The sequence below is a fragment of the Variovorax sp. PvP013 genome (assembly GCF_050435945.1).
GTDB lineage: Bacteria > Pseudomonadota > Gammaproteobacteria > Burkholderiales > Burkholderiaceae_C > Variovorax.
On the sequence record NZ_JBNDLF010000002.1, the window covers coordinates 56,585 to 111,509 of the forward strand.

General features: G+C 70.1%; 55 protein-coding genes and 3 tRNA genes (2 of these 58 cut by a window edge). 28 read left to right on the forward strand and 30 right to left on the reverse strand.

The window, feature by feature from the left end; all coding sequences use genetic code 11:
• Nucleotides 1-703: the end of a RelA/SpoT family protein gene (locus ABID77_RS08085; protein ID WP_429593516.1), read on the forward strand. The gene continues 1,553 nt to the left of window position 1, outside the view; the window shows 703 of its 2,256 coding nt (coding positions 1,554-2,256); its start codon lies beyond the left edge, outside the window; its stop codon occupies nt 701-703.
• A gap of 44 nt (nt 704-747) precedes the next feature.
• Here the strand turns inward: ABID77_RS08085 and greB are convergent, their stop codons facing one another.
• Nucleotides 748-1,329 carry a transcription elongation factor GreB gene (gene greB / locus ABID77_RS08090; protein ID WP_429593519.1) on the reverse strand — a complete coding sequence of 194 codons (582 nt, stop codon included), beginning with the start codon at nt 1,327-1,329 and terminating at the stop codon, nt 748-750.
• A 531-nt stretch (nt 1,330-1,860) separates the two neighbouring features.
• On the opposite strand from greB, the gene ABID77_RS08095 reads away from it, so the two are divergent.
• Nucleotides 1,861-4,233: a hypothetical protein gene (locus tag ABID77_RS08095; RefSeq protein WP_429593522.1), complete on the forward strand. Its 2,373-nt coding sequence runs from the start codon at nt 1,861-1,863 to the stop codon at nt 4,231-4,233.
• Nucleotides 4,234-4,456: 223 nt separating this feature from the next.
• Here ABID77_RS08095 and ABID77_RS08100 read toward each other — a convergent pair.
• From ABID77_RS08100 to hrcA, 3 genes are all read right to left on the reverse strand, one after another.
• Nucleotides 4,457-4,533, reverse strand: a tRNA-Arg gene (locus ABID77_RS08100).
• Nucleotides 4,534-4,603: 70 nt separating this feature from the next.
• Nucleotides 4,604-4,680 (reverse strand) — tRNA-Ile (locus ABID77_RS08105).
• A gap of 35 nt (nt 4,681-4,715) precedes the next feature.
• Nucleotides 4,716-5,720, reverse strand: a complete 1,005-nt coding sequence (gene hrcA, locus ABID77_RS08110) for a heat-inducible transcriptional repressor HrcA (protein ID WP_429593525.1) — start codon at nt 5,718-5,720, stop codon at nt 4,716-4,718.
• A 29-nt stretch (nt 5,721-5,749) separates the two neighbouring features.
• Between hrcA and ABID77_RS08115 the strand changes: the two genes are divergently transcribed.
• The 3 genes from ABID77_RS08115 to rapZ all read left to right on the forward strand — a co-directional run bounded on the left by ABID77_RS08115 (nt 5,750) and on the right by rapZ (nt 9,331).
• Entirely contained in the window at nt 5,750-6,646 is an 897-nt protein-coding gene (locus ABID77_RS08115; protein WP_429593528.1) for an NAD kinase, read from the forward strand.
• A 61-nt stretch (nt 6,647-6,707) separates the two neighbouring features.
• Nucleotides 6,708-8,387 (forward strand): DNA repair protein RecN, encoded by a 1,680-nt coding sequence (gene recN, locus ABID77_RS08120; RefSeq protein ID WP_429593531.1) that lies wholly within the window; start codon nt 6,708-6,710, stop codon nt 8,385-8,387.
• Nucleotides 8,384-9,331: an RNase adapter RapZ gene (gene rapZ / locus ABID77_RS08125; protein ID WP_429593533.1), complete on the forward strand. Its 948-nt coding sequence runs from the start codon at nt 8,384-8,386 to the stop codon at nt 9,329-9,331. The genes recN and rapZ overlap by 4 nt, the downstream gene beginning before the upstream one ends.
• 205 nt (nt 9,332-9,536) lie before the next feature.
• Here the strand turns inward: rapZ and mutY are convergent, their stop codons facing one another.
• The 3 genes from mutY to mutM form a co-directional block, all read right to left on the reverse strand.
• A complete protein-coding gene (mutY, locus tag ABID77_RS08130; protein WP_429593536.1) occupies nt 9,537-10,598 on the reverse strand; it encodes an A/G-specific adenine glycosylase in 1,062 nt (353 codons plus the stop codon).
• A gap of 28 nt (nt 10,599-10,626) precedes the next feature.
• Nucleotides 10,627-12,600: a dynamin family protein gene (locus ABID77_RS08135; RefSeq protein WP_429593539.1), complete on the reverse strand. Its 1,974-nt coding sequence runs from the start codon at nt 12,598-12,600 to the stop codon at nt 10,627-10,629.
• A 74-nt stretch (nt 12,601-12,674) separates the two neighbouring features.
• Nucleotides 12,675-13,490 (reverse strand): bifunctional DNA-formamidopyrimidine glycosylase/DNA-(apurinic or apyrimidinic site) lyase, encoded by an 816-nt coding sequence (mutM, locus tag ABID77_RS08140; RefSeq protein ID WP_429593541.1) that lies wholly within the window; start codon nt 13,488-13,490, stop codon nt 12,675-12,677.
• A gap of 118 nt (nt 13,491-13,608) precedes the next feature.
• On the opposite strand from mutM, the gene ABID77_RS08145 reads away from it, so the two are divergent.
• The 8 genes from ABID77_RS08145 to ABID77_RS08180 all read left to right on the forward strand — a co-directional run bounded on the left by ABID77_RS08145 (nt 13,609) and on the right by ABID77_RS08180 (nt 20,310).
• Nucleotides 13,609-15,444, forward strand: coding sequence for a heme biosynthesis protein HemY (locus ABID77_RS08145; protein ID WP_429593544.1), 1,836 nt, complete (start codon nt 13,609-13,611; stop codon nt 15,442-15,444).
• The gene (locus ABID77_RS08150; protein ID WP_429593546.1) at nt 15,445-15,975 is read left to right on the forward strand and encodes a lipoprotein insertase outer membrane protein LolB; all 531 of its coding nucleotides are present in this window, start codon (nt 15,445-15,447) and stop codon (nt 15,973-15,975) included.
• A 55-nt stretch (nt 15,976-16,030) separates the two neighbouring features.
• Entirely contained in the window at nt 16,031-16,912 is an 882-nt protein-coding gene (gene ispE / locus ABID77_RS08155; RefSeq protein WP_429593549.1) for a 4-(cytidine 5'-diphospho)-2-C-methyl-D-erythritol kinase, read from the forward strand.
• A 74-nt stretch (nt 16,913-16,986) separates the two neighbouring features.
• Nucleotides 16,987-17,063, forward strand: a tRNA-Gln gene (locus ABID77_RS08160).
• Between the two features lie 139 nt (nt 17,064-17,202).
• Nucleotides 17,203-18,174, forward strand: coding sequence for a ribose-phosphate pyrophosphokinase (locus ABID77_RS08165; protein WP_429593552.1), 972 nt, complete (start codon nt 17,203-17,205; stop codon nt 18,172-18,174).
• A gap of 116 nt (nt 18,175-18,290) precedes the next feature.
• Nucleotides 18,291-18,956 carry a 50S ribosomal protein L25/general stress protein Ctc gene (locus tag ABID77_RS08170; protein WP_429593555.1) on the forward strand — a complete coding sequence of 222 codons (666 nt, stop codon included), beginning with the start codon at nt 18,291-18,293 and terminating at the stop codon, nt 18,954-18,956.
• Nucleotides 18,957-19,082: 126 nt separating this feature from the next.
• Entirely contained in the window at nt 19,083-19,748 is a 666-nt protein-coding gene (gene pth, locus ABID77_RS08175) for an aminoacyl-tRNA hydrolase (RefSeq protein ID WP_429593558.1), read from the forward strand.
• A gap of 58 nt (nt 19,749-19,806) precedes the next feature.
• Nucleotides 19,807-20,310, forward strand: coding sequence for a hypothetical protein (locus ABID77_RS08180; protein WP_429593561.1), 504 nt, complete (start codon nt 19,807-19,809; stop codon nt 20,308-20,310).
• Between the two features lie 16 nt (nt 20,311-20,326).
• Here ABID77_RS08180 and ABID77_RS08185 read toward each other — a convergent pair whose 3' ends face one another.
• Nucleotides 20,327-20,584: a YfhL family 4Fe-4S dicluster ferredoxin gene (locus ABID77_RS08185; RefSeq protein ID WP_429593564.1), complete on the reverse strand. Its 258-nt coding sequence runs from the start codon at nt 20,582-20,584 to the stop codon at nt 20,327-20,329.
• A gap of 62 nt (nt 20,585-20,646) precedes the next feature.
• On the opposite strand from ABID77_RS08185, the gene ABID77_RS08190 reads away from it, so the two are divergent.
• From ABID77_RS08190 to ABID77_RS08220, 7 genes are read left to right on the forward strand one after another with little or no spacing between them, the layout of a single operon-like run.
• A complete protein-coding gene (locus tag ABID77_RS08190; RefSeq protein WP_429593567.1) occupies nt 20,647-21,597 on the forward strand; it encodes an ABC transporter permease in 951 nt (316 codons plus the stop codon).
• Nucleotides 21,594-22,490, forward strand: a complete 897-nt coding sequence (locus ABID77_RS08195; RefSeq protein WP_429593570.1) for an ABC transporter permease — start codon at nt 21,594-21,596, stop codon at nt 22,488-22,490. The genes ABID77_RS08190 and ABID77_RS08195 overlap by 4 nt, the downstream gene beginning before the upstream one ends.
• 13 nt (nt 22,491-22,503) lie before the next feature.
• The gene (locus ABID77_RS08200) at nt 22,504-23,508 is read left to right on the forward strand and encodes an ABC transporter ATP-binding protein (protein WP_429593573.1); all 1,005 of its coding nucleotides are present in this window, start codon (nt 22,504-22,506) and stop codon (nt 23,506-23,508) included.
• Nucleotides 23,505-24,356: an ATP-binding cassette domain-containing protein gene (locus tag ABID77_RS08205; protein ID WP_429593576.1), complete on the forward strand. Its 852-nt coding sequence runs from the start codon at nt 23,505-23,507 to the stop codon at nt 24,354-24,356. The genes ABID77_RS08200 and ABID77_RS08205 overlap by 4 nt, the downstream gene beginning before the upstream one ends.
• A gap of 36 nt (nt 24,357-24,392) precedes the next feature.
• Nucleotides 24,393-25,889 carry an ABC transporter substrate-binding protein gene (locus ABID77_RS08210; protein WP_429593579.1) on the forward strand — a complete coding sequence of 499 codons (1,497 nt, stop codon included), beginning with the start codon at nt 24,393-24,395 and terminating at the stop codon, nt 25,887-25,889.
• A complete protein-coding gene (locus tag ABID77_RS08215) occupies nt 25,886-27,289 on the forward strand; it encodes an amidase (protein ID WP_429593582.1) in 1,404 nt (467 codons plus the stop codon). Before ABID77_RS08210 ends, ABID77_RS08215 begins: the two co-directional genes overlap by 4 nt.
• 10 nt (nt 27,290-27,299) lie before the next feature.
• The gene (locus ABID77_RS08220; RefSeq protein ID WP_429593585.1) at nt 27,300-28,631 is read left to right on the forward strand and encodes a tetratricopeptide repeat protein; all 1,332 of its coding nucleotides are present in this window, start codon (nt 27,300-27,302) and stop codon (nt 28,629-28,631) included.
• Nucleotides 28,632-28,729: 98 nt separating this feature from the next.
• On the opposite strand, the gene ABID77_RS08225 is transcribed toward ABID77_RS08220, so the two are convergent.
• On the reverse strand, nt 28,730-29,437 hold the full coding sequence (locus ABID77_RS08225) for a histidine phosphatase family protein (protein ID WP_429593588.1): 708 nt from the start codon (nt 29,435-29,437) through the stop codon (nt 28,730-28,732).
• An 82-nt stretch (nt 29,438-29,519) separates the two neighbouring features.
• On the opposite strand from ABID77_RS08225, the gene ABID77_RS08230 reads away from it, so the two are divergent.
• Nucleotides 29,520-30,227: an alpha/beta fold hydrolase gene (locus tag ABID77_RS08230; protein ID WP_429593591.1), complete on the forward strand. Its 708-nt coding sequence runs from the start codon at nt 29,520-29,522 to the stop codon at nt 30,225-30,227.
• A 7-nt stretch (nt 30,228-30,234) separates the two neighbouring features.
• Here ABID77_RS08230 and pxpA read toward each other — a convergent pair whose 3' ends face one another.
• The 7 genes from pxpA to ABID77_RS08265 all read right to left on the reverse strand — a co-directional run bounded on the left by pxpA (nt 30,235) and on the right by ABID77_RS08265 (nt 36,920).
• The gene (pxpA, locus tag ABID77_RS08235) at nt 30,235-30,978 is read right to left on the reverse strand and encodes a 5-oxoprolinase subunit PxpA (protein ID WP_429593594.1); all 744 of its coding nucleotides are present in this window, start codon (nt 30,976-30,978) and stop codon (nt 30,235-30,237) included.
• The gene (locus tag ABID77_RS08240; RefSeq protein WP_429593597.1) at nt 30,968-32,107 is read right to left on the reverse strand and encodes a biotin-dependent carboxyltransferase family protein; all 1,140 of its coding nucleotides are present in this window, start codon (nt 32,105-32,107) and stop codon (nt 30,968-30,970) included. The genes pxpA and ABID77_RS08240 overlap by 11 nt, the downstream gene beginning before the upstream one ends.
• Nucleotides 32,104-32,787, reverse strand: coding sequence for a 5-oxoprolinase subunit PxpB (gene pxpB, locus ABID77_RS08245; protein WP_429593600.1), 684 nt, complete (start codon nt 32,785-32,787; stop codon nt 32,104-32,106). Before pxpB ends, ABID77_RS08240 begins: the two co-directional genes overlap by 4 nt.
• Before the next feature lie 3 nt (nt 32,788-32,790).
• Nucleotides 32,791-33,291, reverse strand: a complete 501-nt coding sequence (gene coaD / locus ABID77_RS08250) for a pantetheine-phosphate adenylyltransferase (RefSeq protein WP_429593602.1) — start codon at nt 33,289-33,291, stop codon at nt 32,791-32,793.
• Between the two features lie 94 nt (nt 33,292-33,385).
• On the reverse strand, nt 33,386-34,099 hold the full coding sequence (locus ABID77_RS08255) for an RsmD family RNA methyltransferase (protein WP_429593605.1): 714 nt from the start codon (nt 34,097-34,099) through the stop codon (nt 33,386-33,388).
• Entirely contained in the window at nt 34,096-35,454 is a 1,359-nt protein-coding gene (locus ABID77_RS08260; RefSeq protein WP_429593608.1) for a M16 family metallopeptidase, read from the reverse strand. Before ABID77_RS08260 ends, ABID77_RS08255 begins: the two co-directional genes overlap by 4 nt.
• A 14-nt stretch (nt 35,455-35,468) precedes the next feature.
• The gene (locus tag ABID77_RS08265; protein WP_429593611.1) at nt 35,469-36,920 is read right to left on the reverse strand and encodes a M16 family metallopeptidase; all 1,452 of its coding nucleotides are present in this window, start codon (nt 36,918-36,920) and stop codon (nt 35,469-35,471) included.
• 29 nt (nt 36,921-36,949) lie between these two features.
• Between ABID77_RS08265 and ftsY the strand changes: the two genes are divergently transcribed.
• Both ftsY and rpoH read left to right on the forward strand, forming a co-directional pair.
• Entirely contained in the window at nt 36,950-38,161 is a 1,212-nt protein-coding gene (gene ftsY, locus ABID77_RS08270) for a signal recognition particle-docking protein FtsY (protein WP_429593613.1), read from the forward strand.
• Nucleotides 38,162-38,471: 310 nt separating this feature from the next.
• A complete protein-coding gene (rpoH, locus tag ABID77_RS08275) occupies nt 38,472-39,419 on the forward strand; it encodes an RNA polymerase sigma factor RpoH (RefSeq protein WP_429593616.1) in 948 nt (315 codons plus the stop codon).
• Nucleotides 39,420-39,620: 201 nt separating this feature from the next.
• Here the strand turns inward: rpoH and ABID77_RS08280 are convergent, their stop codons facing one another.
• The 5 genes from ABID77_RS08280 to ABID77_RS08300 are packed head-to-tail and all read right to left on the reverse strand — an operon-like array spanning nt 39,621 to nt 44,535.
• Nucleotides 39,621-40,250, reverse strand: a complete 630-nt coding sequence (locus ABID77_RS08280; protein WP_429593619.1) for an SCO family protein — start codon at nt 40,248-40,250, stop codon at nt 39,621-39,623.
• Between the two features lie 50 nt (nt 40,251-40,300).
• Nucleotides 40,301-41,215 carry a heme o synthase gene (gene cyoE, locus ABID77_RS08285; protein ID WP_429593622.1) on the reverse strand — a complete coding sequence of 305 codons (915 nt, stop codon included), beginning with the start codon at nt 41,213-41,215 and terminating at the stop codon, nt 40,301-40,303.
• Entirely contained in the window at nt 41,212-42,456 is a 1,245-nt protein-coding gene (locus tag ABID77_RS08290; RefSeq protein WP_429593625.1) for a COX15/CtaA family protein, read from the reverse strand. The genes cyoE and ABID77_RS08290 overlap by 4 nt, the downstream gene beginning before the upstream one ends.
• Nucleotides 42,457-42,503: 47 nt before the next feature.
• Nucleotides 42,504-43,235: an SCO family protein gene (locus ABID77_RS08295; RefSeq protein WP_429593628.1), complete on the reverse strand. Its 732-nt coding sequence runs from the start codon at nt 43,233-43,235 to the stop codon at nt 42,504-42,506.
• Nucleotides 43,177-44,535, reverse strand: a complete 1,359-nt coding sequence (locus ABID77_RS08300; protein ID WP_429593631.1) for an SURF1 family cytochrome oxidase biogenesis protein — start codon at nt 44,533-44,535, stop codon at nt 43,177-43,179. The genes ABID77_RS08295 and ABID77_RS08300 overlap by 59 nt, the downstream gene beginning before the upstream one ends.
• Nucleotides 44,536-44,655: 120 nt before the next feature.
• Here ABID77_RS08300 and ABID77_RS08305 point away from each other — a divergent pair, with 120 nt between their 5' ends.
• Nucleotides 44,656-44,880 carry a twin transmembrane helix small protein gene (locus ABID77_RS08305; protein ID WP_429593634.1) on the forward strand — a complete coding sequence of 75 codons (225 nt, stop codon included), beginning with the start codon at nt 44,656-44,658 and terminating at the stop codon, nt 44,878-44,880.
• A 107-nt stretch (nt 44,881-44,987) separates the two neighbouring features.
• Here ABID77_RS08305 and ABID77_RS08310 read toward each other — a convergent pair whose 3' ends face one another.
• From ABID77_RS08310 to ABID77_RS08345, 8 genes are all read right to left on the reverse strand, one after another.
• The gene (locus ABID77_RS08310) at nt 44,988-45,869 is read right to left on the reverse strand and encodes a cytochrome c oxidase subunit 3 (protein ID WP_429593636.1); all 882 of its coding nucleotides are present in this window, start codon (nt 45,867-45,869) and stop codon (nt 44,988-44,990) included.
• A gap of 79 nt (nt 45,870-45,948) precedes the next feature.
• Nucleotides 45,949-46,179 carry a DUF2970 domain-containing protein gene (locus tag ABID77_RS08315; RefSeq protein ID WP_429593638.1) on the reverse strand — a complete coding sequence of 77 codons (231 nt, stop codon included), beginning with the start codon at nt 46,177-46,179 and terminating at the stop codon, nt 45,949-45,951.
• Nucleotides 46,176-46,805, reverse strand: coding sequence for a cytochrome c oxidase assembly protein (locus ABID77_RS08320; protein WP_429593641.1), 630 nt, complete (start codon nt 46,803-46,805; stop codon nt 46,176-46,178). Before ABID77_RS08320 ends, ABID77_RS08315 begins: the two co-directional genes overlap by 4 nt.
• 14 nt (nt 46,806-46,819) lie before the next feature.
• Nucleotides 46,820-46,930: a cytochrome oxidase small assembly protein gene (locus ABID77_RS08325; protein ID WP_429593643.1), complete on the reverse strand. Its 111-nt coding sequence runs from the start codon at nt 46,928-46,930 to the stop codon at nt 46,820-46,822.
• Nucleotides 46,931-46,961: 31 nt separating this feature from the next.
• Nucleotides 46,962-48,593 (reverse strand): cytochrome c oxidase subunit I, encoded by a 1,632-nt coding sequence (gene ctaD / locus ABID77_RS08330; protein WP_429593646.1) that lies wholly within the window; start codon nt 48,591-48,593, stop codon nt 46,962-46,964.
• A 46-nt stretch (nt 48,594-48,639) separates the two neighbouring features.
• Nucleotides 48,640-49,821 carry a cytochrome c oxidase subunit II gene (gene coxB / locus ABID77_RS08335; protein ID WP_429593649.1) on the reverse strand — a complete coding sequence of 394 codons (1,182 nt, stop codon included), beginning with the start codon at nt 49,819-49,821 and terminating at the stop codon, nt 48,640-48,642.
• Between the two features lie 76 nt (nt 49,822-49,897).
• Nucleotides 49,898-50,377: a DUF2244 domain-containing protein gene (locus ABID77_RS08340; RefSeq protein ID WP_429593651.1), complete on the reverse strand. Its 480-nt coding sequence runs from the start codon at nt 50,375-50,377 to the stop codon at nt 49,898-49,900.
• 130 nt (nt 50,378-50,507) lie between these two features.
• A complete protein-coding gene (locus ABID77_RS08345) occupies nt 50,508-51,425 on the reverse strand; it encodes a biotin synthase (RefSeq protein ID WP_429593653.1) in 918 nt (305 codons plus the stop codon).
• A 64-nt stretch (nt 51,426-51,489) separates the two neighbouring features.
• On the opposite strand from ABID77_RS08345, the gene ABID77_RS08350 reads away from it, so the two are divergent.
• Nucleotides 51,490-52,215 carry a ComF family protein gene (locus ABID77_RS08350; protein WP_429593656.1) on the forward strand — a complete coding sequence of 242 codons (726 nt, stop codon included), beginning with the start codon at nt 51,490-51,492 and terminating at the stop codon, nt 52,213-52,215.
• A 101-nt stretch (nt 52,216-52,316) separates the two neighbouring features.
• Nucleotides 52,317-52,778 (forward strand): tRNA (uridine(34)/cytosine(34)/5-carboxymethylaminomethyluridine(34)-2'-O)-methyltransferase TrmL, encoded by a 462-nt coding sequence (gene trmL / locus ABID77_RS08355; RefSeq protein ID WP_429593658.1) that lies wholly within the window; start codon nt 52,317-52,319, stop codon nt 52,776-52,778.
• A gap of 58 nt (nt 52,779-52,836) precedes the next feature.
• On the opposite strand, the gene ABID77_RS08360 is transcribed toward trmL, so the two are convergent.
• The gene (locus ABID77_RS08360) at nt 52,837-53,295 is read right to left on the reverse strand and encodes a MaoC family dehydratase (protein WP_429593661.1); all 459 of its coding nucleotides are present in this window, start codon (nt 53,293-53,295) and stop codon (nt 52,837-52,839) included.
• Between the two features lie 111 nt (nt 53,296-53,406).
• Between ABID77_RS08360 and ABID77_RS08365 the strand changes: the two genes are divergently transcribed.
• Both ABID77_RS08365 and kefC read left to right on the forward strand, forming a co-directional pair.
• The gene (locus tag ABID77_RS08365; protein ID WP_429593664.1) at nt 53,407-54,069 is read left to right on the forward strand and encodes an NAD(P)H-dependent oxidoreductase; all 663 of its coding nucleotides are present in this window, start codon (nt 53,407-53,409) and stop codon (nt 54,067-54,069) included.
• A 13-nt stretch (nt 54,070-54,082) separates the two neighbouring features.
• Nucleotides 54,083-54,925, forward strand: the 5' portion of a protein-coding gene (gene kefC, locus ABID77_RS08370; RefSeq protein ID WP_429593666.1) for a glutathione-regulated potassium-efflux system protein KefC. Its footprint extends 987 nt past the window's final position; 843 of the gene's 1,830 nt are visible here — the first part of the coding sequence; its start codon is at nt 54,083-54,085; its stop codon lies off the right edge, out of view.

The following is a 54,925-nucleotide window of genomic DNA, read 5'->3' on the forward strand; positions in this document are numbered from 1 at the left end:
CCTGCGTGCCGAGGGCCTAGGGCGGCTGCCGGCCGACGATGGCGAGCATCAGCCCATCTGGGACAAGCTGCTGCGCTTCACCGGCAGCCGCACGCGGTCCGAACTGTTGATCGACATCGGCCTGGGCAAGCGCGTGGCCAGCATCGTCGCGAAGCGGTTGATGGCCCTGCTGGCCGAGCGCGGCGAGAAGCCCGATGCGCTGATGCTCAGCCGCGAGCGCTTCACGGCCCACGAGACGGTCTCGCAGGGCGCCGTGACGCTCGACGGCAGCGAGAACTCGTCGGTACGGTTCGCGCTGTGCTGCCGCCCCATTCCGGACGATCCGATCGTCGGCTACCTGGGTCATGGCGAAGGCCTGGTCGTGCATACCGAAGCCTGCGGCGTCGGCCAGCGGTTGCGCTACAAGGACAGCGAACGCTTCTTCGCGGTGGAATGGAGCGACGAGCCGGTACGCACCTTCGAGACGCGCATCCTGGTCACGGTGCGCAACGACAAGGGCATGCTCGCGCGCGTGGCCTCGACGCTCACCGCGGCCGAGGCCGACATCACGCACGTCGAGATGGCGGACGAGACACCCCAGGAGCTGCTGGACCTGCGTTTCGTCGTCGCGGTCCGTGACCATGCCCACCTCGAGGCCGTGCTGCGCGCGGTTCGGCGGACCACGTCGGTGCTCTCGGCCACACGCGTCGTGCCGGCGAACTGAACGGCTGTGTCGTCGGCGGCGCTGGATCGATCGGCAACCGTGACTCAATCGTCCGCGCCCGCGTTGGCGGGTGCCGGATAGCTCACCGACAGGATCTCGATCTCGTGCGTTCCGCCCGGCGTCGCGAGCTTCACGACGTCTCCTTCGCGCGACTTGAGCAGCGAACGGGCGATCGGCGAGATCCAACTGACCTGGGCCTGGGTGCTGTCGGCCTCGTCGACGCCCAGGATCGTCACGCTACGTTCCTCGCCGGTCTCGTCGGCATAGCGCACGGTGGCGCCGAAGAAGACCTGATCGCTGCCGTGATGCACCGAGGGGTCCGTGACCTCGGCGATCTCGAGGCGCTTGCCCAGGAAGCGGATGCGTCGATCGATCTCGCGCAGGCGTTTCTTGCCATACAGGTAGTCGCCGTTCTCCGAGCGGTCACCGTTCTTGGCCGCCCAATGCACCGCTTCGACCACCTGAGGTCGCTCCACGTCCATCAGAGCGATCCATTCGTCGCGCAAGCGTGCGAAGCCCTGGGGCGTGACGTAGTTCTTGGCGCCGCCGGGCAATGGCGAAACCGCGGCCTCGGGACCGTCGTCCTCGACATCGGCGTCGGTTTCCTTGGTGAAGGCCTTGTTCATCGCGATCCACCCTCGCGCGTCGAGGTCCTCATGTCCCGACGACGAATTCGGACCGGTGGTCCGAACGCCACCCTCGGATGACACATCGCCGGACTCGTTCGAATCGATGCGACCAGTCTGTGTCGTCGATGTTCAGACGCCGCGTCCACGGGATGAAAGTGTTTCCAAACATACTTGTCTCAGATTCGTGCATTCCGGAAGTTCGATCGTTGCTCGGATCACCAAAGAACTTTTCGATATGAGTTTCTACGAGGAGCATGTTGCTGCATTGCAACATTTTTTCAAATGATTCGATATTTGCGGAACTCTTTGGCACGTGGGCAATCATGGGCCACTTCGTTACTTCGTCGATCGCTTATTACGTTGTCGGACAAAAACGAGTTGAACGTAGGACAGAGCCCGCGTAAAAACTCCTTTTCTGTCTAACAAGAGGACGCTTAAGTGTCGAAAGTATTAAAGTGTGTGCATCTGAGTGCCGCGACCCTCACCCTCGCCGTGATGTCCCTGTCGGCCCAGGCACAAAGCACGCTGTTGAGCAATCAGAACGGAACCTTCAGGCTCACCACCACCACGACCGTGCTGTACGGCGCGAACGGAACCTTCACCCAGAAGAGCCTTGCGGCTGGCACCTACGCCTGCAATGACAACCTCTTCGGCGACCCGCTCTGGGGCGTCCTCAAGGCCTGCTACACGGCAGCATCCACCACCGCGTCGGGAAATCCGGGAACGTTGCTGGCCACGCAACCCAGCACGTTCCAGCTCACGGCGACGACCGTGGTGAGCTACGGTGCCAACGGCGTCTTCACCAAGAAGACCCTCCAACCCGGTCTCCAGTACTGCAACGACGCCTTCTTCGGCGATCCGATCCCGGGCGTCACCAAGGCCTGCTACGGCGCCGCCCCCACGACGACCACGACGACGACCACGACCACGACGCCGAGCAGCACCACCACCACGGGCAGCACCGGCAGCACGACCTCGACGCCCGTCGCCACCAACGGCACGGTCACGGCCGTGTCGGGCGACGTGGTCGTCAACGGTTCGGTCTCCAATGCCGAATACCAGGCGATGGCCCAGAAGATGGGCACCGACGCCGCCATCGCCTACCGCTACGGCCCCTCCTCGGCCGACTACGGCACCGCCAGCCAGGGCGGCCTGCCGACCTACGCCAAGCGCCAGAGCCAGTCGATGAACATGGTCTCGATCCAGAACCCCAACGGCCAAGGCAACCGCGGCTGTGGCTGGACGAGCTGGTGCGGCACCTGGCAGATCGGCGGCCCGCTGGAGTACTACTGGGGCGACTACAGCTCCAACATCTTGAACTTCGCCTACATCGCCGACGACAACCCGGATTCGAGCTTCTACAGGAAGTCCTACGCGCCGGCCGTGGGTTCGCTGCAGGTCCTGAACGTCGGCCACAACGTCAACGCCGTCGAGCCCGAGCCGAGCTGGACGACCTATGGCGGCGCGGCCAACGACGGCGGCGCCATCGATGCCAACATCGACAAGTACAAGAACTCGTTCACGCTGGAGAAGCCCGTCGCCCTGGCCAAGTGCTATGGCCGCGGCGGCTGGTGCACCAACTCGCTGGCGGTCTACGCCGACGGGCGCATCGTCGGCGTGGGCAGCAACACCTCGCACAACCTGTTCAATACCAAGTTGCCCGCGGGCAAGGTGCCCACCGCACTGACCATCACCAACAGCGGCGAGTTCGCTCTGGTCACGGTGTGGGACACGGCGGCCATGCGCGGCCAGATCGCCGTGCTGGCGCTTGGCGACGGCTGCCAGGGTTGCTCGATGAGCAACGAGGGCGGCAGCTGGTTCGCGAACTGGGGCAACTGGAAGCGCGTCTACCCGGGCGCCCCGGGCCTGGGCAACTACAACTACGCCAAGCTCATCGGCTTCGTCGACCTGCCGGACACCCTGAAGGCCCCGACCGAGATCTCGGCCTCGACCGGCCTGTCGCGCTGGGACTACGAAGCCGTCCGCAGCTTCTGGAACACCGACCTGGACAACCAGAACGTGCGTGCCCGCTACGCCAGCGGCGACCTCTCCAACACCTATGCCCGCGCCGGCATGGCGGTGGTGATCTCCAAGTCCGAGAAGCGTGCCGCCTTCGTCGATCTGCGCCCGCTGTTCGCCTACTACAAGCAGCAGTACTTCACCCAGTCGCAGTCGGGCTTCAGCTCGATGATCGCCAACCGTGGTGAAGGTGCCGGCCAGTGGCCCTACACCTTCGACGCCGCGCCGGCCCAGAAGCCCAGCGTGGTCAAGGTCGTGGACCTGGCCAACCGCCCCACCGCCGTCAAGGTGAGCCTGGAAGCGCCGCACCGCGCCTTCATCGCCACCCAGGAAGGCAAGCTGCGGGTCTTCGACCTGGGCAACGGCTACCTGAACCAGGCCGGTGGCGGATCGCCGTCCGACATCGCCGAGAAGTTCTCGGTCGACGTGGGCCGCAACCCCACCAACATCGGCTACGTGAAGGATCACGCGTCGGGCACCAACTCGCCGATCAAGAGCCTGTATCCCAACACCCCGCAGAAGGAACTCATCGTCACCTCGCGCGGCGACCGCAAGATCCAGTGGGTGCGCTTCGACAGCGGCTTCAATTCCGGTTCGGTGGCCCGCACGTTCCAGGAAAGCCGCGTGATCGACCCGATCGCCACGGAAGACAACGAGAACCACGGCACCGAAAGCTACATCGTGAGCATCGCCGACTATGCCGGCAAGGGCATCCACAACTTCCTCTACGGCCCGATCCTCTGGCACACCAACGATTCGTCGAAGGCCTGCGCTCCGTCCAAGGGCGGCTGCCAGCTCCTCAACGGCGCGCCTTACGAGTACGGCGGCACCTACAAGGTCCCGGGCAAGCCCTTCCACGCCGGACTGGCCAACATCAACTGATGCATGAAGTCGGCCTTCGAGGCCGACACACCATCGCTTCGCGCGGTGACATCGAGCGGGGATGAACGCTCTTGACCGAAACAACGGCACCTTCGAAAGAAGGAGCCGTTTTTTCTTTGGCGCCGGCCATTGGAAAGAGCGGGCCGGCATGCATGGCGAAGGACGGGAATCCTCGGCACAAAGGAAAAAGCCCCGGAACATTGCTGTTCCGGGGCTATCCGTATGGTGCGGCTGGCAGGAATTGAACCCACGACCCCTTGGTTCGTAGCCAAGTACTCTATCCAACTGAGCTACAGCCGCTGAGCTTCAAATTATAGCACGTGAATTTCGCTCTTCTCAAGAAAAATCGAATTTCATTGCATTCGTCGTCTGGTAGGCCGTGTTGGACTTGAACCAACGACCAAAGGATTATGAGTCCTCTGCTCTGACCAGCTGAGCTAACGGCCCCGACGCGCCGCCGATTCTAGTGGCCCGCCAGCCGGTTACTTGCGATGCGTCAGCGCGTTGGTCACCAGGCGCGAGGTGATGTCGACGATCTGGATCATCCGCTCGTAGGGCATGCGCGTCGGACCGATCACGCCCAGCCGGCCGACCACCTCGCCATCGACCTCGTAATTGGCGCTGACGATCGACAGTTCCTCGAACGGCACGACCTGGCTCTCGCCGCCGATGAAGATGCGCACGCCTTCGGCCTTGCTCGACACGTCCAGCAGGCGCACCAGCTGCGCCTTCTGCTCGAAGAGATCGAAGGCACGGCGCAGCTGGCCCATGTCGCTGGAGAAGTCGCTCACGGCCAGCAGGTTGCGCTCACCCGAGATGACGACCTCCCCCTGCGACTCGGTCATCGCATCGGTGCTCGCCTGCACGGCCGCCTGCATGAGCGAGGCGATCTCGCCGCGCAGCTTCTCGACCTCGGACTGCAGCCGGTCGCGCACCTGCTCGATCGACAGGCCCGCGTAATGCATGTTGATGTAGTTAGCCGCCTCCACGAGCTGCGACTGCGTGTGGTTGGTGTCGGGGAAGATGACGCGGTTCTGCACGTCGCCGTCGGGCGCGACGATGATCACCAGCAGCCGCCGGTCGGACAAGCGCACGAACTCGATCTGCTTGAACACCGACGTGCGGCGCGGCGACATCACGACGCCGACGAACTGCGACAGGCTCGACAGCAGGTGCGCCGCGTTGGCGATGACCTTCTGCGGCTGGTCGGCCGCGAGGCGCGGCGTGGCGAGCTGCTCGCGCTGCGCGGTGAGCATGGTGTCGACGAACAGCCGGTAGCCGCGGGCCGTCGGGATGCGTCCGGCGGAGGTGTGCGGGCTGGTGATGAGGCCCAGGCCCTCGAGGTCGGACATCACGTTGCGGATGGTGGCCGGCGAGAGTTCCAGGCCCGAGGCGCGCGAGAGCGTGCGCGAACCCACGGGTTGGCCCTCGGCGATGTAGCGCTCGACGAGTGTCTTGAGAAGCAACTTGGCCCGGTCGTCCAGCATCGCCAGATTTTAGTGTTGTAATTTGACGCATGACCTCGCGTTTCCGGCATGTCGCACTCATCGGCAAATACCAGGCATCGGGCCAGCGGGCCCAGGCGGGCGCCGAGGACGGCGTCATGGAAGGCATCGGCGCCTTCCTCGAATCCCAGGGCTGCGAGGTGGTGGTCGAGCGTTCGACCGCCGAGCACGTCGAGGCCAGCCGCTATGCCTCCCTCACCGCCGAGGAGATCGGCGAACGCTGCGACCTCGGACTGGTGGTGGGCGGCGACGGCACGATGCTGGGCATCGGGCGCCAGCTCGCACCCTACGGCGTGCCGTTGATCGGAATCAACCGCGGCCGGCTCGGCTTCATCACCGACATCGCCCTGGACAGCTACCAGTCGCGTCTCGTGCCCATGCTCGCGGGCGAGTACGAGGAGGATCACCGCAGCCTGATGCACGCCCGCGTCATGCGCGAGGGCGAATGCGTGTTCGACGCGCTGGCCATGAACGACGTGGTGGTCAATCGCGGCGCGACCTCGGGCATGGTCGAACTCCGGGTGTCGGTGGGACGGCATTTCGTCGCCAACCAGCGCGCCGACGGCCTGATCATCGCCTCGCCCACCGGCTCGACCGCCTATGCGCTGTCGGCCGGCGGACCGCTGATGCACCCGTCGATTCCCGGCTGGGTGCTGGTGCCGATCGCGCCGCACACGCTCTCCAACCGGCCGATCCTGCTGCCCGACGCCGACGAGATCACGGTCGAGCTGGTGTCCGGCCGCGGCGCCAGCGCGAACTTCGACATGCAGTCGCTCGCCTCGGTCGAGATCGGCGACCGCGTGGTGGTGCGACGCTCCGACTACCGCGTGCGCTTCCTCCACCCCCGCGGCTGGAGCTACTTCGACACGCTGCGCAAGAAGCTGCACTGGAACGAGGGCGGTTCGTGACAGTGCGCGTCCCCGACCCCGTCCAGTCCTCGACGACCCCCCCGCATTTCCAGGAACGCTGATGGCATTGCGACGCATCGCCCTGCGCGATTTCGTGATCGTGCGCGCGCTCGACATCGACCTGTCCGCCGGCTTCACCGTGCTGACAGGGGAGACCGGCGCGGGCAAGTCGATCCTCATCGACGCCCTGCAGCTCGCCCTGGGCAACCGGGCCGACGCGGGCGCCGTGCGCGAAGGCGCCGGGCGCCTGGACGTGAGCGCCGAGTTCGACGCCGACGCCCGCTTCGCCGAGTGGCTCGACGCCGGCGGCTTCGAGGCCGGCGACGCCCTCCTCCTGCGCCGCACGGTCGACCTCCAGGGCCGCAGCCGCGGCTGGATCAACGGCAGCCCGGCCACGGCCACGCAACTGCGCGAGATCGGCGACCGGCTGCTCGACATCCACGGCCAGCACGCCTGGCAGAGCCTCACGCGGCCCGACGCCGTGCGCGGCCTGCTCGACGCCTACGCCGGTCTGCGCGGCGACGCGCTCGACCTCGTCTGGCAGCGCTGGCGACAGGCACTGGCCGCGCTCGAATCCGCGCGCGGCGCGCAGGACTCGCTGCAGCGCGAGCGCGAGCGGCTGCAGTGGCAGATCGGCGAGGTCGCCAAGCTGGCGCCGGGCGCGGACGAGTGGGAGGAGCTGTCGACGAGCCACACCCGCATCGCCAACGCGCAGTCGCTGATCGACGCCGCCGAGGGTGCGCGCACCGCGCTCGAGGACGACGACGGCGGCGCGCTGGCGGCATTGCACCGCGCGCTGTCGCTGCTGCAGGACTGCGAGCACATCGAGCCCGAATTCAAGGCGCTGACCGAGGTGCTGGCCTCGAGCGTCGCCCAGGCCTCCGACGCCGCGCATTCGCTGCACGGCTATCTGCGCCATGCCGACCCTGATCCGCAGCGCCTGGCCGAACTCGACGAGCGCATGGGCCTGTGGATGTCGCTGGCGCGCCGCTACAAGCGCTCGCCCGAGGACCTGCCGGCGCTCTACGCCGGCTGGCAGGACGAGCTGCGCGCGCTCGACGCCCAGGGCGACCTGGACGCCCTCGAACGCGCCGAGCAGGTCGCGCAGCAGGCCTACCTCAAGGAGGCGCGCGCGCTGGGCAAGGCCCGCGCGCAGGCCGCGCCCCGGCTGTCGAAGGCCGTGACGCAGGCCATGCAGGGCCTGGGCATGCAGGGCGGCCGCTTCGAGGTCGCCCTGCAGCCGCTCGCCCAGCCCGGCCGCGCCGGCCTTGAGGAGGTGGCGTTCCTGGTCAGCGGACATCCGGGCAGCACGCCGCGGCCGATCGGCAAGGTGGCCTCGGGCGGCGAGCTCTCGCGCGTGGCGCTGGCCATCGCGGTGACCACCAGCGAACTCGGCGCGGCCCAGACGCTGATCTTCGACGAGGTCGACGCCGGCGTCGGCGGCGCGGTGGCCGAGACGGTCGGCCGCCTGATGCAGCAGCTCGGCCGCGACCGGCAGGTGCTCGCCGTCACCCACCTGCCGCAGGTGGCCGCCTGCGCCGACCACCACCTGCTCGTGGCCAAGCGCCAGGTCCGCGTGGCCGGGGGTGCGGACGCGCGCACCGAGAGCGGGGTCGCCGCCCTCGCGGACGACCACCGCGTGCACGAGATTGCCCGCATGCTCGGCGGCGAGCGAGTGTCGCCGACCTCGCTGGCGCACGCGCGCGAGATGCTCGGATCACAGGATGCGAAGACCCCATGAACGACGACCTGCCGCCCTCCCCCACCAACGGCGCCTTTGCCAACGATCCTCCGCCGGCCACCGCTGACGCCGCGCTGGAACTGGTGCTGATCACCGGCATGTCCGGCTCGGGCAAGTCGGTCGCGCTCAACGCCCTGGAGGACGCGGGCTACTATTGCGTCGACAACCTGCCGCCGGAACTGCTGGCCCCGTTCGTCGCGCTGCAGCGGCAGCAGGACGCCCGGCAGGTGGCCGTGGCCATGGACGTGCGCAGCGGCGTCTCGCTGCCACTGGTGCCGCAGCAACTCGACGTCCTGCGGCGCGAGGGACTGGTGCTGCGTTCCCTGTTTCTGGAAGCCACCACCGAGGCGCTGGTGCGGCGCTACTCCGAGTCCCGCCGGCGCCATCCGCTCTCGCGCGAGGACCGCCGCACCGAAGGCGCCGACCAGCAGCGACTCCTGATCCACGCCATCGACCTGGAACGCGAACTGCTCGCCGATCTGCGCGACGGCGCCGACGTGATCGACACCAGCATCATCCGGCCGGCGCAGCTTCAGAGCTACGTGAAGGCACTGATCTCGGCGCCGCAGAGCGCGTTGACGCTGGTCTTTGAGTCCTTCGCCTTCAAGCGCGGCGTGCCGCTCGACGCCGACTACGTCTTCGACGTGCGCATGCTGCCCAATCCGCACTACGTGCCCGGCCTGCGTGCGCTCACCGGGCGCGATGGTCCGGTGATCGACTGGCTGCGCGAGCACGCCGACGTGGCGCGCATGTACGACGACATCGCGCAGTTCCTGGAACGCTGGCTCGACGCGCTGGCGAGCGATCACCGCAGCTACGTGACGGTGGCGATCGGCTGCACCGGCGGGCAGCATCGCTCGGTGTTCCTGGTCGAGCAGCTGGCGCGCAGCTTCGGCGAGCGCTGGGCCACGCTCAAGCGGCATCGCGAACTGGATGGAAATTAACCCCCCAGTCTTCGCGCACTTCGTGTCGCTTCGCCAACCCCCCTGCAGGGGGCGACACCGGTGGCCCGGCGAAGCCGGTTCCACGGTGTCCTTGGCCCGCCCCCGGGCTTGCTCGCTGCGCGTCGCAACGCCCTCCCTTTGACGGAGCGACACCGATGGTCCATGCAGCCGGTTCCACGGTGTTTCCAGCCTTGACCCGCTGGCGTCAGATGCCTTCGAGGCGCTTGCGGATGGTCGCGGGCAGGCCTAGCACCGTCCATTCGCCAAGCGACAGCCATCGGCCGTCCCGGGCGGCGAGGCTCGCCGTGCCATCGAGCGCGACGGCGACGGGATGGATGTGCAGGTCCTTGTGCGTCATCACGGCGACGAAGGCCGGCTCGTCGATCACCGTGGCACGGGCGGCGCTCGGCAATGCGTCGAGCAGCGCGTCGCGGCTGTCGAACATGGGCGGTGCGTGGAGGCCGGCCCAGACGCCGCTCGCCGGGCGCTTCTCCAGCCAGACGCGGCCGGCGGCGTCGCGCGCCTCCAGCATCCACAGCGACTGGGCGCTGCGCTTGAGCTTGCGCGTCTTGACCGGGTAGCGCTCGGGATCGCCCTCCAGGCGCGCCGCGCAGACGTCGTCGACCGGGCAGATGATGCAGGCCGGCTTGCGCGGCAGGCAGACCGTCGCGCCCAGGTCCATCACGCCCTGCGTGTAGCGCGAGATGGCGGCGCGCTCGCCTTCGGGCGGCAGCAACTGTCCGGCGATGTCCCACAGCGCGCGCTCCTGGGCCGCCGAGGACATGTCGCCGGCGAAGCCCAGCACCCGCGTCAGCACGCGCTTGACGTTGCCGTCGAGGATCGCCACGCGCTCGCCGAAGCAGAAGGCGGCGATGGCCGCCGCGGTGGAGCGGCCGATGCCGGGCAGCGTGGCCAGCTCCACGGCGGTGCGCGGGAAGGTGCCGCCGAAGCGCGCCACCACCTCCTGCGCGCAGCGGTGCATGTTGCGCGCGCGGCTGTAGTAGCCCAGGCCGCTCCACAGGCCCAGCACCTCGTCCTCGCTGCCCGCCGCAAGCGCGGCGACATCGGGAAATCGTTCCAGGAAGCGGGCGAAATAGCCCAGCACGGTGGCGACCTGCGTCTGCTGCAGCATCACCTCGGACAGCCACACGCGATACGGATCGCGCGTGTTCTGCCACGGCAGTTCGCTGCGCCCGTGGGTCGCCTGCCAGGCGACGACGCGGGTGGCGAAGTCCGGCAGCGGCGACGGGATCGAGGACGGTGGCAAGGAAGGCCGGGGCGGTGCGATCGCGCGCTCAGCGTCGGCCGACGACGGCATCTTCGCTCTTGAAACGCTCGTCCGACACCACCGGCGCGTCGTCGTCGATCTGGCTGGTGAGCTCCACCAGCCGCGCATGCATCCCGACCAATGCCCTTTCCTGCGCGGCGATCTCGGCGAGCCGTTCCTCGAGGTTGCCGGCCGCGCCCTGGATGCGCTCGACCGACTCGATGCGCTTGCCGAAGTTGCGGCGCTGCTCCTTGAGCTGCTGGTCGAGCTGCGCGCCGGCGCCCTTGGTCCAGCGCTCCACCTCGGTCATGGCCGCCTCGTTGACCACGCGCAGCCGGCTGGCGAGCGCGCGCACGAGCTTGTCGCAGAAATCGGCCTGCGAGAGCTTGAAGAGGTTGCCCACGCCCAGGTAGTGGATGTGGCTCTGCTCGATCTGGTCGAGCTGGTGCTCGAAGCCCAGCAGGTCCGGCTCGGCCGGCGCCTGCAGCGTGAAGCCGTGTTCCGCGTTGAGCTGGCGGAAGGTCGCGTGCAGCATCGACTGGATCTCGCCGGTGGTGGACTGCACCTCGCGCAGGTTGTTGCGCAGCGCGTCGAAGGTCTCGCCGTAGATCTTGCGCACGCTGAACTTGATGCCCGGGCGCTTGAGCGCGTCGGACAGCTTACTCATGTCGGCGCGCAACGCCGAGGTGCCCAGCACCGAGTAGACCTCGCGCAGCAGCTTGCCCTGGACCGAACGCAGCGCCAGGATGCGCGAATTGCTGCCCTCGAACTCGTCCTGTTCCTGCTCGATGCGCGCGCGCATCTGGCGGATCACGGCCGAGTTCTTGCCGCGCAGGCCTTCGAGTTCGATCGTCTGCTCGGCCAGGTTGCGCTCGCGCACGCCCAGGATGCGCACGCCCTCGACCCGCAGCGACGCGATGCCCGAGCGCACCGCGGCCTGCAGCATCTTCTCGCGGTTGCCCAGCAGGCCCTCGCCGAGCACGGCCTCCAGCGCCGGCAGACGGCTCGCCTCGAGCAACGGCGTGTCGTGGCGGATCTTGGCCTGCAGTCCCTTCTGCGCCGACACCGGCAGCACCTGGGCCAGCGGCACGCCCAGCAGCTCGGCGGCGCCACGGCACTGGCGCTCGACCTGGGCGTCGACGTGCTCGGGCGTGTTGAGGCTGTCCCACAGGGTGTCGATCTTGTTGAGCACCACCACGCGGGTGTCGCGGCCGCCGACGTCGGTCACCAGGTGCTCGCGCCAGATCGCCAGGTCGGAGCGCGTCACGCCCGTGTCGGCGCCCAGGATGAAGATCACGGCATGGGCCTGCGGAATCAGGCTCACGGTCAGCTCGGGCTCGGCGCCGATGGCGTTGAGGCCGGGCGTGTCCAGGATCACGAGCCCCTGCTCCAGCAGCGGGTGCGGCATGTTGAGCACCGCGTGACGCCAGCGCGGGATCTCCACCAGGCCCCGGCCGTCGCGGCGCGGGTTGTCGTCGGGGGTGTTGTCGTTCCAGAAGCCCAGCCGGCGCGCCTCGTCGAGCGGCACCCACAGCACCTCCGCCACCTTCGACATCGACTCCACCAGCCGGTCGGCGTCGTCGACGTCGATGGGCACGTCGGTCCAGCGCGACGGCTCCTCGCGCCAGTGCATCAGGGAGAACGACTCCAGGCGCGTCTCGATCGGCAGCAATCGCAGGCTCGGCGGCTGGTCGGCGTCGTAGCCCAGCTCGGTCGGGCACATCGTCGTGCGGCCGGCGCTCGCGGGCATGATCCGGCGGCCGTAGCCGGCGAAGAAGATCGCGTTGATGAGTTCGGACTTGCCGCGCGAGAACTCGGCGACGAAGGCGACCATCACCTTGCTCGTGCGCAATTGCGTCTCGAGCTCGCGCAGTCGTTCGGCGACCGACAGGTCGAGCAGGTCGTGTTCGCCCAGCCAGCCGGAGAGCTCTTCGAGCCGTCGGGCGACGTTGCGGCGCCAGACGCCGTGCTGGTCGAGTTGCTGGTTGAAAGATCGGCTCAATTTGAAATGTAAAAGTTTCTTACAAAAGAATAGCATCGGGTTCGACGAGCCGATGGCCGAAGACGCAGTATTTATCAGTACTTTTGACAATTAGGACAGAAAAACGTCGATCTTTGGCCCTGCCTCATCTGACGGATGGCCGTGCCGCAGACGCGGCACGGCTCGCCCTGCCGGCCGTACACGGTGGTGTCGAGCTGGAAGTGGCCCTGCTGGCCGTCGATGTCGGAGAAGTCGCGCAGGGTCGTGCCACCGCGCTCGACGGCACGCGCGAGCAGGTCCTGGATCACGGCGTGCAGGCGCAGGGCCCGGGGACGGCTGATGCGCGAGGCCGCCACCGTCGGCCGGATGCCCGCGAGGAACAACGCCTCCGACGCATAGATGTTGCCCACCCCCACCACCACGTCGCCCGCCAGCAGCACCTGCTTGATCGGCGCGCGACGCTTCCGCAGGCCGGCGTGGAAGGCCTCGAAATCGAATCCGCCGTCCAGCGGCTCCATGCCGAGCCCGCCGAGCAGCTTGACCGCCAGGGGCGAGGCCTCGTCCTCGACGTGCACCACCGCGCCGAACCGTCGGGGATCGTTGAGGCGCAGCGTGCCACGGCTGGTCACCAGGTCGAAATGGTCGTGCGCGCCCGCCTCGGGCAACACGGCGTCGAAGCGCAGGCTGCCGGACATGCCCAGATGCAGCAGCAGCAGGCCGGCGTCGAGATCGATCAGCATGTACTTGCCGCGCCGGCGCACGGTTCGCACGGTGCGGCCGACCAGCACGCCGGGCTCGATGCCCAGCGCCCAGCGCAGGGGCTTGCCCATGCGCACCGCGTCGATGCGGGCGCCGGCGATGCGGTCGACGAAGCCGCGGCGGGCGACTTCGACTTCGGGGAGTTCGGGCATGTGAAAGGGATGTGGACGGACAGCGAAGGCGCGCTGGAGCGCGGATGAAGGAGATGGTGCCGGGAACCCGATGTCCTCTCGGCGCTCACACGAAAACCCTTGGATTATTATGAGTTCGATGACCCCATCGCCCCGACGATTCCGCCTTGCGGCCGCCATCTCCCTCACGCTGGTCGCTCTCGCGGTGCAGGCGCAGACCGGGCCCGCGGCGCCCGATCCGAGCGGCCTGCCGGCCCCGGCCCGCCCCACCAGCCCGGCGCCCATCGTCAACCCCGCGCCGGTCGCGGCGACGCCGAAGGAGGTCAAGCCCACGCCCGAGAAGTCGGCCCTGACGGCCGAGCTGTTCTACGAAGTGCTCATGGGCGAGATCACCCTGCGGTCGGGCGATCCGGGCGCCGGCTACGCGCTGGTGCTCGACGCGGCGCGTCGCACGCGCGACGAGGCCCTGTTCCAGCGCGCCGTCGAGATCGCCCTGCAGGCCCGTTCGGGCGATGCCGCACTGGCCGCGGCGCGTGCCTGGCAGCAGACCCTGCCCGAGACGCGCGAAGGCCGTCGCTACGAACTCCAGATCCTGATCGCGCTCAACCGGCTCGACGAGACCGCGCCGCTGCTGCGCGCCGAGGTCGCCGCCACGCCGCTGCCCGAGCGTCCGGTGCTGATGGCCGTGATCGCCCGCAACTACAGCCGCGCCGCCGACAAGCAGGCCGCCGCCCGGGTGGTCGAAGCCGCACTGGTCGACGAGGTGAAGAACCCGGCCACCGCGGGCGTCGCGTGGGCCACCATCGGACGCCTGCGCGTCGTCGCCGGTGATGCGCCGGGCGCGCTCCAGGCCGCGATCGCCGGGCAGGCGGCCGATGCCGCGTCTGACGCTCCGGCGGTGCTGGCGCTCGACCTGATGGTCCTTGGCCAACCGGAGGCCGAGGCCGTCGTCCAGCGCTACCTCGCCGGCGGCAAGGCCTCCCCGGACATCCGCATCGCCTACGCGCAGGCCCTGATCGAGTTGCGCCGCTATGCCGACGCGACGACCGTGCTCTCCCGCCTCACCGCCGATCAGCCCGAGCTGCCGGTGCCGTGGGTCCTGCTGGCCAGCCTGCAGGGCCAGGCCCGCCAGGACGCGGCGGCCGAGAAGTCGGCCCTGCGCTACGTGGCGTTGGCGACCGCGGCCGATGCCAAGGAGGAGAGCAAGCGCGGCCTGACCCAGGCCTACCTGCTGCTGTCGCAACTGGCCGAGCGCCGCAAGGACTACACGGGCGCCGCGCGCTGGCTCGCGCGCATCGACGGGTCCGAGGACCGGACGGCCGTCCAGCTGCGCAGCGCCCTGCTCCTGGCCCGCCAGGGCAAGGTGCAGCAGGCACGCGAGATGATCCGCGCGCTGCCCGCCGGCACCGCCGAGGAGAAGGCCCGGCAGCAGCAGGCCGAACTCCAGGTCCTGCGCGAAGCCAAGCAGTACCAGCTGGCCTACGATTTCCTGGCCGAGGCCCTGGTCGCCAGGCCCGACGATCCCGACCTGCTCTACGACCAGGCCATGACGGCCGAGAAGCTCCAGCGCCTCGACGAGATGGAGCGTCTGCTGCGGCGCCTGATCGAACTCAAGCCCGACAACCACAACGCCTACAACGCGCTCGGCTATTCGCTGGCCGATCGCAAGCTGCGGCTCGACGAGGCGCGCACGCTGATCCGCAAGGCGGTCGACCTGTCGCCGCAGGATCCCTTCATCGCGGACAGCCTGGGCTGGGTCGAGTTCCGCCTCGGCAACACGGCCAATGCGCGCACCATCCTCGAAGCCGCCTACCAGCGCCGGCCGGACCCCGAGATCGGCGCGCACCTCGGCGAAGTGCTGTGGTCGGCCGGCGAGCGCGACGCGGCGCTCAAGGTATGGCGCGAGGCCGCGCTCGCCGATGCGGAGAACGAGACGCTGCAGGAGACGCTCAAGCGCCTGCGGGTCAAGCTGTAGATGGGTGCGTCGCTTCCTCACCGGCGTGCCGTCGGCATGGCGCTCGGCGGCTGGGGCCTGTCGCTGCTGCTGGCCGGATGCGCGGCGCCCGCTGCCCGCACCGAGGCGGCAGCCGCCGTGGCCGCCGGACGCACCGAAGTCTGGAGTGGCCGGCTGTCGCTCCAGGTCGATGGCGACCAGGCGCAGAGCTTCGCTGCCCTGTTCGACCTGCGCGGCGCGCCCGAACGCGGCAGTCTGACGCTCACCAGCCCCATCGGCAGCACGCTGGCCGAACTGACCTGGTCGCCGGACGAAGCCGTGCTCCGGAACGGCACCGAGACACGGCGCTACGAATCCGTCGACGCCCTGCTGATCGCGGCCACGGGCGCGGCGATCCCGGTGCGCGCGCTGTTCGGCTGGCTCGACGGCCGCGACGAACGCGTGGCCGGGTGGCAGCCCGACCTGCAGCAGATCGCCCAGGGCCGCCTGCGCGCCGTGCGCACGTCGCCGCAGCCGCGCGCCGACCTGCGCATCGTGTTCGAACGCTCCTGAACGGAAGCCGGCCCTCTCCTCCGCTCGTCGCATCGCGCCGCGATGCCTCCTCGCCATGAAAACGCTCTACGACCTGCCGGCACCCGCCAAGCTCAACCTCTTTCTGCACATCACCGGGCGGCGCGACGACGGCTACCACCTCCTGCAGTCGGTGTTCATGCTGATCGACTGGTGCGACACGCTGCACGTCGAGTTACGCGGCGATGGCGGCCTGAGCCGGGAGGACCTCACCGTGCCGCTGCCCGAGGACGACCTGATCCTGCGCGCCGCGCGCGCGCTGCAGCCCTTCGCACGGCCCGGCCAGGGCGCGCACATCGCCGTCGACAAGCAGGTGCCCGCCCAGGCCGGCATGGGCGGCGGCTCGTCGGACGCGGCCACCTGCCTGCTCGCGCTCAACCGCCTGTGGGACCTGCGGCTGCCGCGCTCGACGCTCGCCGCGATCGGGCTGTCGCTGGGAGCGGACGTGCCCTTCTTCCTCGGCGGACACCACGCCTGGGTCGAAGGCATCGGCGAACGCATGACGCCGATCGCATTGCCCGCGGCACGCTTCGTCGTCGTCAAACCGACTGCGGGCATCGACACCCGCCGTATTTTTTTGGCGCCGGACCTTGAACGCGCCACACCTGCTGCTATACTCTCTGGCTTTGCTGCAGATCGCATCGATCAAGCCTTCGGGTTTGGACACAACGACCTGCAGCCGGTTGCCCAAAGGCTCTGCCCCGAAGTCTCCGAAGCCATCGAATGGCTCGGTCGCCAGGGGTTCGATGCCCGGATGACCGGTTCGGGCAGTGCGGTGTTCGCTCCGATGAGCACCGCCGACGGATCGGCCAACGGCGACGCGTCGCAGGAAGCGGAATTCGCCACACTCCCCGCGGGGTGGCAGATTCGCCAGTGCGGCAACCTGGAGGTCCATCCCCTGGCGGGTTGGGCGGACTGAAGAAAAAGGCCGGAGCGCTGCAAGCGTTTCGGCGCGACGTATATCGGTTGGTGGTGCGAACCATCGACCCGTGTAGGGGAGTCGCCAAGCTGGTTAAGGCACTGGATTTTGATTCCAGCATGCAAAGGTTCGAATCCTTTCTCCCCTGCCAAAACATGGAAACCGCGGCCTCCGGGCCGCGGCGCCGGAAACTCCGGTGCTGGCTCCGAGGCACTGCGCTGCGAAGGCTCCAGAACACTGGCCGCCCTGGTCGTTCTTCTCGATAAGCTTTTGCATTGCTGGACGCGCTCATGCAGGTTCAACCCCCTGACTTCATGCTTTTCACCGGCAATGCCAATCCCGGCCTGGCCGCGGACATCGCAAAGCATCTCGGCACGGAACTCGGCGCCGCCCGCGTCGGCCGCTTCTCCGACGGCGAAGTCACCGTGGAGATCAACCAGAACGTGCGCGCGCGCGACGTCTTCGTCATCCAGTCGACCTGCGCCCCGACGAACGAGAACCTGATGGAACTGCTGATCATGGTCGACGCGCTCAAGCGCGCCTCGGCCGAGCGGATCAGCGCCGTCATCCCCTACTACGGCTACGCCCGCCAGGACCGCCGCCCGCGCTCCAGCCGGGTGCCGATCTCGGCACGCGTCGTGGCCAACCTGCTGGAGACCGTCGGCGTCGAGCGCGTGCTCACGATGGACCTCCACGCCGACCAGATCCAGGGCTTCTTCGACATCCCGGTCGACAACATCTACGCCTCGCCGGTGCTGCTGGGCGACCTGCGCCAGAAGAAATACGACGACCTGATCGTGGTCTCGCCCGACGTGGGCGGCGTGGTACGGGCCCGTGCCCTGGCCAAGCAGCTCAACACCGACCTCGCCATCATCGACAAGCGCCGCCCGAAGGCGAACGTGAGCGAGGTCATGAACGTCATCGGCGAGATCGACGGCCGCAACTGCGTGATCATGGACGACATGATCGACACCGCCGGCACGCTGGTGAAGGCGGCCGAGGTGCTCAAGGAGCGCGGCGCCAAGAAGGTGTACGCCTACATCACGCATCCGATCTTCTCGGGTCCGGCGATCGAGCGCATCCAGGGCTCGGCCCTCGATGAGATCGTCGTCACCAACACCATCCCGCTGTCCGACAGTGCCCTGGCGTGCTCGAAGATCCGCCAGGTCTCGGTCGCGCCGCTGATCGGCGAAACGATCCAGCGCATCGCCAAGGGCGAGTCGGTGATGAGTTTGTTCTCGGACCAGGATTCCCTGTTCTGAGCCATTGGCCGGCTTCCCTCCACGGGAAGCCAATCTGAAACCGACGTTGCACTGGTCGCGGTGGACGTCGATACGAAGCGGATGGCGATCCCGCCGCCGCTCCAAGGAGTTTGATCATGAAATTCGTCGCTTTTGAGCGCGCCAAGCAGGGCACGGGTGCGAGCCGCCGTCTCCGCATCTCGGGCAAGACGCCCGGCATCGTCTACGGTGGCGAAGCCGCCCCGCAGCTCATCGAGATCGACCACAACGCGCTGTGGCACGCCCTCAAGAAGGAAGCGTTCCACGCATCCGTCCTCGAGATGGACCTCGGCGGCACCGTGAGCAAGGTGCTCCTGCGCGACGTGCAGTACCACCCGTTCCGCCAGCTGGTGCAGCACATCGACTTCCAGCGCGTCGATGCCCGCACCCGCATGACCATGAAGGTGCCGCTGCACTTCAAGGGCGAGGAAGAGTCCGACGCCGTCAAGCTCGAGCACAACCTGGTCAGCCACGTGACGACCGAACTCGAAGTGAACTGCCTGCCGTCCGAGCTGCCCGAGTTCATCGAGGTCGACCTCTCCGGCCTGAAGAAGAACGGCACCGTGACGCTCAAGGACATCAAGCTGCCGCGCGGCGTCCGTTGGGTCAGCCACGGCAAGGCCAACCCGGTGCTGGCCTCGGCCACGCCGCCGGCCGCCGAGGAAGTCGATCCCGTGGTCGAAGGCGCCGAAGCCGCTGCCGCACCCGCGGCGCCCGCCGGCAAGGGCGGCAAGGCCGCTCCGGCCAAGTCTGCCAAGAAGTAATTCTTCGCGCTCCTCCCGCAGCCCCGGACCTCCGGGTGCCTGCGGATCGACGGCCCGCCTCGCGCGGGCCGTTTGCTTTTGGCGCGTCCGCGACCGCCTCGGAGCGCGCCTCGATAATCCCGCTCCATGATCAAACTGTTCGTCGGCCTCGGCAATCCGGGCCCGGAATACGAGGCCACCCGGCACAACGCCGGTTTCTGGTGGATCGACGCCCTGGCACGCGATCTCAAGCTTCACCTGGCGCCCGAGCGCGCTTACCACGCGCTGGTCGCCCGCACGCAGATCGCCGGCCGGCCGGTCTGGCTGCTGGAGCCGCAGACCTTCATGAACCTGTCGGGCAAGTCGGTGGCGGCATTGGCGCGCTTCTTCAAGATCGAGCCGGCCGAGATCCTGGTGGTGCACGACGAACTCGACGTCGTGCCGGGCGAGGCCAAGCTCAAGTTCGGCGGCAGCCATGCCGGACACAACGGCCTGCGCGACATCCATGCGCAGCTCGGCACCGGCGACTACTGGCGGCTGCGCCTGGGCATCGGTCATCCGGGCGCGAAGTCGGAGGTCGTCGGCTGGGTGCTGAAGAAGCCGCTGAAGGAGCAGCGCGACGCCATCGACGACGCCGTGACGCGCTCGCTGCACGCCGTGCCCGCGCTGCTCGCGGGCGACATGACCAAGGCCATGCAGCAGATCCACACCACCAAGCCGCCCCGGCCGAAGCCGCCCCGGCGCGATCCCGTCGACGGCACGCCGCCGACGGGCACCGCTTCACCGGCGGGAGGCGAGCCACCGGCCGCCTGAAGCGCCAGGCGGCGGTGTCGGACCGCGATCCATTCGACAACGAAGACAGGGAGAAAAAATGAGAAACGACCATCGTTCCAACCCCCATGCCGGACGCCGGCGCCCATCCAAGTCGGCTGTTCTGGCGAGCGTCGGCGTCGCCTTGGCGGCGATGCTGGCGCTGCCGTCGCCCGCCGACGCCGCCGGCCCCGCATGGCGCTGCGGCAATGCCTATGCCGACACGCCCTGCCCCGGCGGCCGGCGCATCGACGCCGTGGCCGGCCCCGACAACACGGCCCGCCGTGCCGCCGACGACGCCACGCGCCGCATCGAGCAGCGCGCCGACACCCTGGAGCGCAATCGCCTGCAGGCCGAACGCGCCACCCTGGCGCGCGACGACCGCATCGCCCTCGCCAACATGCGCCTGGCCGAAGCGCAGCGGCGCGATGCGGCGCGGCAGGCGACACAGCAGAACGCGCGGAACAAGCGCGACAGCGGCTCGCGCTCCGGTGCAAAACGCGGCGGCAGGCACGCGGCCGCGGACGGCTTCGTCGCCCAGGGCACCGGCGGCGCGCGACGCTAGCGTCGGGTCTCTCCGCTCAGTCGGCCTTCGCCGACTGCAGCCGCAGGTAACGTTCGAACAGCGTCTCGCGCGTCTCGACGTGGTCGGGGCTGACGGGGATGCACGCCACCGGGCAGATCTGCACGCACTGCGGCTCGTCGAAGTGGCCGACGCACTCGGTGCATTTGCGCGGGTCGATCTCGTAGATCTGCTCGCCCATGGAGATGGCGTCGTTCGGGCACTCGGGCTCGCACACGTCGCAGTTGATGCATTCGTCGGTGATCATGAGGGCCATGGCGCGATTATCCGGCCCGGGCATGGTCATTGCGACGGTCCGGTTATGCTGCGGCCCGCCCCATGAGTCTCTTCCTCCTCAAACGCTTCGCGACGTTGCTCGGCACGCTGGTCGGCGCGTCGGTCATCGTGTTCCTGGTGCTGGAGATCCTGCCGGGCAACGCTGCGCAGATCCTCATGGGTCCGGACGCTTCGCCCGACGCGGTGGCTGCCCTGGCCACCAAGCTGGGCCTGGACCAGCCGGCCTGGACGCGCTACGTGCACTGGGTCGGCGGCCTGCTCACGGGCGACCTGGGCGACAGCTACACCTACGGCTCGCCGGTGCTCGACCTGATCCTCGAACGCCTCGCGCTGACCGTGCCGCTGGCGCTGCTGGCGATGACCTTAACGACCGTGCTGGCGCTGGTGGTGGGCGTGACGGCCGCCGCGCGCCACAACCGGCTCGGCGACGTCGGCCTGATGGGCCTCGCGCAGGTCGGCGTGGCCATTCCCAACTTCTGGTTCGCGATCCTGCTGATCCTGGTGTTCTCGGTGAAGCTGCAGTGGTTCTCGGCCGGCGGCTTCGAGGGCTGGGGCGAAGGCGTCGGCGCGGGGCTGAAGTCGCTGCTGCTGCCGGCGCTGTCGCTGGCGGTGGTGCAGGCGGCGATACTGGCTCGCATCACGCGCTCGGCCGTGCTGGAGGTGCTGCGCGAGGACTTCGTGCGCACCGCGCGCGCCAAGGGCGTGTCGCAGCGCGCGGTGCTGTGGCTGCACGTGCTGCGCAACGCATTGATCCCGGTGGTCACGGTCATGGGCATGCAGTTCTCCGAACTTCTCGCCGGCACCATCGTGGTGGAGAACGTGTTCTACCTGCCCGGCCTTGGCCGCCTGATCTTCCAAGCCATCAGCAACCGCGATCTGGTCGTGGTGCGCAACTGCGTGATGCTGCTCGCGGCGATGGTGGTGATCGTCAACTTCGTGGTCGACGTGCTCTACGCCGTGATCGACCCGCGCATCAAGGCTTCCGACATATGAGCGCCGTCCCGTCGCCTCTCGCCACCGCCGGCACGGCGGCGGCGGCGTCGGCCGAGCTGCCCGGGTTCTGGCACCGCGCCTGGCGCCACCGCAGCTTCGCGATCGGCTTCGTGCTGACGCTGGCGCTGGTGGCCGCGGCGCTGGTCTCGCTGGTCTGGACGCCGTGGTCGCCCTACGAGATGGACATGCCCTCGAAGATGCAGCCGCCCACCTGGGCACACTGGCTGGGCACGGACCCCTTCGGGCGCGACATCGCCTCGCTGCTGCTGGTGGGCGCGCGCGCCTCCATCCTGGTGGGCGTGATCGCGGTGGGCATCGGCCTGGTCGTGGGCACCGCGCTCGGGCTGCTGGCCGCGGCGCGGCGCGGCTGGGTGGAGGAGGCGGTGATGCGCGTGTGCGACTTCTCGATGGCGTTCCCGGCCATCCTGTCGGCGATCATGATGACGGCCGTCTTCGGCCCCGGCATCGTCAACGCCATCGTCGCCATCGGCATCTACAACATCCCGACCTTCGCGCGCATCACGCGCGCCTCGGCCAACGCGGTGTGGTCGCGCGAGTACGTGGCCGCCGCGCGCGCCTGCGGCAAGGGCGCCGTCGCCATCACGTTCCAGCACGTGCTGCCCAACATCTCGGCGGTGCTGATCGTGCAGATCACGATCCGCTTCGCCATCGCCATCCTGGCCGAGGCGGCGCTGTCGTACCTGGGCCTGGGCACGCAGCCGCCGCAGCCCTCCTGGGGCCGCATGCTCAGCGAGGCGCAGACCCTGATGTTCCAGCAGCCGCTGCTGGCCGTGTGGCCGGGCCTGGCGATCGCGCTGGCGGTGCTGGGCCTCAACCTGCTGGGCGACGGCCTGCGCGACCTGCTCGACCCGCGCCTGGCCAGATCCCGATGACGGATCACTGACCATGCCCCTGCTCGACGTCGAAGACCTCCACATCCGCCTGCAGACGCAGCGCGGCCCGGCCGACGCGGTGCGCGGCATCGGCTTCACGCTGGAGCGCGGCCAGACGCTGGGCATCGTGGGCGAGTCGGGCTGCGGCAAGTCGATCACGGTGCAGTCGCTCATGGGCCTGCTGCCGGCCACGGCCAAGGTGTCGGGGCGCATCCGCTTCGACGGGGAGGACCTGGTGGGCCTGTCCGACCGGGCGATGTGCCGCATCCGGGGCAACCGCATCGGCATGATCTTCCAGGAGCCGATGACCGCGCTCAACCCGCTGCACACCATCGCGCGCCAGGTGGCCGAGCCGCTGCGGCTGCATCGCGGCCTGGGCGCCGCCGCCGCGCGCGGGGAAGCGCTGGCCTTGCTCGATCGCGTCGGCATCCCGGACGCGGCCCGGCGGCTCGATGCCTACCCGCACCAGTTCTCCGGCGGCCAGCGCCAGCGCATCGGCATCGCCATGGCGCTGGCCTGCGGGCCCGACCTGCTGATCGCCGACGAGCCGACCACCGCGCTCGACGTCACGGTGCAGAAGCAGATCCTCGACCTGATCGCCGAGCTGGTGGCCGAGCGCGGCATGGCGCTGATACTGATCTCGCACGACCTGGGCGTGATCGCCAGCACGGTCGAGCGGATGCTGGTGATGTACGGCGGCAGCGTGGTGGAGAGCGGGCCGACGAAGGCGCTGTTCGCGCGCCGCGCGCATCCCTACACGCAGGGCCTGTTCGCCGCCCGGCCGGTGCTGGGCGCGCCGCGCGGGGGCCGGCTGGCGACCATCCGCGGCAGCGTGCCCGAACTCGTCGACCTGCCCCCGGGCTGCCCTTTCGCCGGACGCTGCGCCTTCACCGTCGAGGCCTGCCACACCACCCGGCCGCCGGCCGTCGAGCTGCCCGACGGCCACCGCGTGCGCTGCCTGCGGCTCGACGAGGTCGCCGCGGCCACCGCCCTCGCCGCCCGGGAGCTGGCCGCATGAGCGCCGTGGACGCCATGGACACCGCGGCGGCGTCCGCCGTCGCCGGGGCGCCTCTGCTCGAGGTCGTCGACCTCGTGCGCCAATACGCCTTGCCGCGCGAATCGCTCTTCGCGCCGGCGCCGGTGGTGCGGGCGCTCGACGGCGTGAGCTTCCGCGTCGAGGCCGGACGCAGCCTGGGCATCGTGGGCGAATCGGGCTCGGGCAAGTCGACGCTGGCGCGCCTGGTGATGGCACTGGACAGGCCCACGGCGGGCCGCGTGCGGATGCAGGGCCGCGACCTGAACGCCCTGAGCGTGCGCGAACTGCGCGACGCGCGGCGCGACTTCCAGATGGTGTTCCAGGACCCCTACGGCTCGCTCGACCCGCGCCAGCGCATCGCGCGCATCGTCGCCGAGCCGATCGAGGCCCTGGGACTGGCCGGCCGCGCCGAGCGGCGCGAGCGCGCGGGCGAGGCGCTCGCCGCCGTCGGCCTGCGCGCCACCGACCTCGACAAGTACCCGCACGAGTTCTCGGGCGGCCAGCGCCAGCGCATCGCCATCGCGCGCGCGCTCATCACGCGGCCCAAGCTCATCGTCGCCGACGAGCCGGTAAGCGCGCTCGACGTCTCGGTGCAGGCGCAGGTGCTCAACCTGATGCAGGACCTGCAGCAGCGCGAGGGCATCAGCTTCCTGCTCATCAGCCACGACCTCGCGGTGGTCAACCACCTGTGCGACGACGTGGTCGTGCTGCTCAAGGGCAAGATCGTCGAGGCCGGGCCGCCCGAGCGCCTGTTCCGCGACGCGCAGCATCCCTACACCCGCCGCCTGCTCGACGCCGTGCCGCACGGCCCGGTTCCGATCCCGTCGTAGCGGCCCCTTCCTCGCAACCACCCGGAGTCCCATCGAATGCTCAACCGCCGCACCCTCCTCGCCACCGGAAGCGCCTCGCTCGCCCTCGGCGCCCTCGCCGCCCCGGCCGCCGCGCTGGCCCAGGGCCGCAAGGACGCCATCGTGCTGGGCATGACGCTGGAGCCGACCGGCCTGGACCCGACGGCCAGCGCCGCCGCCTCCATCGCCGAGGTCACGCTCTACAACATCTACGAGACGCTCACCAAGGTCAACGAGAACGGCAGCGTGAGCCCGCTGCTGGCCGAGAGCTGGGACGTCTCGCCCGACCTGAAGACCTACACCTTCCGCCTGAAGCGCGGCGTGAAGTTCCAGAACGGCGAGCCCTTCAACGCCCAGGCCGTGAAGTACAGCTTCGAGCGCGCCGGCGGCGAGAAGAGCACTAACAAGGACAAGCGCACCTTCGCCGGCATGAGCGTGCAGGCGGTCGACGAGTTCACGGTCGTGATCCTGAACAAGGAGATCGACCCCGACCTGCCCTTCGCGCTCGGCCAGGCCACGGCCGTCATCGTCGAGCCCAAGAGCGCCGACACCAACACGGCCAAGCCGGTGGGCACCGGCCCGTACCGGCTGGAGGCCTACAACAAGGGCGCCTCCCTGGTCCTGACCGCATGGGACGGGTACCGCAACCCCGGCCAGGCCAAGATCAAGCGCGTCACCTTCCGCTTCATCTCCGACAGCGCCGCGCAGGCCGCCGCGCTGATGGCCGGCGACGTCGACGCCTTCCCGCGCGCGGGCACGCGCATCGTGGCGCAGTTCAAGGGCAACCCGCAGTTCCAGGTCATCCTGGCGGGCTCGCGCGCCAAGACCATCCTGGCCATCAACAACGCCAGGAAGCCGCTCGACGACGTGCGCGTGCGCCGCGCCATCTCGGCGGCCATCGACCGCAAGGCCATCATCGAAGGCGCCGCCGACGGCTTCGGCGTGCCCATCGGCAGCCACTACGTGCCGGGCGCGCCGGGCTATGTCGACACCACGGGCGTCAACCCGTTCGACATCGAGCGCGCCAAGAAGCTGCTGGCCGAGGCCGGCGTGAAGACGCCGCTCGAACTCACCCTGACCCTGCCGCCGCCGCCCTACGCGCGCCAGGGCGGCGAGATGATCGTGGCGCAGCTCGCCAAGATCGGCATCGTGGCCAAGGTGCAGAACGTGGAGTGGGCGCAGTGGCTGAGCGGCACCTACGGCAACAGGAACTACGACCTGTCGATCGTCTCGCACGTCGAGCCCTTCGACCTCGTCAACTACACCAAGACGGACTACTACTGGGGCTACCAGTCGAAGGCCTTCAACACGCTCTACGACAAGATCCAGAACACCACCGCCCCCGCCGAGCGCGCGAAGCTGCTGGGCGACGCGCAGCGGATGCTCGCCACCGACGCCGCCAACGCCTACCTCTACCAGCCCCAGTTCCCGACCATCGCGAAGAAGAACGTCAAGGGCCTGTGGAAGGAGCTGCCGATCTTCGCCAACGACCTTTCCGCACTGTCGTGGGGATGAGCCGTTTGCACGAACTGTCGGCGCGCGAGCTCGGCGCGGCCTACCGCGACGGCTCGCTCTCGCCGGTCGAGGCGACGCGCGACGTGCTCGCGCACATCGAGCGCTGGGAGCCGCACCTGCGCGCGACCTGGCTGCTGCGGCCGGAGGCGGCGCTGGACCAGGCCCGCGCCGCCGAGGCGCGCTGGCGGCGCGGCGAGGCGCTCGGCCCGCTCGACGGCGTGCCCGTCACCATCAAGGAGAACATCGCCACGCGCGGCGACCCGCTGCCCGCGGGCACCGCCGCCGTCGCGCTGGTGCCGGCCCGGCACGACGCGCCGCCGGCCGCCCGCCTGAAGGAGGCCGGCGCCGTGATCCTGGCCAAGACGACCATGCCCGACTACGGGATGCTGTCGTCGGGCCTCTCCAGCTTCCACGCGCTGGCGCGCAACCCGTGGGATCTCTCGAAGACGCCGGGCGGCTCCAGCGCCGGGGCCGGGGCCGCCGCCGCGGCCGGCTACGGGCCGCTGCACATCGGCACCGACATCGGCGGCTCGCTGCGCCTGCCGGCCGCCTGGTGCGGCATCTTCACGCTCAAGCCCAGCCTCGGCCGCGTGCCGATCGACCCGCCCTACATGGGCCGCGCCGCCGGCCCGATGACGCGCACGGTCGGCGACGCCGCCCTGATGCTCGCCGCGCTCGCGCGCCCCGACGCGCGCGACAGCATGAACCTGCCGCCGCAGGACATCGCCTGGGACGACTTCGACGTCCACGCCGACCACCTGCGGGGCCTGCGCATCGGCCTGCTGCTCGACGCCGGCTGCGGACTGCCGGTGGAGCCGGCGATCCGCGCGGCGGTCGAGCGCACGGCGGCCCGGTTCGAAGCCGCCGGTGCCGTCGTCGAGCCGATGCGCCCGTTCATGACGCAGACCATGCTCGACGGCATGGACCACCTCTGGCGCATGCGCTCGCACGTCGACCTGCAGGCCCTGGCGCCGGCGCAGCGCGACAAGGTGCTGCCCTACATCCGCCGCTGGGCCGAGAGCGCGGCCGACTTCGGCGGCGAACACGTCTTCCGCGCCTTCAGCCAGTTCCACGCCACGCGCGTGGCGGCGGTGGCCGCCTGCGCGAATTTCGACTACGTGATCTCGCCGACCGCGCCCAACTCGCCGGCCCCGGCCGAGTGGCCCTCGCCGACCAACGACCCGCTGCGGCCGCTGGAGCACATCGGCTTCACGGTGCCGTTCAACATGTCGGAGCAGCCGGCCGCGTCGATCAACTGCGGCTACACCGACGCGGGCCTGCCCATCGGCCTGCAGATCGCCGGACGCCGCTTCGACGACCTGGGCGTGCTGCAGGTCGCGCGCGCCTTCGAGCAGATCCGCGAGGCGCAGCGGCCCTGGCCGGTGCCGCCGGACGCCTGATCCCGCCGCCATGACGACGACCGCCACCGACTGCCTGGGCAACCCCGTCACGCTCGACGATCCCGGCGCGGCCGCGGCCATCGACGCCTTCGTCGACGGCTTCATCGCCTGCGAGTCGACGGCGGCCGACGTGCTGGCCGCCGCCGAGGACACCACGCCGCTGGTGCAGGCCTACTGCGCCGCGCTGCACATGTTCTCCGAGTCGAAGGACGGCGTGCCCGGCGCCCGGCCCTTCGTCGAACGCGCGCGCGCCGGCGCGGCGCGCGCCACGCCGCGCGAGCGGCGCTTCATCGACGCCGTCGGTGCCTGGGTCGACGGCGACGTCGACCGTGCCATCGCGCTGCACCACGAGCAGGCGCGCGAGCATCCGCGCGACCTGGCCTCGGTCAAGCTCGGCCAGTACCACTGCTTCAACACCGGCGACTTCCCCGGCCTGCTGCGCCTGGCGCAGACCGCCCTGCCGGCCACGGCCGATGTCGCCCAGGCGCACGGCATGGTTGCCTTCGGCCACGAGCAGTGCCACCGCATGCGCGAGGCCGAGACCGCCGCGCGCCGCGCCATCGCCCTGCGGCGCAAGGAGCCGTGGGCGCACCACGCGCTCGGGCACGTCATGCTCACCGAGGGCCGGCTGGCCGAGGGGCTGGCATTCATGCAGGGCGTGAGCGACACCTGGGTCGGTCTCAACTCCTTCATGATCACGCACAACTGGTGGCACGTGGCGCTGTTCTTGATCGACCTGGGCCGCGACGACGAGGCGCTCGCCGTCTACGACGATCATGTCTGGGGGGTGGCCGAGGACTACACGCAGGACCAGATCGGCGCCGTGTCGCTGCTGGCGCGCTTCGAGCTGTCGGGCATCGACGTCGGCGCGCGCTGGGACGAGGTCGCGCCGCACCTCGCGAGCCGGCTCGACGACCACGTGCTGCCCTTCCTCGACCTGCAGTACCTCTACGGCCTGGCGCGCGCCGGGCGCGCCGAGGCGGACGTCCTGCTGCGCAACATCGAGGCCTTCGCCGAGCAGGCGCCGGCGCAGACCCGCGCCGCCTGGCGGCAGGTGTGCGTGCCGGCCGCGTACGGCCTGCTGGCGCACGCGCGCGGCGACTTCCCGCGCGCCATCGAGGGGCTGGGCACGGCCCTGCCGCGCATGATCGAGATCGGCGGCAGCCATGCGCAGCGCGACCTGTTCGAGCAGGTGCTGCTCGACGCCCGCGTGCGCGCCGGCACACCGCGCTCGCTGGCGGCGGCGCAGGACGTGCTGCAGCGCCAGCTCAACGGCCAGCCGGAGTCGCTGCGGCTGCGGCGGCAGGTGGGCGTGGTGGACGCCGCGCTCGGATTGGCATAGGGACGCCCTCGCCTCGCGCGTCGCGGAGAACCGCGCCGGCCACGTCGATCGATCGACGCCGCTGTGCTTCCGACCCGGTCGCCGCAGCGCCAGCGCGTCTACTTCGCCAGATGCCGCCGCTGGTCGTACGTCGGCTGCGCCGGCAGGTCGTCCAGGTGGCGGGTGTCGGCCCAGTCGAGGATCTCGATGCGATCGGGTCGTGCCGGGTCGGAAAGGCGGATGCGGCTGACGCCGGCATTGGGGATGTCGCTCTGGCGCGGGCCGTTGAGGCCCAGGCCGTGGGCGGTGCGCCAGACCATGTCGAGCACGCCGCCGTGCGTCACCACCAGCAACGTGCGGCCGGCGTGCGCGGCGGCGATGGCACCCAGCGTCTCGATCACGCGGGCGTGGAAGCGCCGCGGCGATTCGCCCTCGGGCATGGCGTGGTCCTCGCGGAACTCCAGCCACTCCTCCCAGGCGCGCGGATGCAGTTCGCGGATCTCGTCGCCGCGCAGGCCCTCGACGACGCCGAAGTGCTGCTCGCGCAGGCCCGCCAGCGTCACCACCGGCAGGCCCAGCAGCTGGGCGGCCGGCGCGGCGGTCTGCTGGGCGCGCAGCAGGTCGCTGCAGAACAGGTGATCCACCGCCTCGGTCGCCAGCCGCAGCCCGACGCGGCGCGCCTGCTCGTGGCCCATGTCGTTGAGCGGGATGTCGGCGTGGCCCTGGAAGCGCAGCTCGCGGTTCCAGGCGGTCTCGCCGTGGCGCACCAGGATGAGGTCGGTGGCGCGGGCGGGGTCGGCGGTGGGGGTGGCGGTCGGTTCGGTCATGGCGTCCATCATTGTCCGCGTCCGGCGTGACACGGGTCGGTCGGCGCCGTGACGCCCGTGCGCCGTCGCCGAGAATCGGACCATGACCCGACTCGTCTTCCTGCCCGGCCTCGCCTGCGACGCCCGCCTCTGGCACGCCCAGCGCGCCGCCGTCCCGAGCGCCTTCGATGCCGTCGTCAGCGACGTCCACATGCACCACGACCGCATCGAGGCCATGGCCGGCGCCCTGCTCGCCGAGCACGACGGCATGCTCGTCCTGTGCGGCGCCTCGATGGGCGGGATGATCGCCATGGAAGCCGCGCGCCAGGCACCCGGGCGCATCGCGGGACTCGCCCTGCTGGGCACCAGCCCGCGGCCGGAGACGCCGGAGATGTTCCGCCTGCGCGAATCGGCCATCGGCCTGTTCGAGCGCGGCGAGGCGCGCGAGCTGATCGAGTTCAACGCCAACTTCGCCTTCCACCCGGCGCAGGCGGCCGACAAGGCGCTGGTGCGGCGCTACGTGGAGATGGTGCTCGACGCCGGCGTGGCGCAGCTCGTCCGCCAGAACCGCACCGTGATGCAGCGCCCCGACGCGCGTCCGCACCTGGGCGCATTGCGCTGTCCGGTGCTGGTGCTGTGCGGCGACACCGACCGCCTGACGCCGCCCGAATGCTCGCGCGAGATCGCCGAGCGCGTCGCGCACGCCGAGCTGCACTGGATCCCGTCGTGCGGCCACATGCTGACGATGGAGAAGCCGGCGCTGGTGAACACGGCGCTGTCGGACTGGCTGGCACGCCTGGGGACGGCCTGAGCGATCCTCAGGCGCCCGCGGCCATCACCGCGATGCCTTCCTGCTCCAGCGCCTCGCGGATGCGCCGGGCGAATGCCAGCGCGTGCGCGCCGTCGCCGTGCAGGCACACGGTCTGGGCGTTGACGGCGACGACGCTGCCGTCGACGGCCGTCACGCGGTGGTCGCGCACCAGCGACAGCGTCTGCGCCAGCGACTGCGCCTCGTCCTCGATCAGCGCGCCGGCCCGGCTGCGCGGCACCAGGCTGCCGTCGGGCATGTAGCCGCGGTCGGCGAAGACCTCCTCCACCGGCTTCAGGCCGGCGCGCTCGGCGGCGGCGATCATGCCGCTGCCCGCCAGCCCGAAGAAGCGCAGGCCGGGGTCGAAGCGCCGCACGGCCTCGCAGATGGCGGCGGCCAGTTCGGGCTCCTTGACCGCCTGGTTGTAGAGCATGCCGTGCGGCTTGACGTGCGCCAGCGTGCCGCCCTCGGCCTTGACGATGGCCGCCAGCGCGCCGATCTGGTAGAGCATGCCGTCGACGATCTCCTGCGGCGGCAGGTGCATGGGGCTGCGGCCGAAGTTGGCGCGATCGGGAAAGCTCGGGTGCGCGCCGATCGCCACGTGGTGGTCGATGGCCCAGCGCACGCACTGGCGCATGGTGGAGGCGTCGCCCGCGTGCCAGCCGCAGGCGATGTTGGCCGAGCTCACCAGCGCGAGCAGCGCCTCGTCGCTGCCGGCGCCTTCGCCGAGGTCGGCGTTGAGGTCAATCTGCATGGGGTGGTCCTTGGACGGTGGTATCGGGGTTCGCGGGCGATGCCGGCGACGAGGATGTGGACGGCGCGATCGGCCAGCCCGCCGCGCTCAGGCCCTGCAAGGCCAGTGCCAGGTAGCGCCGCTGCGCCTCCCAGGCGAGCCGGGCCTGCGCGGCATCGACCTCCACCAGGCGCAGCAGGCCGCCCAGCGGCGCCTGCGCCAGCTTCCACAGGTCGGCGCGGATCACGCCGCCGATGCGCGGGTAGCCGCCGGTGGTCTGGGCGTCGCCCATCAGGATGATCGGCTGGCCCGCCGGCGGCACCTGGATCGTGCCGGGCACGACGCCCGAGGACAGCATGTCGCCGGCGCGGGCGCGCTGCAGGGCCGGGCCGTCGAGCCGGCTGCCCATGCGGTTGCTCTGCGGCGTGACGCGCCAGGCCGCGCGCCACAGCGTGGCCTGCGAAGCGCGCGTGAACTGGTCGAACTCGGGGCCGGGCATGACGCGCAGGACGGTCGCGCCATCGTCGTCGTCCTCGCGCTCGTCGTCGTGCTGGCGGCCGAAGAGGCTGTGCGCGCGCTCGGCGGCGGCATCAGCATCGGCCGCGCGATGGCGGTCGCGCTCGTCGATGCCGCCCTCGGGGCCGCGCAGGCCGAGCGCGCGGCGCTCGCGCTGCGCGGCGTCGAGCGGCGACGGGCCCGTCGCCAGCCGGTCGCCTTTCTTCAGCGCCCGGCCGCGATGGCCGCCGAAGCCGGCCTTGAGGTCGGTGCTGCGCGAACCGAGCACCACCGGCACGTCGATGCCGCCGGCCACCGCCAGCCAGGCCCGCAGGCCGGCGCCGGCGCCCAGCACCAGCGACTGCCCGGCGCGCACGGCCACGCTCCAGTACGGCGCCAGCGGCACGCCGTCGAGCCGGGCGCCGAAGTCGCCGCCGGCCAGCGCGATGCGCGTGTCGGCCTCGAAGCGCAGTTCGCAGCGGCCCATGGTCAGCTCGATGCCGGCCGCGCCGGGCGCGTTGCCCACCAGCCGGTTGGCCAGGGTGAGCGCCAGCGCGTCGAGAGCGCCGCCGGGGCAGATCCCCAGATCGCGGTGGCCGTGGCGGCCCAGGTCCTGCACCGAGGCCAGCAGTCCCGGCTTGACGACGACGATCATGGTTCGAAACGCTCCACGACGAAGCGCACGCGGTCGCCCGGGCGCAGCAGGGTCGGCTCGGCCGCCTGCGGATCGAACAGCTCCAGCGCGGTCCGTCCGATGAGCTGCCAGCCGCCGGGCGACGCGAGCGGATAGATGCCCGTCTGCGCGCCGCCGATGCCCACCGAGCGCGCCGGCACGGCCAGGCGCGGCTCGGCGCGGCGCGGGGTGGCGAGCTCGGGCGCGAGGCCGCCCATGAAGGCGAAGCCGGGCAGGAAGCCCAGCAGGTAGACCACGTACTCGCCACCGGCGTGGCGGCGCACCACGTCGGCCGGCGCGAGGCCGGTGTGCGCGGCGACATCGGCCAGGTCGGGACCGTGCGCGCCGCCGTAGGCCACCGGGATCTCGACGGTGCGCCCGGGCGCTTCCAGGTCCTCGCGGCCGGACGCCACCAGCTGCGGCCAGGCGGCCAGCACCTGGATCTCCAGCTCGGCCGCGTCGATCAGGGCCGGGTCGAACAGCAGCGTCAGGTTGTTCATGCCCGGCAGCGCCTCGCTCACCGCCGGCCATCGCAGGGCCTCCTCGCGCAGGGCCCAGATGCGTCGCTGCTGGGCCAGGGTGGCGGGCGCGGCCAGGGTGCACACCAGCGCGGCGTCGCCGAGCGCGTGGAGGCGCGGCGGGTGGCTCGCGGACGACGCCATGGCCTAGCCGCGCGCGAGTCCGCGCACCTTGGCCTCGAGCCGCTCCTGCACGAAGGGCGAGACGAACTTGTCGATCTCCCCGCCGAGGGTGGCGATCTCGCGCACGAAGGTGCTGGAGATGAACTGGTACTTGTCGCCCGGCGTGAGGAACACCGTCTCGACGCCGGGCATGAGCGAGCGGTTCATGCCGGCGAGCTGGAACTCGTAGTCGAAGTCGGTGACGGCGCGCAGGCCACGCACCATCGCCTTGCCGCCGCGCGCGACGACGAAGTCGCGCAGCAGGCCCGAGAAGCTCTCGATGGTGACGCGGTCGCTGTAGGGCCGCACGGCCTCCTCGGCCATGGCGATGCGCTCGGGCAGCGAGAACATCGCCTTCTTGTGGTGGCCGGCGGCGACGGCGACGATGACGTGGGAGAACAGCTGCGCGGCGCGCCGGATGACGTCCTCGTGGCCGAGCGTCATGGGGTCGAAGGTGCCGGGGTAGACCGCGATCACGCTGGACATCGGGGGAGTCTCCTCTGGGGGCCGTCGGGGACGGCGTCTGCTGGAATCGGGGTCGTCGACGGGTCCGGCTTCGGACCCGTCCGAGTCCGGCCGATTATGCCGACGGACCGGTCCCGGAAACGGCTTCCGACGCGGGTCCGGACGCGGCCTCGTCGGCGGCGCGCAGCAGGTGCGCATGCACGGCGCCGGCCTTGAGATGGCGGAAGACCTGGAGCCCGAAGCCCGCGAGTTCGTCGTCGTTCCACGCGCGCGCCGCCTCCAGGTAGACCGCGCCGTCCGGCCGCAGCGCGCGCGCGGCCGCGCGCAGGGCCGGTTCGTACAGCGCCGGCGTCTCGAAGGGCGGGTCGAGCAGCACCAGGTGCAGGCTGCCCGGCACCGCGCGCTCCAGCGCCGTCACGCCGTTGCCGCGTTCGATGCGCACCGCCTCGGCCGCCAGCTTGGCCTTGATCTTCTGCAGCCGCTCGACGAGTTCGGCGTCCTGCTCGCACACCAGCACTTGCGCCGCGCCGCGCGAGGCCGCCTCGAAACCCAGCGCGCCGGTGCCGGCGAAGGCGTCGACGCAGTGCCATCCCGGCAGCTCGCCGCCGCCCGCGCCGGCCAGGCTGGCGAGCCAGTTGAAGAGCGTCTCGCGCACGCGGTCGGGCGTCGGGCGCAGGCCGGGCTTGTCGGCCACGGCCAAGCGCGTGCGCTTCCACTGGCCGCCGACGATGCGGACCTCGTGGGGGCGCTTGTCGTGCTGCGGCGCGCTCGGCTTGCCGGCCTTGCCGGCCTTGGCGGTCGGCCCGACGCGGGGACCCGGCCGCTTCACGGCTGGCCTCCCACGACGACGGCGGCCATGCGATCGGGCTGCAGCTTGCGCGCGAAGGCGGCCTTGATGTCGGAGACGGTGACGGCGTTCATGCGGGTGGTCCAGGTGTCGAGGTAGTCGAGCGGCAGGTCGTTCCAGGCGATGTTGGCGACGTTGCCGAGCAGTTTGGCGTTGCTGTCGAGCAGCAGCGGAAAGCCGCCGACGACATTGTCCTTGGCCGCCTTGAGTTCGGCCTGGGTCGGGCCGTCGGCGACGAACTTCGCCACCACCTCGCGCGATACCTTCAGTGCCTGCGCGGCCTGGTCGGGCCGGGTCTGGAAGGCGACGCGGAAGGCGCCGGCGTGCAGCCCCGGCGAGAAGCCGCTGTAGACGCTGTAGGCCAGACCGCGCTTCTCGCGCACCTCGTTGGTCAGGCGCGAGACGAAGCCACCGCCGCCCAGGACGTAGTTGCCCAGCGTGAGCGCGAAGTGGTCCGGGTCGCGCCGTTGGTAGCCCGGCTGGCCGAGCATCACGTGCGCCTGGGCCGAGGCGAAGGGCACGTCGGTCACGCTCGATGCCGCGAGCGGCGCGATCTCGGCGACCGGCGGCAGCGGCGCGCAGCCGCCCTCGGCGGGCTGAGGCAGGCGCGAGAGCAGCCGCGTGGCGATGGCGTCGGCCTGCGCGCGCGTCACCGCACCGACGATGCTCAGCTTGGCGCGGCAGGGCTGGATCAGGCGCTCGTAGCGCGTGCGCATGGCCGCCGTGTCGATGGCCGCGAGCGTGGTCTCGGTGGTTTCCTCGCCGTAGGGATGGCTGCCGTAGACCTTCTGCGCGAAGGTGCGGGCGACCACCGTGCCCGGGCGGGTGTTGGCTTCCTTGATGGCGGCGCCGAGCTGCTCGCGCTCGCGCCGCCAGACGTCGTCCGGGAACGCCGGCTCGCCGATCTCGCGCGCGGCCAGGGCCACGGCGCGGTCGAGCAGCGCCGGGTCGGCCAGGCTGCGCAGCGTGAAGCTGGTGCGCTCCGGGCCGGCGCCGGCATCGAAGGACGCGCCGAGGTCGGCCCAGGCTTCGCCCAGGGCGTTCTCGTCGAGCGCGGGCTCGGCGCCGGCGGCGCGCACGCCCTTCTCGACCATCAGGGCGCTGGTGCTGGCCAGGCCGGCCTGCGCCGGCGGGTCGCGCCGGCTGCCGGCGTCGAAGTCGACCTGCACGTCGACGATGGGCAGCGCGTCGGTCGCGGCCAGGTAGACGCGGGCGCCGTTGGCGAGCGTCCAGTGCTGGATCGGCGGCGCGGCCTGCGCGGGCAGGGCCGCGAGGGCGGTGACGCCGGCCAGCACGAGGCCGGCGGCGAGGGATCGGAGATTCTTCTTCTGCAGCATGGAAACGGTGTCCTTCAACGCAGTTCGCCGGCGGGTGCGGCGCGCGGGCGGCGGTTCTTCTCGGGCGGCAGGGGACGCAGCGTGGCGACGGTGAGCTGGTCGTCGCCGAAGTAGCGCCCGGCCACGGCCTGCACCTGCTCGGCGGTCACGGCCTGGAGCCGCGCGATGATGCGTTCGCCGGCGTCCAGCGGCAGGCCCTGGATCCACTGGCTGCCCAGTTCGCGCGCCTGCGCCATGACGGAATCGAGCTTGTAGGTCTCGCTGGCCACCCACTGCGTCTTGACGCGGGCGAGTTCGGCCGCGCCCACGCCGTCCTTCGCCACGCGGGCGATCTCGGCGCGCAGGGCGGCCTCCACGGCCTCGGTCGTCTTGCCCGGCGCCGGCACGCCGTCAAGCTCGAAGAGCTGCGGGCCGCGACCGATGAAGCCGGCACTGCTGCCGGCGGAGTCGGCCACGCGGTCCGGCCCCTGCGTCAGGGCACGGTCGAGCCGCGCGCCGGGGTAGCCGTCGAGCAATGCCGACAGCACCACCAGCGCCCAGGCGTCGCTCTCGCCGTCGAGGCTCTCCAGCCTGGGCGTGCGGAAGGCCAGCGCCACGTAGGCCTGTTCGGCCGGCGCCTTGAATTCGAGGCGCCGGATGCCGCGCTGCTCGGGCTCGACGCGGGGCTTGCGCACCGGCACCGCGCGCGCCGGGATGCGGCCGTAGTAGCGTTCGGCCAGGGCCCGCACCTTGGCGACGTCGACGTCGCCCGCCACCACGATCGCGGCATTGGCGGGCACGTACCACTTGGCGTGGAAGTCGCGCACGTCGTCCGGCGTCATGGCGTCGAGGTCGCTCATCCAGCCGATGATCGGCCGGTGGTAGGGCGAAGCCATGAAGACGGCGGCGTTCTGCTGCTCGCCGAGCAGCGCGCGCGGCTGGTCTTCGGTGCGCAGGCGGCGCTCCTCCTTGACGACCTCGATCTCGCGCTTGAACTCGATATCGGGCCATTGGTTGTTGGCGAAGCGGTCGGCCTCGATCTTCATCACGTCCTCGAGCTTGCCGGCCGGGATCTGCTGGTAGTAGCCGGTGAGGTCGCGCGAGGTGAAGGCGTTCTCCTGCCCGCCCAGCGCGGCCACCTGACGCGAGAACTCGCCCGGGGGAATGCGCTTGGTGCCTTTGAACATCATGTGCTCGAGCACGTGCGCGACGCCGGAGGTGCCGTCCACCTCGTCGATGGAACCCACGCGCACCCACACCATGTGCACCGCCGTGGGCGAGCGGCGATCGGGCTTGACGATCAGCGTCATGCCGTTGGACAGCGTGAACTGCTGGGCGCGCACGCCGCCGACCGAAGGCACGGACGAGGAAGCGGGAGCGGGAGACGGGGGAGAAGTCTGGGCGGAAGCCGGCAGGATCCAGGACGCCGCGAGCGCCAGGACCAGCACCGCGCCCGACGCCGAACGGCGTGGCAAGGGGTGTTTCATAGAATGGCTCGGATTGTAAAAAAGCACCGATGTTCAGTTTCTTCAAGAAAAAGCCGCAGCCCGACACCGTCGCACCGCCCGCTCCCGCGTCGGAACCCGCCGCGGTCGTGCCGCCGGCGGTTCCGGCCGCGAAGTCCGTGTTCTCGCCGTCGAGCTGGTTCGGCGGCAAGCCCGAAGCCGTGCCCGGGTCGGCGCCCGAGACACCGGCCATCACGCCGATCGTGCCACGTCCGCCGCAGGCACCGGCACCGGCGCCAGTCCTGCCTCCCCTCTCACCCGCCTTTCCCAGGTCGTTCCCGACGCCGACCGCCCGCCCCGCCCCATCGACCGAACCCACGCGCCAGGGCTGGATCGACAAGCTCAAGACCGGCCTGCGCAAGACCGGCACCGGCATCCAGGCCGTCTTCGTCAACGCGCAGATCGACGAGGAGCTCTACGAGGAACTGGAGACCGCGCTGTTGCTGGCCGACACCGGCGTCAAGGCCACCGAGTACCTGCTCGACGACCTGCGCCGCCGCGTCAAGAGCCAGATCGCCACCAACGCCCAGCAGGTGCGCGTGCTGCTCGCCGAGGCCATCGCCGACCTGCTGCGCCCGCTGGAGAAGCCGCTGGAGATCGGTCGCCACGTGCCGACGGTGATCATGGTCGCCGGCGTCAACGGCGCGGGCAAGACGACCTCCATCGGCAAGCTGACGAAGCACCTGTCCAGCGAAGGCGCCTCGGTGCTGCTGGCGGCGGCCGACACCTTCCGCGCCGCGGCGCGCGAGCAACTGCTGGTCTGGGCCGACCGCAACACGGTCGAAATCGTGAGCAACGCCGGCGGCGACCCCTCCGCCGTCAGCTTCGACGCCGTGAACGCCGGACGGGCGCGCGGCAAGGACGTGGTGCTCGTGGACACCGCCGGCCGCCTGCCCACGCAGTTGCACCTGATGGACGAGCTGCGCAAGATCAAGCGCGTGGTCGCCAAGGCGGACGCCACGGCGCCGCACGAGCTGCTGCTGGTCATCGACGGCAACACCGGTCAGAACGCCCTGGCGCAGGTCAAGGCCTTCGACGAGGCGTTGGGCCTGACCGGCCTGATCGTCACCAAGCTCGACGGCACGGCCAAGGGCGGCGTGCTGTGCGCCATCGCGCGCGAACGGCCGATCCCGGTCTACTTCATCGGCGTCGGCGAGAAGCTCGAGGATCTGGAAACCTTCGACGCGCGCGAGTTCGCCCAGGCGTTGGTCGGAACCGACTGAAAAGAGGCCGGCTGTCGGACGGCATCCGGCCGCGCTGCGGGCTGGACGGCGTCGGCCATCGCGAGGGGCATCGACCGGCGTCGGCCGACATGGCGGCGGTCCGTGCGGGCGCATCGTCCATCGCTCAAGTGGTTGCTCTGGCCCGGCTCCAAATGCTCCCAGAGCCGTCGTGCCACACATTGCTTTGTTCTCGGATTCGAAACAATGCATTCCGAAAACCGTTTGATTGATGCAGTTAGGCTCGGAACTACTGCTTTGGCACTCTCTCTAACCGAGTGCTAATATGACGAATCACAAAGGAGTTTCCCTGATGACATCGCTGTCTGGAGCCTCTATCGCGACCCACCAGCTCGCCGTTGCCAACCCGTGGTCGGTGGTGCCGCCGCTCGGCAACCTCGACGCCTACATCTCGACCGCCAACCGCCTGCCGTTGCTCACCCTCGAGGAAGAGCAGGGTTTCGCGCGCAAGCTGCGCGACCACAACGACCTCGAAGCCGCCGGCGCGCTGGTCCTGTCGCACCTGCGCCTGGTCGTCTCCATCTCGCGCCAGTACCTCGGCTACGGCCTGCCCCACGGCGACCTGATCCAGGAAGGCAACATCGGCCTGATGAAGGCCGTGAAGCGCTTCGACCCGGACCAGGGCGTCCGGCTCGTGAGCTACGCCATGCACTGGATCAAGGCCGAGATCCACGAATACATCCTGAAGAACTGGCGCATGGTCAAGGTCGCGACGACCAAGGCCCAGCGCAAGCTGTTCTTCAATCTGCGTTCCATGAAGCAGAACTTCAAGGCCGATGCCGCCGCGTCCGACAACGACACGCATCGCGACACCCTGAGCCCCGCCGAAGTCAGCGCCATGGCGACCAAGCTGAACGTCAAGCGCGAGGAAGTCCTGGAGATGGAGACGCGCCTGTCGGGCGGCGACGTGATGCTCGACCCCGGCCCGGCCGACGACGGCGACGAAGGCTTCGGTCCGATCGCCTACCTGGCCGACGCGACGCAGGAACCGACCGCGCAGTTGGAATCGCAGCAGCGCGACCGTCTGTCGAGCGAGGGCATTACGACCGCGCTCGAAACCTTGGACGACCGCAGCCGCCGCATCGTCGAGGAACGCTGGCTGAAGGTGAACGACGACGGCTCGGGCGGCATGACGCTGCACGATCTGGCGGCGGTCTACGGGGTCTCGGCCGAGCGCATCCGCCAGATCGAGGTAGCGGCGATGAAGAAGATGAAGAAGGCGCTGGTCGAGTACGCCTAAGCTCTCCCCCAGTCTTCGCGCACTGCGTGTCGCTTCGCCAACCCCCTTGCGGGGGCGATACCGGCGGCCCGGCGAAGCCGGTTCCGCGGTATCCCTGGCTTGGAGGGTGCGACGGTTTCGGGTTTCGCGCGTTGCGCAGTGGACTTGGTCAAGTCGATCGTCGCCTTGCCCCTCACTCGGTCTCGTTCAGGCTGAGCCGGTTCAGCCTTGGACCAACAACGCCTTCACGTCCGCCACCATTGGCGCGACGCCGGACCCGTAGCGGGCGTACAGGCGCAGCCGTCCTGCCGGGTCGTAGACGTAACTCGCGGCGGAGTGGTCCATGGAATAGCTCGTCGGCGTCGAGCCCTCGACCTTCTTGTAGTAGAACTTGAAGTCCTTCGACAGGGCGACGAGTTCCTCGGGCGTCGGGATCAGGGCGACGATGCCCGGGTCGAAGGCCTGGGTGTAGGCCTTCATGACCGGCGCCGTGTCGCGCTCGGGGTCGACCGTGACGAACACGACCTGCAGGCGATCGCCGTCCTTGCCCAGCTGCTGCCTGACCTGCGCCATCTCGGTCATGGTGGTCGGGCACACGTCCGGGCACTGCGCATAACCGAAGAACAGCACCACGACCTTGCCCTTGAAGTCGGCCATCGTGCGGCGACGGCCGTCGGCATCGGTCAAGGAGAAGTCCTTGGCGTAATCGGCACCGGTCAGGTCGACGGCATTGAAGCTCTGTTTCGGCGTCGATTCGGAGCACGCCGCGAGGCCGCCGCCGAGCAGCGCGAGCGCGCCGCCCCGGGCCACCGTCGAGGCGGCGATGCAATGGAGGAAACGACGCTTGTCCATGGAGGCCTTCGTGGATGTCGGGCCCACCGGGGCCGAAAGGATGATGCGGATCAGAAGACGTAGTGATCGACCAGCAATGCCGCGAACAGCACGCTCAGGTGGATCAGCGAGAAGCGGAAGGTCCGGCGCGCGAGGGCATCCGAGTACGCGCGCCACAGCGCGAAGGCGTAGCCGCAGAAACCCAGGCTGACCGCCACGGCCACCGCGAGGTAGAGCCAGCCGCTCATGCCGTAGATGAAGGGCAGCAGACAGGCGGCCAGCAGGATGAAGGTGTAGAGCAGCACCTGCAGCCGCGTGAATTCGTTGCCGTGCGTGACCGGCAGCATCGGCAGGCCCGACTTGCGGTAGTCCTCGACGCGGTAGAGCGCCAGGGCCCAGAAGTGCGGCGGCGTCCACAGGAAGATGATGAGGAACAGGATCATCGCCTCGGGACCGACGTCGCCGGTCATGGCGGCCCAGCCGAGCACCGGCGGCATCGCACCTGACGCTCCGCCGATCACGATGTTCTGGGGCGTCAGCGGCTTGAGGATGACGGTGTAGACCACGGCGTAGCCGACGAAGGTGGCGAAGGTCAGCCACATGGTCAGCGGATTGACCGTGAACCATAGCAACGCCGAGCCGGCCGTGCACAGCAGCGCGGAGAACACCAGCGCCTGGGTGTCGCTCAACTCGCCGCGCGCGGTGGGGCGCCACGCGGTGCGCTTCATGCGCGAGTCGATGCCCTTCTCCACCAGGCAGTTGAACGCCGCCGCCGCGCCCGCCACCAGCCAGATGCCGATGCAGGCGAGCAGGCCGCGCTGCAGGTCGGCGCCGGTGGGCACGCCCGGCACGGCCAGGACCATGCCGATGAGGGCGCAGAAGACGATCAGCTGCACCACGCGCGGCTTGGTGAGCGCATAGAACTGGCGCATCACGTTCGCGAGCGAGGCGCTCTGCGGCGCGGGGGTCGGCACGGGACGGCTCATGGGGTCGCGGCGCCCGTCGTCGAACCCGCGCGATCGCCATGCGGACGGGACGCCGCACCCGCCGTGCGGGGAGCGACCGCAACCGACGTGCGCCGGCTCTCGCACAGGGTCCAGGTCAGCACCACGGCCAGCGCCGCGGCGCCGCCGGTGTGCAGCACGGCCGCCACCAGCGGCCAGCCCAGCAGCACGTTGCCCAGGCCGGTGGCCAGTTGCAGCAGCGCCAGTCCGGCAAGCCACTTCGCCTGACCGCGCAGGGCCGGAACGTCGCGATGCAGCCGCCAGGCGAGCACGCCGATGGCGACGAACACCGCATAGGCCATCAGCCGGTGCACGTAATGGATCGCCGTCAGCGCCGAGAAGTCGATCGGCGCGCCCTCCGCGTCCACGCCGAGTTCGCGCCAGACCTGGAAACCCTGGGCGAAGTTCATCGGCGGCCACCAGCTGCCCTGGCAGGTCGGGAACTGGGTGCAGGCCAGCACCGCGTAGTTGGTGCTGACCCAGCCACCCAGGGCGATCTGCAGCGCGACCAGCGCGGTGGTGCCGACGAGCAGCGCACGCAGCGGCGCCGCGAGCGCCACGGGCGCGCGCCCGACCGCCGCCTGCTGGTAGCGCACGGCCTGGATGCACAGCAGGGCCAGCAGCACGACGGCGCCCAGCAGGTGCAACGTGACGATGGCGGGAAACAGCTTGAGCGTGACGGTCAGCGCGCCGAAGGCGCCCTGCAGGCAGACCCAGGCCAGCGTCGCCGCCGGCCACCAGGCGCTGAGCACGGCCGCCGCCGGAGCGTCGTCGGCCCGCCCCGCGCGCAGCGCGAGACGGCGCTGGCGGCGGCGCACGATCCAGGTGGCGACGGCCAGGGTCAGGATCAGCACGCCGACGCCGGTCGCGAGGTAGCGATGCACCATCTCGACCCACGCCTTGCCGTGCGTGACGGGGCCGGTCGGCTGCGCCGACTGCGCCATGGCGATCTCGTGGCGCGCGCCCACCGGGCTGGCGTTGCCGTAGCAGCCCGGCCAGTCGGGGCAACCCAGGCCGGAATCGGTCAGGCGCGTGAAGGCGCCGAAGAGCGTCAGGTCGAAGGTGAGGAACAGCGTGAGCACGGTCAGCGCGTGCAGCCGGCGCGCCGCCCCGGCGCCGGCATGGCGCCGCCAGACCCACAGGAGCGGCCCGAGCGCGAGCAGGATGCCCACGGCCATCAGCCACGCGATGGGCGTGAGGTCGTAGAGGGAGGTGGGGTCCATGGGCGGGGTGTCGATCGGTCGGGGCGTGGATTGTCGGCTGCGCCGGATCAGCGGCCGGGTTCGTCCCACGAGGACGAGGCGCGCAGCAGGCGTTCGAGGTCGCGCTTGGCGCGGCCGGCGCCCTCGGCGTCCATGCGGGCGGGAAACCGCATCATCCAGTTGCCCTGCGGATCGACGACGAAGAAATGCTCGGCCAGCGCGTGGCCTGCCACCGGCGCGAGCCATGCGGCCAGACGTTCGGCCGGCACGCGCAGCACGGTCGCGCCGCGCAGGCCGTTGTCCAGGCGCGCGGGGATCGGGGCGTCGTCGCTCACGAGCCAGACGCGGTCCAGGCGGTCCTTCTCGCGGCCCAGGCTCTCGCGCAGCTGGCGCTGCAGGTAGAGCTGGCGTTCGCACAGGGCGTCGCACGCGGCATCGGCGACCGTCACCAGCAGCCACTGGCCGTGGAGCGAACGCAGCGGCACGGCGCGGCCGTCCGGCGCCGTCGCACTCAGGTCGGGCAATGGGCGCTGCGGATCGATCAGTTCGCCGTAGACGCGCCGGCCTTCCGGGCGGATCACGTAGTAGGTGAAGTACGACGCGATCACCGGCGCCGCGCAGCACAGCAACACGACGACCATCTTCCAGCGCCCCAGCCGCGTGCGACGGACCTCGCCGTCGTCGAGCGCGTGCTGCGGCGACGGCAGCGAATGCACCGTCAGGCCGAGCGGCTCGTCGGCTTCAGCCACGGCGCTGCCGGCGCGACCGGCGCCAGGGGGCGATGAGTTGGAACCAGACATAGAGGAGTGCGACGAGTGCGGTCAGGCCGAACCACTGGAATGCGTAGCCTTGGTGCTTCTCGACACCGAGGGCCGGTGCCGGCCAGTCGCGCAGCAGGCCTTCGGAAGCCGCACCGGCCTGCTGCAGCGTGAGGTCGGTGCGCAACGGCAACCGGGTCTCGGTGCGGAATGCGGCGAGGTCCAGATTCTGCCGGATGGGCGAAGACCCCACGGCGCGGTCCCGGGCGGCGGTGATGGCGGCCGCCGCGGCGGCGTTGCGGGCGGCGGCGGACGCAGGGCGCGTGCCGGTGACGGCACCGGAGCTTGCGTCGGCGCCGGTCGATGCATCGGCGGCACCCGCGGTCGTGCCGCCCGCATCGGCATTCGGCGTCGGCGAGGACGCGCCTGGCGTCGCGGGCGCAGCCGGATCGACAGGGTCGGCGACGCCGGTGGACGTGGACGCGATCGTCGCCGCCACAGTCGCGACCGCGTCGGAGGCCGCGCTGGCGGCGGCCGCGGCCCAGGCCTCGGGCGTCGATGCGTCCGAAGCCGCCGGCAGCGGTGCCTCGGCCTTGCCCAGATCAAGCAGGCGGCCCGGCGGGGGCGCCACGAGCGCGGTGATCTCGACCAGTCCGCTGGGCGTCTCGATCGGTGCGAGCTGCGCGCGGTCGGTGAAGTTGCGCGGGATCCAGCCGCGCTGCACCAGCACGGTCCGCTCGCTGCCTTCGAGGGCGAACGGGGTCAGCACGTAGAAGCCGGTCAGGCCGTGCATCTGGCGGTTGTCGAGGTAGACGGTCTGCGGTGCCAGCCACAGCCCGCGCAGGCGCACCGGCCGATGCAGGACCGGCGCCGGATCGCCCAGCGCCAGGAACTCGTCCTGGCCGAGCGGCGGCCGCAGCTTCTGCGCTTCGATGTCGGCCTGCAGGGCGATCTTCTGCGCCGCCCGCGAGAGCTGCCAGCGGCCCAGCGACGCGGTGGCGGCCAGGGTCAGCAGCGTCGCCAGCGTGACCAGGGCGAAGCGCCATGGATTCCATCGCTTCGGCAGCCGCACGGCGCGATCCGGTCGTGAAGCCACGGGCGGTGCCGATGGCGTCGTCGCCGATCCCGGCTGCGGCGCCGCCGGCTCGACCGCCTGGGCCTGCGGCGGTGGCGAGGACGAGGAGAGCGACGGCATCATCGCGGGCTCCGGCCGGTCGGCGGCCGCTTCCGGCCTGAGATGGAGCGGCGGCGGGGCGAGCGGCTGCGATGGTGCTGGTGCCGATGCCTGTCGTGCCGACGGCGCTGGCGACGGCGACGGCCGTGCCTGCGCCGACGACGGCATCCGGGGCCTCAGCCGAGGCTGTACTTGGCGCTGCGGCTGCGGCCACGCCTGCAGCGACGGCTGCGACCACGACACGGTCTTCACCTGCGCGGGAGAAGCCCCAGGCCGATAATCCGACCCATGAAATACCTCATCGTGGCGGCCTTCGTCGGCATCCTGGGCAGCCTGGGCTGGGCGCTCGTCTCGATGCTGCGAGGCGGCGGGCGCGACGGACGCGCCAGGAGCGGCAGCATGGCGCGCGCGCTCACGGTGCGCATCGGCCTGTCGGTGCTGCTGTTCGTCTGCCTGTTGACGGCGTGGAAGCTGGGCTACATCCAGCCGGGCGGACTCCCGGTCGGCAAGTAGGTCGTGCTCGTTCCAGGTCCAGAACGACGCCGCCGCGCCCCGCCCTCTTCCTGGAAGCCATGAAAAAAGCGCCTTGCGGCGCTTGGTGTTCGTGCCGGGGTGGTCGTTCAAAGCCAGTACACCATCACGTAGAGGCCCAGCCACACGACGTCGACGAAGTGCCAGTACCAGGCCGCGCCCTCGAATCCGAAGTGACGCTCGGGCGTGAAATGGCCGCGCTGCAGGCGCAGCGTGATGAACAGCAGCATCAGCATGCCGATGAACACGTGCAGGCCGTGGAAGCCAGTCAGCATGAAGAAGGTCGAGCCGTAGGTGCCGGAAGTCAGCTTCAGGTTGAGTTCGGTGTAGAGGTGGTAGTACTCGTAGCCCTGCACGCCCAGGAAGACGATGCCCAGCAGCACGGTGAGCCACATGAAGCGCACGCACTGGGCGCGGTGGTCGGCGCGCAACGCGTGATGGGCGATGGTCAACGTCACGCCGGAGCTCAGCAGCAGGGCCGTGTTGATGGTGGGTAGCCAGAACGGGCCGACGGTCTGGAAGGGCTCGACGATGTCGGCCGGCGAACCGGTCACGCCGGCCGCCATGCTCGGCCACACGGCCTTGAAGTCGGGCCACAGCAGCGCGTTGTCCAGGCTGCCGAGCGCCGGCAACGCGTGGATGCGCGCCCACCACAGCGCCGTGAAGAAGGCGCCGAAGAACATCACCTCGGAGAAGATGAACCAGCTCATGCTCCAGCGGTAGGACAGGTCGATGCGGTGGCTGTACTGGCCGCCCTCGCTCTCGCCGATCGCGTCGCGGAACCACTGGTAGAGCACGCCCCACCACCACAGCAAGCCGAACGCGAGCGAGTACGCCCCCCACTGGTGGCCGTTGATCCACTGGCCCGCGCCCAGGATCACGAAGAACAGGCCGATCGACGCCATGAGCGGGTGGCGCGACGGCCCGGGCACGAAATAGTAGGGCGTCGCGCCGTGCGTGGTTGAACTCATATCAGCTCCTGCTTTCTTCTCTCGATTCGGTTGTTCTCTTGATCCGACCCTGGCGCTTGCATGCGGTGCCGCCGGTGCCTCAGGCCGCCACCACGTGTCGGACCAGCACGATCAGCGCCACGACGAACACGATCACCGCCACCAGGCCCACCACCACGATGTGCAGCGGGGTGAGCCGGGCGATGTCTTCCTGGTAGGCGCTGTTCTTGCGCACGCCGAAGAAACCCCAGGCCACCGCCTTGACGGTGCGCCAGATGCTGCCACGGCCACCGCGTGCCTTCTCGTCGCCACCGCCGCGGGCCGGGCTCACGAGCGTGGCTCCGTGACGGGCACGAGCGGGGCGGCCGATGCGGTCGGCGCGGCGGGCGTCTTGCCGCCGACTTCGAAGAAGGTGTAGGACAGGGTGATGGTCTTCACGTCTTTCGAAATCTTCGGATCGATCACGAAGGCCACCGGCCATTCCTTCTTCTCGCCGGCCTCCAAGGTGTATTGGCTGAAGCAGAAGCATTCGAGCTTGTTGAAGTACGGCGCGGCCTGCGCGGGGGCGTAGCTCGGGATCGCCTGCGCCGCCATGCGCCGGTTCTGCACGTTCTGGAATTCGTACATCACCGACTTCAGCTCGCCCGGATGCACTTCGATGGAACGCTGGGCCGGCTTGAAATCCCATGGCCCGCGCACGTTGGCGTCGAACTCGACCGTGATGGTGCGGCTCATGTCGACCTGCGAGTTCTCCGGCACGCGCACCTGCGCGCCAGCACTGCCGTTGCCCGGCACCTGCCGCTCGGTCAGCGAGAGGATGTTGATGCCCGTCATCTCGCAGATGTGGCGGTAGACCGGAATGAGCACGTAGCCGAAGGCGAACATGCCGCAGGCCACCACGGCGAGCTTGCCCACCATGCGGAGGTTCTCGCGACGCAGCCGTTGGCCGATGGTCATGGGGTTCCTCGGACTCAGCGGCCGAACACGACCATGCGCACGAGGAAGCCGACGAAGAACAGGATGGCGATGGAGGCCAGCGTCAGCCCCATGCGGCGGTTGTTCTTCTTCTGTTCGGGCGTCATGGCCATGGTCGTGCGTCGGCTCGTCGGCGGGTCAGCCGATGATCTTGGAAGCCGTGGCGTCCAGGCGCGGCGGCGTCTCGAAGGTGTGGAACGGCGCCGGCGACGGCACTTCCCACTCCAGCCCCTCGGCGGCCTCCCACGGCTTCTGCGGGGCCTTCTCGCCCTTGCCCATCATGGCGGGCAGCACGACGAACAGAAAGAAGTAGACCTGCGCCAGACCGAAGGCGAAGGCGCCGACGCTGGCGACCGCGTTGAAGTCGGCGAACTGCATCGGGTAGTCGGCATAGCGGCGCGGCATGCCGGCCAGGCCCAGGAAGTGCATCGGGAAGAAGGTGACGTTGAAGGAGATCAGCGACCACCAGAAGTGCAGCTTGCCGCGCGCCTCGCTGTACATGACGCCGGTCCACTTGGGCAGCCAGTAGTAGACGCCGGCGAACATGGCGTAGAGCGAGCCGGCCACCAGCACGTAGTGGAAGTGCGCCACCACGTAGTAGGTGTCCTGCAGCTGGATGTCGATCGGCGCCACGGCCAGGATCAGGCCGGTGAAACCGCCCATCGTGAACACGAAGATGAAGCCGACGGCGAACAGCATCGGCGTCTCGAAGGTCATCGAGCCCTGCCACATCGTGGCGATCCAATTGAAGATCTTCACGGCGGTGGGCACGGCGATCAGCATGGTCGCGTACATGAAGAAGAGCTGGCCCGTGACCGGCATGCCGGTCGTGAACATGTGGTGCGCCCAGACGATGAACGACAGGATGGCGATCGACGAGGTCGCGTACACCATCGAGGCATAGCCGAAGAGCTTCTTGCGCGCGAACGCCGGCACGATCTGGCTGATGATGCCGAAGGCCGGGAGGATCATGATGTAGACCTCCGGGTGGCCGAAGAACCAGAAGATGTGCTGGTACATCACCGGGTCGCCGCCGCCGGCGGGGTTGAAGAAGCTGGTGCCGAAGTGGCGGTCGGTCAGCGTCATGGTGATGGCGCCGGCGAGCACCGGCATCACGGCGATCAGCAGGTAGGCGGTGATGAGCCAGGTCCAGCAGAACATCGGCATCTTCATGAGCGTCATGCCGGGGGCGCGCATGTTGAGGATGGTGACGATGATGTTGATCGACCCCATGATCGACGAGGCACCCAGCAGGTGCATCGCGAAGATGCCGGCGTCCATCGACGGGCCCATCTGCAGCGTGAGCGGCGCGTAGAGCGTCCAGCCGGCCGCCGGCGCGCCGCCGGGCATGAAGAAGCTCGACACCAGCATGAGCGCGGCCGGGATCATCAGCCAGAAGCTGAAGTTGTTCATGCGCGCGAACGCCATGTCGGAGGCGCCGATCTGCAGCGGGATCATCCAGTTCGCGAAACCGACGAAGGCCGGCATGATCGCGCCGAACACCATGATCAGCCCGTGCATGGTGGTGAACTGGTTGAAGAGTTCGGGGTTGACCAGCTGCAGACCAGGCTGGAACAGCTCGGCGCGGATCAGCAGCGCCAGCACGCCGCCCACCATCAGCATGGTGAAGCTGAACAGCAGGTAGAGCGTGCCGATGTCCTTGTGGTTGGTCGCGAACAGCCAGCGGCGCCAGCCGGTGGGCGCGTCGTGGTGCTCGTCGTGGGCGTGGTCGCCGTGGGCGTGGCCGTGGGGGTCGAGGACTGCGCTCATGTCTTGTTTCCTTGGATGTCGGGGCGTCGCGGGCGTCGGGCGCCGCTCAGAGCTTGGCCCGTTCGGCCTTGACCTCGGCCGGCTGCACCAGCTGGCCGGTCTTGTTCGACCAGCTGTTCTTGGTGAAGCTGATCACGGCGGCGAGATCGGTGTCGCTCAGCTGCTTCCAGGCCGGCATGGCGCCGTTGTTCTGGCCGCGCAGCAGCACGTTGATCTGGTCGGTGTGGTCGGGGTCGAGCACCTTGGCCGAGCCGTCGAGCGGCTTGATCGGGCCGGCGCCCTTGCCGTTGGCCTGGTGGCAGGCCGCGCAGTTGGCGGCGTAGACCTTCTCGCCGCGCGCCATGATCTCGGGCAGCGCCCAGACCTTGTTCGGATCGTCCTGCTTGGCGGCGGCCTCCTTGCGCTTGCCGTCGACCCAGGCGCTGTAGTCGGCCGCCGAGACCACCTTCACGTGGATCGGCATGTAGGCGTGCTCCTTGCCACAGAGCTCCTGGCACTGGCCGTAGTAGTCGCCGACCTTCTCGGCGCGGAACCACGTGTCGCGCACGAAGCCGGGGATCGCGTCCTGCTTGATGCCGAACTGCGGCACGGCGAACGCGTGGATCACGTCGTTGGCGGTGGTGATCACGCGGATCTTCTTGTCGACCGGCACCACGAGCGGGTTGTCGACCTTGAAGAGATAGTCCACCGGGATCTGGCCCTTGGCACCGGCGTCGGACAGGGCGCGGTGCGAGCTGTCGAGCGTGGAGATGAAGCCCAGACCCTCGCCCTCGCCCTTGATGTAGTCGTAGCCCCACTTCCACTGGTAGCCGGTGACCTTGACGGTGAGGTCGGCGTTGGTGGTGTCCTTCTGGGCCACCAGCACCTTGGTCGCGGGCAATGCCATCAGGATCACGATGACGAAGGGCACGATGGTCCAGATCACCTCGACCACCACCGACTCGTGGAAGTTCGCGGCCTTGTGGCCCACCGACTTGCGGTGCTTCCAGATGGAATAGAACATCACCGCGAACACGGCGACGAAGATGAGCGTGCACAGGACCATCATCCCCGTGTGCAGCAGGTGCTGTTCCTGCGCGATCTTGGTGACGCCCACGGGCATGTTGAGCTGACGCACCATGGGACCACCGGGCAGGTCCTCGACCGCATGGGCCAAGCCGCCGAACGCCGTGCCGGCGGCCAGCAGGAGATGTGCGGGCCTGAACTTGTCGCGCCAAATGCTCTTCATCGTGTTCACTTCTTCATTTGTCCGTTGAACCCACCCGGGCGCGGCCGTCGGCGACGCCACCGTGTCCCCTGCCCGCTCAGGCACCGCGCAGCGCCATGCGGATCTCCCGCGCCAGCGCCGCACGCAATTCGGGACGCACGTAGCGCCCCACCTTGACCGACCGGCCCTGGCCCGACACCTCGATCAGCGAGCGATCGCTGGCCTCGGGCTCGACCCGCACCTGGTGCGGCAGGAACTCGACGCGCTCGCGATGTCCGGCATTCTCAAGCTCCACCACCAGCCGTCCACCGCCTTGCAGTTCGATCCGCTCGCCGTCCGTCGCATGCCGGGCATACATCAGGAAGGCCACGCCGACAGCCACCAGCTCGAGCCACGCGAAGGGCAGCACCATCGTCGCGCCGCAGAGCCAGAATGCCACGCCGATGCCGAGCGAAACGAAACACAGCGAGACGTACAGCCAGCCGAGCTGGGACGGCGTCACCGAGCAGTTGCGCTTCAGCAGCCAGTGGGTGTCCTGGCCGGAAACGGTGGCAAAACGAAACACGGAATTCGACACGGGCGAGTTCGGCAGATCGGTTCGTCGACAGCCGCCGAACCCTCATCCGACGGACGTCGATCGCGGGGGGATTCCCGGGAGTTGGCGCAGCCGCGGATTGTAGCGGCTCACCTCCCGAAAGCGAGGCGCTTCAGGGACGCCCGCGCTGCAGCATCTCGCGCATCTGGCGCAGCGAGACGGCGCTCTCGCCGGAGAGCGCGACGCGCGGCGGCGGCTTGAAGGCATGACCGTAGACGACCTCGAAGGTCAGGGCGATGCGACCGTCGTTCTGCCCCGGGACGGCGAGCGAGGCCAGGGCCTCGAGCAGCGCGTCGCGCCAGCGCCGTCCGCGCGGCGCCGCGAAGCGCTGTGGATGCAGGTTGCGTCCGAGCCCGCGCAGTTCGGCCAGCGCCGCCTCGGGCGTGGCCCAGGTCAGCACGATGCGCTCCATGTCCATGATGGGCTCGGCGAAGCCCGCGCCGACGAGCATGTCGCCCCAGTCGTGCATGTCGGTGAACTGATGGCCGGCCGGCGGCCAGCCGAGCCGCTCGTAGAGCCCGCGGAGTTCGTGCACCGTGTCGGGGCCGAGGCAGGAGAACATCAGGAAGCCGTCGGTCGCGAGCCGATCGTGCCAGGTCGCGATCAGCGCCTGCGGGTCGCCCGCCATGTGCAATGCCATGTTGGCCCACAGCATGTCGACGCCCGATTCGGGCGGGGCATCGAAACGCGCCTGGCCGCCCTGCCAGCGCCGCGCGTTCCACCAGGGGACGGCCAATGCGCGTGCCGTGCGCTGCGCCAGGGCGTCGTCGGGCTCGATCACGAAGGCCGGCGCGTCGCGGTAACGCTTGGCGACGCGCGCGTGCGCTTCCATGCCACCGCGCAAGGGCGACCAGTCGGCCCAACGGGCGGGCTTCGCGGTGATCCACTGCAGGCGGTCCTCCATGCGCCGGCCGATCTCCTCGTGCAGCCACGGGGAGCCTTCATCGGCGGCAGCGGGCGGCAGGCGGGCCCAGCGCGTGGCGGCCACGGGGTCGATGGTGGGTGGGCGCTGGGAGGATTCGGCGGGCATGGGGCCGGCCAGTATATTGAGCGACGCGCTCCCACCGGACCGTACGCCCTTTCTCCTTTTCATCTTGTCCCCGTCTGCTCAGTCCCTGTTCCAGCACCTGGTCGCGTCGCTCGCCGCCCGCGTCCCGAGCCTGTGCGCGATCTGCCGCGACTGGCCGTCGCGGCCGTTGTGCGACGCATGCGTCGCGCGCTTCGCCGCGCCCGTGGCGCGCTGCCCGACCTGTGCGATCGCCGTGCCAGCGGGCGTCGAGCGCTGCAGCGACTGCGTGCGCCAACCGCCGCCGCTCGACGCCTGCATCGCCGCCTGCGCCTACGCGTGGCCGTGGCCGAACCCCATCGCCGACTTCAAGTTCCGGGGCGAGACGGGCTGGGCCGGCGTCTTCGCGCAGCTCCTGCGCAACGCGCCCCGGGCCGAGCCGGCGCTCGAACGCTGCGACCTGGTCCTGCCGATGCCGCTGGCCACCGCGCGCCTGCGCGAGCGCGGTTTCAACCAGTCGCTCGAACTCGCGCGCCGCCTGGCGCCGGCCAAGACCGACGCCACTCTGCTGCTGCGCCTGCGCGACACGCCCGCGCAGCGCGGCCTCGCGCGCGCCGAGCGGCTGCGCAACCTGCGCGGCGCCTTCGCCGTCGAGCCGCTGCGCGCGGCGGCGGTGCGCGGACGGCGCATCGTGCTGGTGGACGACGTGATGACCAGCGGGGCGTCCCTCTTCGCGGTGGCGCAGGTGCTGCGCGCCGCCGGCGCCGCGCACCTCACGGGCCTGGTGCTGGCGCGGACCGATGCGTCGTCCTGAGGCGCGGGACCGTCGCGCCGCTATCCTCGCGCCCTCCTCCACCTCACGGTTCCCCACCTTCGCATCGGTCGTCGACCACCCGACCACCGAAGCCCCGCGCCATGTTCCACATCGTCCTCGTCGAACCCGAAATCCCGCCCAACACCGGCAACGTGATCCGGCTGGCCGCCAACACCGGCTGCACGCTGCACCTGGTCGAGCCGCTGGGCTTCTCGATGGACGACCGCCTGCTGCGCCGCGCCGGCCTGGATTACCACGAGTACGCCGAGGTGCGCCGACACGCCGGCTGGGACGCGCTGCTCGAGGCGGAGCGTCCGGCGCCCGGACGCATGTTCGCCCTCACCACGCGCGGCACCCGCGCCGTGCACGACACCGCGTTCGAACCCGGCGACTGGCTGGTCTTCGGCTCGGAGACCCGGGGCCTGGCGCCCGAGCTGCGCGAGCGCTTTCCCGCGCCGCAGCGCCTGCGCCTGCCGATGCGCGCGCACCAGCGCAGCCTGAACCTCTCCAACGCCGTCGCCGTGACCGTCTTCGAGGCCTGGCGCCAGAACGGCTTCGTCTGATCCTTGGGCAAATCGGGGCCGGTGCCGCATCGCACGCAGCGTCCATCGACGCGACGCTTCAGGGATACCGGCGCACCACCGACTCCGCCACGCAGGCCGGCTTCGACGCGCCCTCGAGCTCGACCGTCGTCTCCCACGTCATCTGGTAGCCGTCGCCGGCGATCGGCTCGGCCGACAGCAGCTTCAGGTGGGCGCGCAGCCGGCTGCCCACCGGCACCGGCGACATGAAGCGCACCCGGTTGAGCCCGTAGTTCACGCCCATGCCGGACTCGACAATCGCCAGCGCCGACTCGAAGAAGCGCGGCAGCAGCGACAGCGTCAGGAAGCCGTGCGCGATCGGCGCGCCGAACGGCCCGGCCCTGGCACGCTCGGGGTCGACGTGGATCCACTGGTGGTCGCCGGTCGCCTCGGCGAACCGATTCACCTGCTCCTGCGTGACGGTCAACCACTCGCTCGTGGCGATGTCCTGGCCGACACAGGCCGCGAGTTCCCGAAGGGTCTGGAAGGTCTTTGTCATGCGGCGCACTTTAGTGTGACCGGTCGCGGACACGATGTCCGTGCGGCGACAGAGCAGCGTGCGCTGGCGATCGGACCCGCACGACGCGCGTCTGTGCGCTATGTTCCACGCATGACTCCATCGTCCCGGGACGCGCCGGAGAACCCCCGCGTCCGCATCTACCTCCTCGCCGCCCATCCGCGCTGGCGCGATTCGCGCGTCAACCGTCGGCTGCTGGCCGCCGCCCGGGAGGCCGCCACCGACGCCGCGGGCCCGGTCGAGATCGACGTCAACGATCTCTACGCCAGCTATCCCGACTACGCCATCGACGCGGAGGCCGAGCGCGAGCGCCTCGCACGCGCCGACCTGCTGGTGCTGATGCATCCGATCCACTGGTACTCGATGCCGCCGCTGCAGAAGCTCTGGCTCGACGAGGTGCTGCGCTACGGCTGGGCCTACGGACCGGAAGGCACGGCCCTGCGCGGCAAGGACGTCTGGCTGGTGGCGTCCACCGGCGGCCCCGAGGACAGCTACCACCCGCAGGGCTACAACCGCTATTTCTTCGACGCCTTCCTGCCGCCCTACGAGCAGACGGCGGCGCTGTGCGGCATGCGCTTCCTGCCGCCGCTGGTGCTGCACGGCGCCAACCGCGTCGCCACCGCCGAGCTCCAGGCGCACGCCGAGGTCTTCGTCCAGCGCCTGCGGAGCTACCCCGACTGGCCGGAGATGGACGAACTCGACGCCTGCCCGACCTGCACCGTCCCGCTGCAAGACCGCCCCGATCCCACCGCCTGAGCACGGACGCCCCATGGAACACGCCCCCGCCTGGCTCGTCGCCAGCCTGATCTACCTGGGCGCCGCCGTGCTGGTGGTGCCGCTGTCCAAGGCGCTCGGTCTGGGCTCCATCATCGGCTACCTCGCCGCCGGCATCGCCATCGGCCCGTGGGGGCTGGGATTGGTCTCCAGCGTCGAGCAGGTGCTGCACTTCGCCGAGTTCGGCGTCGTGCTGATGCTGTTCCTGGTCGGGCTCGAACTGGAACCCGAGCGCCTGTGGAACCTGCGCCGGCCGATCTTCGGCTGGGGCTCGGCGCAGGTGCTGGGCTGCGCCGCCGTGCTGTTCGCGGTCGGCTGCCTGGCCGGGGCCGACTGGCGCGTCGCGCTGGTCGCGGCGCTGGGGCTGGCGCTGTCGTCCACCGCCATCGCGCTGCAGGTCTTCGCCGAGCGCAACCTGATGGCCACGCCCAGCGGCCAGGCCGGCTTCTCGATCCTGCTGTTCCAGGACGTGGCGGCGATCCCGATCCTGGCGCTGCTGCCCCTGCTGGCGGTGGCCGGCGCCGACGCGCACGAACCCGTGACGGCCGCCGCGCGCGCCTGGCAGGCGGCGAAGATCGTCGGCGTGATCGCCGGCATCGTGCTGGGCGGACGCCTGCTGCTGCGCCCGCTGCTGCGCTGGATCGCGCGCAGCAACACGCCCGAGATCTTCACCGCCACCTCGCTGCTGCTGGTGGTCGCCATCGCGGCGCTGATGCAGTTCGTCGGCCTGTCGATGGCGCTGGGCGCCTTCCTCGCCGGCGTGCTGCTCGCCGAGAGCGAGTACCGGCGCGAGCTGGAGACCGACATCGAGCCCTTCAAGGGCCTGCTGCTGGGCCTG

Bases quoted from the DNA above. Each gene is read 5' to 3' on its own strand.
- greB (WP_429593519.1), bottom strand. From the start codon at position 1,329: ATGAACAAGGCCTTCACCAAGGAAACCGACGCCGATGTCGAGGACGAC.
- hrcA (WP_429593525.1), bottom strand. From the start codon at position 5,720: ATGCTGGACGACCGGGCCAAGTTGCTTCTCAAGACACTCGTCGAGCGC.
- ABID77_RS08115 (WP_429593528.1), top strand. From the start codon at position 5,750: ATGACCTCGCGTTTCCGGCATGTCGCACTCATCGGCAAATACCAGGCA.
- recN (WP_429593531.1), top strand. From the start codon at position 6,708: ATGGCATTGCGACGCATCGCCCTGCGCGATTTCGTGATCGTGCGCGCG.
- rapZ (WP_429593533.1), top strand. From the start codon at position 8,384: ATGAACGACGACCTGCCGCCCTCCCCCACCAACGGCGCCTTTGCCAAC.
- mutM (WP_429593541.1), bottom strand. From the start codon at position 13,490: ATGCCCGAACTCCCCGAAGTCGAAGTCGCCCGCCGCGGCTTCGTCGAC.
- ABID77_RS08145 (WP_429593544.1), top strand. From the start codon at position 13,609: ATGACCCCATCGCCCCGACGATTCCGCCTTGCGGCCGCCATCTCCCTC.
- ABID77_RS08150 (WP_429593546.1), top strand. From the start codon at position 15,445: ATGGGTGCGTCGCTTCCTCACCGGCGTGCCGTCGGCATGGCGCTCGGC.
- ispE (WP_429593549.1), top strand. From the start codon at position 16,031: ATGAAAACGCTCTACGACCTGCCGGCACCCGCCAAGCTCAACCTCTTT.
- ABID77_RS08165 (WP_429593552.1), top strand. From the start codon at position 17,203: ATGCAGGTTCAACCCCCTGACTTCATGCTTTTCACCGGCAATGCCAAT.
- ABID77_RS08170 (WP_429593555.1), top strand. From the start codon at position 18,291: ATGAAATTCGTCGCTTTTGAGCGCGCCAAGCAGGGCACGGGTGCGAGC.
- pth (WP_429593558.1), top strand. From the start codon at position 19,083: ATGATCAAACTGTTCGTCGGCCTCGGCAATCCGGGCCCGGAATACGAG.
- ABID77_RS08180 (WP_429593561.1), top strand. From the start codon at position 19,807: ATGAGAAACGACCATCGTTCCAACCCCCATGCCGGACGCCGGCGCCCA.
- ABID77_RS08185 (WP_429593564.1), bottom strand. From the start codon at position 20,584: ATGGCCCTCATGATCACCGACGAATGCATCAACTGCGACGTGTGCGAG.
- ABID77_RS08190 (WP_429593567.1), top strand. From the start codon at position 20,647: ATGAGTCTCTTCCTCCTCAAACGCTTCGCGACGTTGCTCGGCACGCTG.
- ABID77_RS08195 (WP_429593570.1), top strand. From the start codon at position 21,594: ATGAGCGCCGTCCCGTCGCCTCTCGCCACCGCCGGCACGGCGGCGGCG.
- ABID77_RS08200 (WP_429593573.1), top strand. From the start codon at position 22,504: ATGCCCCTGCTCGACGTCGAAGACCTCCACATCCGCCTGCAGACGCAG.
- ABID77_RS08205 (WP_429593576.1), top strand. From the start codon at position 23,505: ATGAGCGCCGTGGACGCCATGGACACCGCGGCGGCGTCCGCCGTCGCC.
- ABID77_RS08210 (WP_429593579.1), top strand. From the start codon at position 24,393: ATGCTCAACCGCCGCACCCTCCTCGCCACCGGAAGCGCCTCGCTCGCC.
- ABID77_RS08215 (WP_429593582.1), top strand. From the start codon at position 25,886: ATGAGCCGTTTGCACGAACTGTCGGCGCGCGAGCTCGGCGCGGCCTAC.
- ABID77_RS08220 (WP_429593585.1), top strand. From the start codon at position 27,300: ATGACGACGACCGCCACCGACTGCCTGGGCAACCCCGTCACGCTCGAC.
- ABID77_RS08225 (WP_429593588.1), bottom strand. From the start codon at position 29,437: ATGACCGAACCGACCGCCACCCCCACCGCCGACCCCGCCCGCGCCACC.
- ABID77_RS08230 (WP_429593591.1), top strand. From the start codon at position 29,520: ATGACCCGACTCGTCTTCCTGCCCGGCCTCGCCTGCGACGCCCGCCTC.
- pxpA (WP_429593594.1), bottom strand. From the start codon at position 30,978: ATGCAGATTGACCTCAACGCCGACCTCGGCGAAGGCGCCGGCAGCGAC.
- ABID77_RS08240 (WP_429593597.1), bottom strand. From the start codon at position 32,107: ATGATCGTCGTCGTCAAGCCGGGACTGCTGGCCTCGGTGCAGGACCTG.
- pxpB (WP_429593600.1), bottom strand. From the start codon at position 32,787: ATGGCGTCGTCCGCGAGCCACCCGCCGCGCCTCCACGCGCTCGGCGAC.
- coaD (WP_429593602.1), bottom strand. From the start codon at position 33,291: ATGTCCAGCGTGATCGCGGTCTACCCCGGCACCTTCGACCCCATGACG.
- ABID77_RS08260 (WP_429593608.1), bottom strand. From the start codon at position 35,454: ATGCTGCAGAAGAAGAATCTCCGATCCCTCGCCGCCGGCCTCGTGCTG.
- ABID77_RS08265 (WP_429593611.1), bottom strand. From the start codon at position 36,920: ATGAAACACCCCTTGCCACGCCGTTCGGCGTCGGGCGCGGTGCTGGTC.
- ftsY (WP_429593613.1), top strand. From the start codon at position 36,950: ATGTTCAGTTTCTTCAAGAAAAAGCCGCAGCCCGACACCGTCGCACCG.
- rpoH (WP_429593616.1), top strand. From the start codon at position 38,472: ATGACATCGCTGTCTGGAGCCTCTATCGCGACCCACCAGCTCGCCGTT.
- ABID77_RS08280 (WP_429593619.1), bottom strand. From the start codon at position 40,250: ATGGACAAGCGTCGTTTCCTCCATTGCATCGCCGCCTCGACGGTGGCC.
- cyoE (WP_429593622.1), bottom strand. From the start codon at position 41,215: ATGAGCCGTCCCGTGCCGACCCCCGCGCCGCAGAGCGCCTCGCTCGCG.
- ABID77_RS08290 (WP_429593625.1), bottom strand. From the start codon at position 42,456: ATGGACCCCACCTCCCTCTACGACCTCACGCCCATCGCGTGGCTGATG.
- ABID77_RS08295 (WP_429593628.1), bottom strand. From the start codon at position 43,235: ATGTCTGGTTCCAACTCATCGCCCCCTGGCGCCGGTCGCGCCGGCAGC.
- ABID77_RS08300 (WP_429593631.1), bottom strand. From the start codon at position 44,535: ATGCCGTCGTCGGCGCAGGCACGGCCGTCGCCGTCGCCAGCGCCGTCG.
- ABID77_RS08305 (WP_429593634.1), top strand. From the start codon at position 44,656: ATGAAATACCTCATCGTGGCGGCCTTCGTCGGCATCCTGGGCAGCCTG.
- ABID77_RS08310 (WP_429593636.1), bottom strand. From the start codon at position 45,869: ATGAGTTCAACCACGCACGGCGCGACGCCCTACTATTTCGTGCCCGGG.
- ABID77_RS08320 (WP_429593641.1), bottom strand. From the start codon at position 46,805: ATGACCATCGGCCAACGGCTGCGTCGCGAGAACCTCCGCATGGTGGGC.
- ABID77_RS08325 (WP_429593643.1), bottom strand. From the start codon at position 46,930: ATGACGCCCGAACAGAAGAAGAACAACCGCCGCATGGGGCTGACGCTG.
- ctaD (WP_429593646.1), bottom strand. From the start codon at position 48,593: ATGAGCGCAGTCCTCGACCCCCACGGCCACGCCCACGGCGACCACGCC.
- coxB (WP_429593649.1), bottom strand. From the start codon at position 49,821: ATGAAGAGCATTTGGCGCGACAAGTTCAGGCCCGCACATCTCCTGCTG.
- ABID77_RS08345 (WP_429593653.1), bottom strand. From the start codon at position 51,425: ATGCCCGCCGAATCCTCCCAGCGCCCACCCACCATCGACCCCGTGGCC.
- trmL (WP_429593658.1), top strand. From the start codon at position 52,317: ATGTTCCACATCGTCCTCGTCGAACCCGAAATCCCGCCCAACACCGGC.
- ABID77_RS08360 (WP_429593661.1), bottom strand. From the start codon at position 53,295: ATGACAAAGACCTTCCAGACCCTTCGGGAACTCGCGGCCTGTGTCGGC.
- ABID77_RS08365 (WP_429593664.1), top strand. From the start codon at position 53,407: ATGACTCCATCGTCCCGGGACGCGCCGGAGAACCCCCGCGTCCGCATC.